Source organism: Arthrobacter sp. K410C, assembly GCF_059090105.1.
Genome location: NZ_JBNHFJ010000016.1, coordinates 1 through 57,671, shown reverse-complemented (window position 1 = coordinate 57,671; position 57,671 = coordinate 1). Strand labels below are relative to the sequence as shown.

Sequence of the window (57,671 nt, the reverse complement as noted above, 5' to 3'; positions counted from 1 at the left end):
TGAGCGCCTCAAAACCATAGCGTTTTGAGGCACAGAGGTTTCGAGACACATCCAGTTGGACTTGGAGGAGGGCTCGGCTGTCCGTAAGGAGATCCATTCGGGGCGGGCCAGGGGCGGCAAGGGTATGAGAATTGGGGCATGGACAAAGTAGAGGTCGGGCACGCACAGCGGATCATTTTTGAAGACGTGAAGCGGTCACCAGATGGAGACCTAGAAAGTATCGTCGTGTCCGTCGAGTTGAAGGATCTGGTGGCGCGCCGAGAAGTCGCCGCGCACTACGGAAACGGATTTGATGACCTTTCGAAGTTCTTCAACGACCTAGTCGAGCATTGGTCCGGCTGGCGGGGCATCAAATCGTACATTTCTCTAGAGCGGGATCTGCGGCTTGAGGCGGAGCACACGGGCAGCCACATCAATCTCAGCTTTAATTTGCACGATCCGGAATTCCCCGGGATATGGTCTGTCGGCGGCCAGTTGACCCTGGAACCCGGGGAGGAACTCAACCAAATCAACAACGCACTGAACGAATTGATGGCCCGCACCAAGCCGGCAGACATTCGGTAAAGGATCCCTTACTCGACGCTGATTCTCTCCGGGCTGTCCAACATGCACTGGCCGGAGTTTCAGCGGGCATTTTAGGCTGTGTTCAGGGGGTGGGAGATGTTTGCCGTTGAACAGTACCCGAATGAGGGAAGGCCCTGGCCGCTGCAGTTCACCGACCCGAGCCGCCGCAAATGGCTGGTGGACCATGAGCGCGGCCTGTACTTCGTCCTGCTATACAGGCACACGCGAAGCGAAAACATGCGCTGCTTGCTCGGTGACGGTCACATCGCTATCCCGCTAGGGACGGAGTTCGTGTATTGGGAAAGCCACACCGATCCGGCTACTGGTCAAAGCTACAAACTCACCCGTTTCAGCTTCTTTGGCAACAGGGCGACCCCCGCAATGAAAAATCCATATCCGAAACATCGGGGCTGGTACCTGCCCCACACGTTCACCAATGACGCCGATAAAGAATACTGGCTCCGAATCGCTGCCGAGGCCGTCCTCGTCTACGGCATGGCGGGCACCGGACTATTGAGCCCAGAAGGCGCTTACCGGGTTGACGTCAACGGCGACCACCTCCGGCTATCCGACTTCGGATACACCAGAGGCCGCGACCAACCTTGAACGGGACATGTCTACCAAGTTGCCTTGCAACTCAGGGCACGTGTAAAAGTGTGCTCTATCGGTTGACGAGGTAGCCCCAGTCCATGGCTGCGCTGAGGCAGGAGATGTGCCGGGCTTCGCCATTGAAGTAAATACGGAGGACCATCTGTTCAACGCTAGCCCGCGCCGGCAACCCCTAGGCAAGGTTCCGAGATGCGACATGGCCAAGAATGGGTGTGACGGTGGAACCGATTCTTGGGTGTGGACATAACGAGGTATGAACGAAGCAGATGATTCACTGGGGGACGACGTTCTGCTTGAACGTGCCCTTGGCGGCGAAGAAGAGTCTTTTGGCATCATTTTCGACCGTCACCACGGGCGGATATTCCGGCACGCGCTTCGGTTCGTGCCTAACTCAGCGGCCGCAGAAGACGTCATGGCCATGGTCTTTCTTGAAGCTTGGCGGCGAAGAGCTTTTATTACAGTCACTGGCCACACCATATTGCCGTGGCTCCTGGTGACCACCAACAACATCGTGCGTAACTTCAGGCGTGCAGAACACCGATACGCGTTGTTCCTGGCGAAATTGCCGGAACCAGTCCATGAACCAGACCCTGCCCAAACGGTGATGCATCACATGGAATCCACTAAACACGCGGAAGCCGTGCACCAGGCCTTCAGACAATTGAGCAAAAAAGACCAGGACATCCTGACCCTATGCGTGTTGGAAGAGCTTTCCGTTGCCAGCGCTAGCTCGGCACTAGGTATCCCGCCCGGCACGGTGAAGTCGCGTCTCTCACGGGCGAAATCACGATTGGCCGGCATGGTTCCCCACCTGGCCGCGACCGCAGAATTCAGCACCGAAGGGAGTTTCCGATGAACACGGACCAAAAAATTGACGAGACAAGACGAGACGCCGTCCGGCAAATGCTCCTGGAAGAAGTGCGGAGCACTACGAAGCCAGGAATCGTCACAGGGACTCAGCACCGCCCGCTCGTCGAAAATAGGCAGGGTCGTCCTCAACGAGGAATAACGCGTAGAGCCCTGCTGCTCAGCACCGCAGCTGCAGCGATCGTGGCCGGAATGGTTGCGGTGGACGTCATTGGTCCTTCGGAGTGGAGCGGAGGCGCCAGCGCCGAGGCGGCTGAGTTTCTGGAGAACGCAGCGGTGCGTACTATTCACGCTGTGGATCCCGCCGTTCCCGCCGGTCAGTACCTCAAGGTCTCCAGGTCCTCTGTTTCAACAGCAGAAACCGTGGGATCGGACGGAGTCGTTGTTTTCGTCCACGTGCAGGAAAACACGAATACTTACATTCCCGGGGACCCGGCTGCAGACTGGGTTCTTGAACGGACTGAAGGCCACATTAACAACGCCTTCGGTATTTCTCCCGACATTTTCGCTCAACTCGAAGCCGAGTTTGATTACGAGGACTCACTGCTGAGGGCGAAGAACGGTGAATTTTATGGCCCCGACGAAGCAGGCCCCAACGCAACACCAACACCGAAATACTTGGCTACCCTGCCAAGGGATCCTCAGGAACTGCTCGAGGTCATCCGCACGCAGACCAAGGGCAAGGGGCAATCCCCGTCTGGGCAGGTCCTGGTGTTCTTGTCTGATCTGCTGCGAACCCACCAGGTGCCGGCTGACCTGAGAGCAGCGCTGTTCCGCGCTACTGCCCTAGTCCCGGGGATAGAAGTTACTGCACGTCAAGCCACCGTCGATGACCGGGTCGGCACAGCCATCGGGTACCTCGAGAAGTCCTCCAATGTACGACACGAGGTGATCATCGACCCCAATACGGGCATGATGATCGGGGACCGTAGCGTCAAAGCTGAGGGAGACGTTGACTTCCCGACAAACGCAATCATGGGGTGGAGCTCCACTAAAGTCACTGTGACGGAATCAGCGCCCTAGGATTACCACGCGCAAGCTGTGGGGACGTTTCCAGCGAACGGGAAACGTCCCCACAGCAATCAACATGCACGGGTGTGCCATTTCCTTGGAACCGGAACACATCCAGTGGGACACTCCTCCGCCGTGGGTAGCTCGCCGAAGAAATGGCGGCGTTCTGTGATCGCTTCACGTCGCACCCTTAGGGCCGGCGGTCTTACATGGCTAGCGATTCGGACGGGAACCTTTACCGGCACAAGAGTTATAGATGTCACCATGCGGGAGGTCATTAGCCGGCTTCAGGGGCCCCTAGACATTGGTTCTGGCGACGCGCTTCTCATGCGTTCAGGGGTCCACTCTCGCTGCTCTCCCTCCTTCGGCGTCGTATAGCTGGATTGGAATGGGAGAGGCGAGTGGCTCCGCTTGGTCCTGTGCTGATTAGTCCAGCGATGCCTATCCACGACGGCAGAGCAGAGGCAAATGCTGCCAGGAGGACAACCGAGTGATGCGCGCCGGATAGAGTCACGTTCCTGTGTTTGTGTCGCTCTAGAGATCGAGGACCCAACTACTCGTCAAGCGGTCGCGGCAGCAACCGCAATTTCCAGGGGGTTCAGGGGTTCCCGTCCAAGGATGTCGACAATGTCCGTGCCTGTCTCCTCGAGGAACCCGTGACTTGCGGCGGAATGGATTGAGAGCAGCATAGATGGCTGGAAGGGCAGCAAGCGTGCGGAGTTTAGGGCCCGCCGCAGTTCGGTGAGTTGGCCCGGCCGGTACTCTGCCCCCAACGTGTCAGCGAGGTCCTGCGCCGTGATGACAGTGTTCCCAACGAAGTCGTAAGTCTTGCCCTGGTGCTTTTCGGGGCTCCGCGCGATGATTGCCGCTGCATCGGCCAGGTCGTCCCGCGCGACCGCGGCGACGCCGCCCTGCCCGAATGGAGCAGAGATGACACCTTCCTGCGGGGTCAGGAGCTGGCCGATCAGCTCAGCGTAAAGACCGTTCCTTAAGATGGTCCACCGCACCGTTCCACTGCTAAGGCGGCGCTCTGTCCAGCGGTGGGCAAGTGCGAATCCCAGGTGGTCGCCGGCATCAGTGAGACTCGTGTACACGATGTGCCTGACCCCGTCGCGTTCGGCAGCCGTGATGGCGTTGTTGTGCCTGGTGATCACGATGTCGTCTTCTTCAGTGCCCGCAGACACCAAGACCAGTGTCTCCACGCCCTCGAAGGAGATCCTTTCGGGAACATCGAAGTCCAGGGCCCGGAACTGGCTGGTAAGGCCGGGGCTACGGGTTGCTCCGGTTGCCGGCGCGCCAGCCTTCGCGAGGTGTTCAAGGATAGCTGTGGCGAGGTGGCCGGAGGCTCCGGTAACGAGAATCATGGGCAGGCTCATTTCACTGGTACTTTTCGATAACTAGACTCATCATCGGTAACCGAGCAAGGGCCCACAAGGAGGCACTTTGGTGTTAGGCAGTCACACGGAAGTAACCCCCGTCCTGGAACCTTGCGGCGAAGCCGACCATCCGGACTGCGGAATTCGAGACGTTCTCGACCGGATCGGTGATAAGTGGTCGGTGCTGGTCATCGTGGAGCTGGCCTCCGGCGTAAGACGCTTTCGCGAGCTTCAGCGGGCTATCGATGGCATTTCACAGCGCATGCTCACCCTCACAGTGCGACGTCTTGAACGCGACGGGCTGGTTAACCGCACGGTATACCCAACCGTCCCTGCCCAGGTCACCTACGAACTCACTAAACGTGGAAACAGCCTCACCATGCTGGTCAAACAACTCGCGGATTGGTCCCTGGAGCACAAAGACGCCATCGGCGCGTCACGGGAGCTCTACGATCGGCAAAATCCAGACCAGCAGATCCGCTGACCCTACCCCGACTTCAACGCTGGCCGGCTCAAAAACCCTAGGGATTCGAGGCGCTGAGGTTATGAGACACAGGTATTGAGTCTTAGTGGATCGCGCTCCTCTTCCACTGTAGCCCGGCTTCCATCTGCTCCGAGAGGTCACTCCGTGTAACCGAAGTCGCGTCTGGTTAGCATAACGTCGGCGAGTTCGAACCGTAGGTAGTCTGGGGCATATCTCAGTCCGTCATAGCTGTAGCCGAATATCAGCACGGCCTCCGCAGCGTTTCTTTGCCATTGAGCGGCCTCCTGCTCGCTGGCGAATTCATAGGGCTCGCGATCCCCGTTGTGTTGGCGGTACATGTTCGACCCGAAGAAGACAAACTTCGAGGAGATGAACGGCTTCCCACTCTTGGGATCCACTTGGTCGGTATTGATTACGGTATGAAATGGAACATGGATGTCTCCATGTGAGAGTAAGAACGCGTTCCCGCGATCTTCGGGACCGGTGGTTCCCAAGAACTCAAGCGAAATGTCTCTATCCGCGTCCAGAATGCGTCGTTTGTCCGAGTACCACGGCTCGCCCTCGGGCAAGTGAATCGAAAACACGCCAGTTCCCCCAACTCAAGCCTGACACTCCAACGGGAACGTATTGCCCCCGATGCAAATCATGCCAGTTCACCGGGGTGAGCACTCTGTTAAGCACCCCTTCTCTCGAATAGGTCTTGTCTATAGGAGCATCTCTGCTGGCCGTGATGACGCTGCCGCGGGCGGCGCCACTTTGCAAGTCCTCAGGCCCAAGCAGTGCGGCTGCTGGGTCATTGGCGTATTCGCCGTTCTGTTACTCGGTGTAGCCGAAATCCCTGCGCGTTAGGATCCGGTCATCAAGCTGGACACGCGCATAATCTGGGTCTAAGTCGAAGCCGTTATAGTCCCGCCCGAAGACAAGCAATGCCTCGGCTGCTGTACGACGCCAGCAACTCGCTTCTTCTTGGCTAGTAAAACTGTGAGTGAGAACCTCCGTGTCACCTGGCCCGTAGAACGCCTCCGGAAATGACACAATTTCGTATACGAAGTATGGTTTGCCCGCCTCGCTGTTGCCGCTGGTTCTTTCTACGGTAGAGAAGGGCAGCTGCATGGCACCGTGGAAGAGTAGGAAGCCCCGGACCCCCTCCGAGCCAATGCCACCGGTGAACTGCAATGCAATATCGCGGTCACGGTCAACGACCCTCCGTTTATCTGAATACCACGGCTCACCGTCAGGCAGATATATCGAAAACACTAACTCCCCCAGACTTGCAGACTCGTTCCCGGGCAGCGTGATTGAGCGCGCTCCATAAATAATTCTGCCAGCACTCAGTCACTTGATAGCCTCCGTCGCCGTTTGAAATCGATAGCGGTTGTCGTGCCCAAAATCGGCCTGCACAACTTCCCGGTGAAGGCGCCCTAAACGCTGCACACACCATAGGCGTCTCAAAACCCTTGGGAAATGAGATGTCTCATTTCCGCGGAGAGACGTCTGACCTGCAGGGTCGCTTATTTTCTTTGGAATCTTGTACGCGCGATGGCAAGGGCGATTCTCGTAACTATGTCTCATAACTTCGTAGCCAGAATCTGGTACTCATCCTTGGTTACGAGACAGGTGAGCGGGTGTCGGCTCTAGGGGATTAGAGCGAGGTCGGAAGGACAGACACTTCTGGGTTCAGCAGCGTAGCGTCTTGAAAAACGACAGAGCTTTCCAAGACACCGCGATCCTGCTCGGGTGAGTCTGGTCCAACTAGCGAGGCGTGCAGCACAGTCAAGGGCGGGTACCGACTTGGTACCATGAAGGCATGGCTATGAATCTCCGTGTCCCTGAAGACCTCGATCGGCGGCTGGAGAAGTTGGCTGCCGAGGAACATACGTCCAAGTCCGCGCTTCTGTTGCAGGGAGCCGAGTTGGTTCTGCAGCGCCACGCGCGCCGACGTGAAATCAGCGCAGGTCTTGATTTTGTTATGAGTCATGACGCTGATCTGCTGAAGCGCCTTGAAGACGCGTGACAGCGTACCTGGGCATTGAGGATGCACTTCAGGTAGTTGATCGGTACGGCTTCCATATCCGTGATGTCGGGTTGTTGGCCTCGGCATTGGCCAGGCCGGCTACGACTGTCATGGGCGCGGAAGCCTATCCGGAACTCGCGGTGAAGGCGGCTGCCTTGTTGGAGTCGGTCGCCCGGTTCCATCCACTCATTGATGGCAACAAACGGACGGCGTGGACGCTCATGGTGCTGCTGCTGTGGATCGACGGTTACCGGCATGACTTCGCCACGGATGCAGGCTTCGACCTCGTCGTCGGAGTCGCCGCGGGCACTATCGACTTGCTGGACTCTGCCGTCGAGATTTCCAGGCATCTGGTGCCCCGGTAGTCCTCCAGCGCCCCCGAAAGGGGGTGTGGACAATGCCCACACTTTTCGTCTCGTACTGGGCCAAACAGCCTTCGGACTGGCTAGGATTCCGCATGTTTTCGCGGGTTCCCAGTGTTTGCAGGGCTTGGAAGACAGTTCGAGTCCCGACTCGGGCACAGTGTTTTCCCTGCTCAGGGGCTTTTTAGCCTCTGAGTGTGCACATTTTGTTCACTTGTAGGCCCCTTCGGGGGCCTTTTTCATTGCTGGCCGGTGGTGTGGCAGGGTGCCTCCTTGCCTTCCTGGGTGGACGGGTTGTTGTTCGATACCAGTTCATGGGCGTTCATGGACCGGCCAACATGACTCGGGAAAAATTTGGTGCGAGTTTCTTTGGCGCATCGTTGGCTGTTTACCAGGTTCCTCCTTAGCGGCTGTTGGTGGCTGTTCTGCTTCTTCATGGTGGGTGCGGGGGAGGGCGGCATGACGTGCTTCCGACCGGTAGGGAATCGGTGTCGCCGGACGCCCACAGGCTGTCCAATACTGCCCGACGGCGAGGCAATGTTGGCCTACGTTGTGGCCCATGATGCTCGCCGCCCTTCTCCACGGATCGAGGGCTTTTCCGTTGATAGCTGTTCATGGTTGCCGTGGGATTCGACTGCATGACGCTGTGGATATTTACCGTGATGAACCGAAGCGGAAGACTGCTGCCTGGCTGGTCTTTCATACCTGTTCATTGCCAGCCTGCTGAATGACTGCATGACCGAACGGTGAGACGCCGAACCCAACTGGCCATGAGCTAGAGCTATGACGGCAGTAAGCTCGAACCCATGAGGCCCGAACCTGCGATCCTGATCACTGTGGGCCACGGTGCCTCCAGCGAGGAGGACTTCCGGAACCTGCTGCAGTCGGCGGAAGTTGCTGCCGTCGTCGATGTGCGGATCGGCCCGGGCAGCCGGAAGCATCCGCACTTCGGCAAAGATCGGTTGGAAGAATGGCTGCCAGCGGCCGGGATTGCCTACCGCTGGGAGCAGCGGCTGGGCGGCTTCCGTAAGCTACCGGCGGACTCGCCAGACACCGCCCTGCGTAATGATTCCTTCCGTGCCTACGCGGCCTACATGCGCACGGCTGGCTTTGCCGCTGCGCTGGCAGAGGTGCTGGCGGAAGCAGCAGAACGGCACACGGCCATCATGTGCAGTGAATCGGTTTGGTGGCGGTGCCACCGGCGGCTGATCGCTGACCACGCCCTGCTGCTCGACGGAGCGAAACCGGTGCACCTGATGCGGGCTGGCCGGATGACGACCCATCAGCCGACCGGTGGCGTGCGGGTCGCGGAGGACCAGCTCATCTATGACGTGGTAGCCGACTGCCCGCCGATCCCTGGGGTGAGCACGCGCACAGGCGCCCGAAAGAATGCCCTGTCTGTTGAGATCTAAGAAGGTTCTCGAGCCGCCGTGAGAAAAGAAAGGGATCGAAACCCTACCCGGACAGCCCTGCAGGTTCATGCCTGACGTCAGGTTGGGGTGTGCCTTAACTAGACAAACTCCCCAGCCCGTGAAGGCTTTTCGGAACCTAGCCAGTTTGGGTCCGGCTACCTAAGAGACGGAGACGAGAATAAAGTGGCGAACAGGGCAACGGTGATGCCGAGGCCGGCCAGCACCACCCCGGTGAAGGCTGTCGAGAATACGGCGGGTACAGCGGCGTTGATTTGCTGTTTTGCGATTCCCTGTGCTGGCGCCGAAGCGGCGGCGCTGGGTGAAATAGATGCCGGCAGCCGCCGCCGTCGCGACGGCGAAAAGCAGCAAAATGGGGAGCCCGTGTTGCGGGAGCCATCGGAGGAAAATGGCGCTTACCGTCACCAGGGCCAACATGGTCCGACCCCAGGCGAGGGAAGTTCTTTCCGGCTGGAGGCCCGGGTCCCCGTGGCTCGCCGCGGACCCGCTGTTGCGTCCCATGCACTCAACGCCAGAGGATGAAGATCAGGACAAGGGCGGCGGATAGTGCGCCTGCCCCGGCCAGCAGCGGGACGATGAGCGGCAACGGCAGCGGTGCCTTGTTGCGCATGCTTCGTTCTACCCGGAGCCACCGCACGGCGGAGCCGGCACTCAGCATCATGCCAAGCAGCAGCAGCACTACTGCGAGGCCCTTGCGCACAGGTTCCACGAACAAGTCTGAGGTGAACGCCTCAATGGCGATCCCGCCCGCCAACAGCGCCAGGGACGTGCGGATCCAGGCCAGGAAAGTGCGCTCATTCGCAAGCGTAAAGCGGGGATCAGGCTCCGTGCCTCCCGGTAGCAGTCGTTCCGCTATCTTCCCGCGTGATGGCGGAGCGCCGGTTTCGCCGGGCGTCTTGTCGCTGTCCACGTTATTCGGTTGCCTTTCGGAATCCGCAGTTGCTGCCGGGTAAGTCTGATGTACCGAGCTTTTGGCTGCATGAGACCCTGCCGATTCTTTGGAAATCAGTCGGAATCATTGCGAAACGTCTCCGTTGAGGTTCGCAGTGAGAGGAGGTTGGTTGGCTCAGCTACCCCTCAAGGGTCATCTACAGCGCCACCGTGCGGAATCCGCAGTTACCGCTGGAGGATTCGGGCGTATTAGAAGTACGGGCTGCTACCCGATACCTGTTGCAGTACGAATCGTGACAGAGGTAGGAACCGCCACGCATTACCCGCCCAGCGCCGATCGTTGGGCCCGTGGGGTTATCGGTGGGTGAATTGCGATAATACTTGGGCAGGAACCAATCGGAGCACCATTCCCAGACGTTTCCGGCGACCTCGTACAAACCGTACCCGTTGGGCGGGAATGATTTCACGGGTGCCGTGCCTATATACCCGTCCTTGGTGGTGTTGGTTTCGGGGAATGTTCCCTGCCAGATATTGCAGCGGTGTTCCCCGTTCGGGGTGAGCTCGTTACCCCAGGCGTAGCGCTTACCCGCCAACCCACCGCGGGCGGCATATTCCCACTCCGCTTCAGTAGGCAACCGGCGCCCTGCCCAACGACAGTAGGCATCGGCATCGTTGTGCGAGACGTGGACTACGGGGTGGTCCGGGATGTCCTCCCAGCGAGAGTCGGGGCCGGTCGGGCGGGCCCAGTCGGCGCCGCGGACGTTCAGCCACCAGGGTGCGCCCGCCGCTGCGCCGAGAATATCCTGGTTCTTGGCGGTCGACAGCAGGTGGAAGACCGCGGAGGAACCATAAACCTCGGCTTCGGTGCGGTATCCGGTCGCCGCGATGAAAGCTGCGAACATCTGATTCGTTACTGTTGTGGCGTCAATGCTGATCGGGCCTAGGAGAACCTCGTGAGTGGGTAATTCCCCGTCGCCGGGATACCCCTCGCCGAAAGCATCCCCCATGACATACGTCCCGCCCGGGATCAGGACATCCTCATGGACCGGCTTGATGGATCCCTGGGCAGCGATATCAGTTTCGGCCGATACCGGCGGCCTTCCTTCCCCACGAGCTGGGGCACAGCAGCCCCTTCCATGGCCGGCGGCTGAATCTTCCAAATGCAATGGGTTCATTCTTTCCTCTTCGAGTCCCGCTGCCGGATCAAGGCCTCCAAGCGGACCTCCGTCGCCTCCAGCCAGGCCATCAGACTGTTGACCATGTAGAGACCTCTTTCGCTCTGAAGCCTCACGAGTTCCTCTCGCCAGTACCGCTCGTCTTCATTCTCGTCCGGGCCGAAGTCCTCTTCTGCGAGTTCTGTAACGATGAGATGGTTCTGATGGTGTTCCCGGCGGAACTGAAGCTCGATGCGGACGAGTTCCAATGCCTTCTCCGGGCTGTGGGTTCCGGCGAAACGAAGCCTGACCTGGAAGTCAGGGTCCAAGGGCCGCGTGGGAGGCTCATAGGGTGAGTCAATCCATTCCTGCAGCTTCCGGCGGCCTTCATCCGTTATCTGATAGAGCTTTGCATCGGGTCCGGAATCCCGGGGATCGGGAATGGGAACTGCCCACTCCCGATCCACGAGTTTGCCCAACTGCCGGTAGATCTGTGAGGTCTGTGTGCTGTACCCCACGTAGACGCCGTGGCGGTCCAGCCATTTGCGCACGTCGTATCCCGTCCGGGCGCTGGTGCTTAGCAGGCTCAACAAGATCACTTCGAGCCGGCCCAGAGAGGCCGGGGCTTCGCGGCGGGCTCGGCCTCGAAGCGGCTTCTTTTGGACGGGTACAGTCGTCACTTTTCCTCCTGGGCCATGATTGATGCGGCGAACCGTTTACGCATTGCCTCGCGATCCGCCTCGTCCACCGAAACCTGTGCATGCCATGAAACGTGGGTCGCTCCGTTGCCTGGATTCAGTCGCTCGCTCAGGTGCTCGGCAAGGTGACCGCGGCCGGTGTTGCGAAGGTGTTCCATGTAATCCCTTGGTTGATTGTAAAGGGTGGGTCCCACCTGCAGCGCACCCTGCATAGGATCCGGAAGTGCCCCGGGTGTCCCGGCGTAGAACCCGAGCCATTCCATCAGATTGGACCTCATCTGGGCAGCGAGGTCGGGCTCGATATCGATCACGTTCTTCGTGAGGTAGGGGTCCTTTGTCACATCGAACAGGGACTCCAGTTCCGCCCGGAAGCAGCCAGGGTGGTAGGTGCGGATGTAGAGGTGGTCACGGGTCCGGACTGTCCGCTGATAGGTGTGGGCACCATGTCCCCACACCAGATAGGGCCGTGACTCGATGGCTTCGCCCCGGACAGCGGGTGCGTAGGACTTGCCCTGCCATTTTTCCGGCTGTGTTATTCCAAGCAGGTCGAGGATGGTCGGCGCGTAGTCGATGTTGTACAGCAGGGCGTCGTTCCGCGTGGCGGCAGCTCCGGGCTGGTCTGTAATGCCGGGCCAGTGGACGATCATCGGGAGGCGGTGGACGGGTTCGGAGGCGAGGCCGTGCTCGGCGTAGAGGCCAAGTTCACCAAACGATTCCCCGTGGTCCGAGGAGACCACAATAGCCACTTCGTCAGCAAGGCCCATTTCCTCGATTGATCGCCGCAGCCTGCCGAACTCCGAATCCCAGAAGTGGATGGCACCGTCGTAGCCATTGATCAGGTGCTCGTAGTCCGCGCGCGTGCGGATCTCATCAGGCATGTTGTGAGGCACGCGGGATTTTCGCGGCCCGGCGGAGTAGTGGAGGTCCAACGCACTTCGTGCACCATAGACTTCGGCGTGAGCGTCAATGGCCTCCTGGTCAGGCCAGGCCGGGGCAGGGCCTGAAGCGGCAGCCTTTGCTGTCCACGACTCGTCCTGCAGGTAGTCCGTGTGCGGGTCCCAGTATGTTACGTGCAGATACCAGTTCTCCACGTTCCGGTGCTTTCCGATCCAATCCACGGCTGCCTCGGTGATCATGTCGGCTGGTTCGTCGCCCATGTCGGGCGTGACCTGGACACTTTCCCGGAAGTTGCCCATGAAGTAGTAGGCGCGGTGCCTTTCGGCGAAGGACGACACGGCCGCGCAGGTGTAGCCCGCCATATTCAGGGCCTGGCCGAGAAGTGGACGGAAGGGGTGGGGCGCGTGGCCGGCGTCAAGTCGGAACCGTGCATCGTCCCCAAAGTGCCCAATGACTCCATTGGTGATTCCGTGCTGGCCGCTGGTCAAAGCTGTCCTGGAAGGCAGGCAGGGTGAGTCGGAGCAGTAATACCGGTCGAAGACGACGCTGTTTCTGGCCATCTCATCCAAGTTGGGCGTGATGTTCCTGCCATAGCCATAGGCACCGGTGTGGTCCGGACGAAGGGAGTCCACGTCCACGTAAATGATCTTCATCGATACATTCCTGTCTGCTGATTTTCCGCTCGCTCCGGTGGCGCCCCCGGCGCGCCCACCTGTTGAGTCAGTTATAGCACTAGTGGATGTGTACGAACAGGCCATTAGCGGGTACGCGGAGAAGAAGCTATGCAACAAGTGGCGTAGCTCGGGTCTTGTGTTGCGGCTCACAATCTGTCATTCTCGAATTACTGCTCAATGCTGAGCGGCAGGTGCTGCGGCGAGAGACAGCCGGGTGCCTCCACAGCTGAAAGGACGTAATGATGCGTTTTAAGAAGGCAGCCGTTGCAGCCGTCATAGCTGCCGGTCTTGCGCTGGCTGGTTGCGGCGGTGGTGGCGGTGGCACGGCCCAAACGGCCCCCAGCCTCATTGTCGGCAACATCATCCCGCCGCAGACATTTGAGGCGCGGAACCTTAACTGGGGCAACCAGTCCATCTATTTCCAGGCCGTCTACGACAGCCTCCTCAAGCCCTCCCCGAACGGCAAGGACGTGGAGCCCCACCTGGCCACGGAGTGGGAGTACAACGAGGACAAGACCGTCCTGACTCTGAAACTGCGTGATGACGTCACCTTCACCGACGGCACCAAGTTCACAGCCGAGGTAGCAGCGCAGAACCTGCTCCGCTTCCGCGACGGCACCTCACCGCAGCGCAGCAAGATCGTCGATCTTGCCGACGCCAGCGCGCAGGATGAGACAACGCTCGAGATCAAACTCAAGCAGGCCAATCCTGCCTTCCTGATCTACCTTGCCCAGGCCGCCGGCATGCAGGGAAGCCCGGCCGCCTTCGACAAGCCGGACGTACAGACCAACCCGGTCGGTTCCGGACCGTACACCCTCAATACCGGCCAGACTGTTGTGGGCACCTCATACAAGTTCGATAAGAACCCCAACTACTGGAACCCGGATGCGGTTAGGTACGACTCCCTGACCGTCAATGTCTACAACGATGCCACGTCGCTGTTGAACGCCCTGCGCGGCAAGCAGCTTGACGCGTCCGCGATCAACGATGTCAGCATCATCCCGCAGGTGAAGGCGGCCGGCTTCACCGACAACGGCAGCAACCTGAATTTTGCCGGTCTCATGCTGTTCGACAGGGCAGGTGAGAGCAACCCGGCCCTGGGCAAGGTAGAAGTACGGCAGGCAATCAACCACGCAGTTGACCGGGATGCCTTCCTCAAGGTCGTCGGCCAAGGCTTCGGTGAGGTGACCGGACAGGTTTTCCGCGAGGACTCCCCGGCCTATGACGAGGAGCTCAACGACAAGTACAACTATGACCCCGCCAAGGCCAAGGAGCTCCTGAGCAAGGCCGGCTACCCCGATGGCTTTGAACTGACAATTCCGACATCTCCGGGCTTCCCCAAGCAGATGTGGCCGCTGCTGCAGCAGCAGCTTGGCGATGTGGGTATCAAGGTCTCCTACGTCGATGTCGGACAGAACATCATCGCCGACCTGCAGGGTAAGAAGTACGGCGTTTCCTACTTCACGCTTCAGCGTGATGCCAACGAGTGGCAGCTCATCAGCAACCTCATTGCCCCCACAGCGACCTGGAACACCTTCAAGTACCAGGACCCGAAGGTCGATGAGCTGATCGCGACCGTCCGCACCGCCGAGGGCGGGGACCGGGAGGAAGCGCTTAAGGAGCTCAACGAGTATGTGGTGGACCAGGCATGGTTCGCCCCCTGGTACGCGCCGACGAACTTCTTCGTCACCGACGCGGAAACGCAGGTTGAGCTCAATCAGGGGAACGCCTGGCCGAACCTCTGGAACATCACCCCCAAGGCCTAGGCCTTCTGCCGGGGGTCTTGAAGTAGGCCCCCGGCAGAACCTTAACCAATCGAGAGATCACATCATGATTGCATTCATTGTGAGAAGGCTGCTCACAGGCCTTGTGCTGTTGGCGGCCATCACCACCTTTGGATTCACCCTCCTCTACCTCGGTGGCGGGGACATTGCCCGGAAGATCCTCGGCGAAAACGCCGATGAACAGACCGTTGCACAAAAGGCTGCCGAGCTCGGACTGGACCGGCCGGTCCTGGTCCAGTACGGCGACTGGGTTTCCAACGCCCTCACCGGAAACCTTGGGGCGTCTTGGTTCAGCGGCCAGCCGGTCAGCGAGGCGATCATCTCGCGCCTGTCCGTCACCCTGTCCCTCGTCACCGGGGCTGTCATCATCATCGCCATCGTCTCGGTGGTGCTGGGAGTGCTCGCAGCGACCAAGCGCGGCTGGGTTGACCGCGTAGCCCAAGTGATCTCCCTGCTGGGCTTCGCCATTCCCGGCTTCCTTTTCGCCGTCGGCCTGGTCCTGCTCTTTGCCCTGACCTTCCGCTGGTTTGACCCCACCGGTTACGTAGCCTTCACCACTTCACCCTCGGGCTGGGTGAAGACAGTGACACTGCCGGTCGTCGCACTGGCCCTGGGCGGCATCGCTGCCGTGTCCCAGCAGATCCGCGGTTCAGTAATGGACGCCCTCCGCAACGACTACGTCCGTACCCTTCGCAGCCGCGGCATCCCCATCCGGCGCGTCATCCTCAAGCATGTGCTCCGCAACGCTGCCGGCCCGGCCCTTGCGGTCCTCGCGGTGTACTTCGTTGGCCTGATGGGCGGGGCCGTGATTGTGGAGCAGGTCTTCGCGATCCCGGGACTCGGACAGGTCGCTGTTCAGGCCACCGCCCAAGGTGACATTCCGCTGGTGATGGGCCTGCTGGTTGCCACCGGGGTTATTGTCATCGTTTTCAATCTCCTGGTCGACCTCGCCCAGGGCTGGCTCAACCCGAAAGTGCGCCTGTCATGACCACTCCCGCACACACCACAGACCCGCAGATCGTGGTCGCCCCCCACGAGGCGGGCAAGGTCTCCCTCTTCCGCAGGATCCTGCACAATCCGCTTGGCCTGGCGTCGCTGGCGTTCCTGGCCATCGCCATCTTCTGCGCAGTTTTCGCGCAGGTGCTGGCCCCGCACGATCCCAACACCTCCGACATCCAGAACGTCCTCGCCCCTCCAAGCGCAGGGAACCCGCTCGGCACGGACGGCGCAGGCCGCGACGTCCTTTCACGGCTGCTCTTCGGTGCTCAGTTCAGCCTGGCCGGTGCGTTGGTTGCGCTCCTGACCGCCATGGTCATCGGCGTCACCGGCGGCCTGCTGGCGGGGTACTTCGGCAAATGGATTGACAACGGCTGGACCTGGCTCATCTCCCTGCTGATGGCACTGCCGAATATTATCGTCCTGCTGGCCGCCCGTGCGGTCGTCGGTCCCTCCCTCTGGGCGGCGATGCTGATCTTCGGGGCTCTGCTCTCCCCGGCATTTTTCCGCCTCGTTTACGCCTCGGTCACCGCCGTGCGCAACGAGCTCTATGTTGACGCAGCACGGGTCTCGGGCCTCAGCGACGCCCGGATCATCGCGGTCCACATTTTGTCGGTCGTCCGCGCCCCCATCGTTATTCAGTCCGCGATCGTTGGCGGCATTGCTCTGGCAGTCCAGTCCGGACTGGAGTTCCTCGGACTGGGCGACATCAACGTCCCCACCTGGGGCTCAATGCTCAGCGACGGCTTCACCAACCTCTACACCTCCCCGCTGCTCATCCTCTGGCCAGCACTGGCGATCGCCCTGACACTGATCTTCCTGACCCTGCTGGCCAACAGCCTCCGTGACGAGCTTGAACACTCCAACGCACCCCGCAAGCAGAACCGGAGAAAGACGGCGGCTGCAGCTGCTGCGGCTGCTGCGGCGGCGGCAGCGCCAGATGAGGTCATACGGCACGAAGAGATGGCCGCTCCTGAAGGGGACGTCGTCCTGGAAGTGACCAACCTTTCCGTTGGATACCCCACCCCGGACGGCGGAACCAAGAAGGTCGTCAATGACGTCTCCCTTACCGTGCGCAGGGGCGAAGTGCACGGTCTTGTCGGTGAGTCAGGTTCGGGAAAGACGCAGACAGCGTGGGCCATCCTGCGGCTGCTCCCTGAGGACGGGAAGATCGTCGGGGGATCAATCCACTTCCAAGGCAAGGACCTTGCGAAGCTCTCCGAGCGGGAAATGGAGAAAATCCGCGGGCGCAGCATCGCCTACATCCCCCAGGAGCCCATGTCCAACCTCGACCCGTCATTCACGATCGGCAGCCAGCTTGTCGAACCCATGCAGATCTGCCTGGGCATCTCGGCCAAGGAAGCCAAGGAACGCGCCTTGGGACTGTTGGCAAGGGTAGGCATCCCCAATCCCGAACGCACGTTCGCCGCCTACCCGCACGAGGTCTCCGGCGGCATGGCCCAGCGCGTCCTCATCGCGGGCGCCATCTCGTGCAATCCCGACCTGCTGATCGCCGACGAGCCCACCACTGCTCTGGACGTCACCGTCCAGGCCGAGGTATTGGATCTCCTGCGCGACCTGCAGTCGGAGTTCCATATGGCGGTGGTCCTGGTGACGCACAATTTCGGAGTCGTCGCCGACCTCTGCGACCGGGTTTCCGTCATGCGGCTCGGACGAATAGTGGAAACCGGACCCACCCGGCCGATCTTCACTTCCCCCCGTCACCCCTACACCCAGGAGCTCCTCGGCGCCATTCTCAGCGAGGCCGAACCCCGAGGTCCGCTCGTTGCTGCCGGAAGCCCGGCCAGCCCGTCCCCGAAGGGAGCAGTCCAATGAGTGAGCTTCTGCTGGACATCCAGAACGTCACGGTCGAATATCCCGGCCACGGTTTTCGTGGCAAACCCTTCCGCGCGCTGCACAGTGTCTCGCTCGACGTCCAGAAGGGCGAGTGCGTCGGCCTGGTCGGCGAGTCCGGATCCGGCAAAACAACCCTGGGCCGTGCCGTCCTCGGCTTGGCTCCCGTTACCGAGGGAAAGGTGCTGTTCCGCGGAGAGGACATCGCGCACGCCAGCCGAGCCGACCGCCGTCGGCTGGCCGCCGACATCCAGGTGGTCTTTCAGGACCCCTACACCTCCCTGAACCCGTCCCTGACCGTCGAGCAGATCCTGTCCGAGCCGCTCACGGTCCGCAAGGTCCCCAAGGCTGAATCTTCCCAGCGGATAAAAGACCTTTTCGAGATGGTCCGCCTCCCCGCAGATGCCGGGAGCCGCCTGCCGCGCGAATTCTCAGGGGGCCAGCGCCAGCGCATCGCCATCGCCCGGGCGCTGGCACTGAAACCCGCGCTGATCGTCTGTGATGAACCGGTTTCAGCCCTGGACCTCTCGACGCAGGCCCGGGTGCTGGACCTGTTCAAGGACATCCAGGAGCAGACCCGCGTCGCCTACCTTTTCGTCTCCCACGACCTGGAGGTAGTGCGCCACATCAGCCACCGGGTTGCGGTTATGTACCGCGGGGAAATTGTGGAATTCGGCGACGGCGACCAGGTCACCAGCCGCCCCCAGCACCCCTACACCCAGCGGCTCTTCTACGCTGCACCGGTAGCTGACCCTGACGCCCAGGCCCGCCGTCGGGAAGAACGCCGTCAGCTCCTCGCAACCCAGAATGCCTAGTGGAGTGCCGCCAATGGAAAAGGCGAACATGCTCGGGGCCGGACACAGGGGTTTTGCCCGGAGCGTTCCGGCCGGGAGGCTGCTGGACAGCGCGCAACCAGAGGCACATGAAGGAGCGCACTGATGAGCGGAACAATCGTTGTCGGCGTGGACGGCAGTGGAACAGCGAAGAAGGCTGCCGAACGTGCCCGGGATCTGGCCGTAGCCCTGGGAGCCACTCTTCACGTGGTGTCCGCCTTCGACAGTGATCGCACCGGAACCTTCGGGACCGGGAGTGACCAAGTAGTGGTCTCCGACGCTGACAGTGCGGAAAACGTGGCCAGACTCGTCGCCAACTCCCTGGGAGGGGCAACAACCGTGACCCATGCAGCCGCCCGAGGCAAGGCAGCCGAGGCACTCATCAAAGAGGCGGAACGCGTGAACGCCCGAATGATCGTGGTGGGAAACCGAAGGATGCAGGGTGTAGGCCGGGTGCTGGGCAGCATAGCCAACAGCGTGGCTCACAATGCTCCCTGCGATGTCTACATCGCCAACACGTACGGCACCGACTAGGCCTGTCCATGCGCAACGAATCAAAGGAAACAGCGTGACAAATATTCTCCTGATCACGGCCGACGATATGGACGGAAACACCCCCGGCTCCTTCGGCGGCCCGGAAGACGCCACCCCGCACCTGGACAGACTCGCCGCCGACGGAATGACCTTCCATCGCGGGCATGTCCCGGCGGCCGTATGTCAGCCCAGCCGTTCGGCGCTGATGACGGGGCTGTGGCCGCACCGAAACGGCGCCGAAGGCTTCGAACCGATCAATGACGGCATCGGCGTGATTACCGATCAGCTCAAGGACGCCGGGTACACGGTGGGAATCCTCGGCAAGGTCGGACACATCCAGCCTGTGGAACGGTTCGGGTGGGATATGGCAGCCGATATGCGCCAGCTGGGCCTGGGACGGAACCCGGAAGCCTACGGCAGCCGGGCCGAAGAATTCATGACGGGGGCAGCACGGGAAGGGCGCCCCTGGTTTCTTATGGCTAATGCCCACGACCCCCACCGCCCGTTCCATGGCAGCGAGCAGGAGCGCGAGTTCTGGAGCGATCAGGAACGCAGCGAATACCCGGAGCCGTCCAAGGTGTTCTCTGCCGATGAGGTGGACGTCCCCAACTTCCTTCCGGATCTACCCGGCGTCCGCGCGGAATATGCCCAGTACCTGAGCTCCTCCCGGCGCTGCGATGACGTCGTGGGGGCGGTGCTCGCTGCACTGGAACGTACGGGGGCTGCGGAGGAGACGCTTGTCATCTTCATATCGGACAACGGAATGGCCTTCCCCTTCGCGAAAGCGAATTGCTACCTCCGCAGTACACTGACTCCGCTCATCATCCGCTGGCCCGGTGTGACCACTCCCGGTAGCAGCAACGACGACGCCTTCGTCAACATGCTGGACCTCTTTCCCACCTTCTGCGACGCCGCAGGGGTACCCGTCCCGGAGGGCATTGACGGGAAATCCCTCACACCCCTTCTCGCCGGCGGGGAGGAACAAGGCCGCGACGAAGTCTTCACGGTCTTCCATGAAACGTCAGCCAAACAACGCTTTGAGATGCGCTGTGTCCAGGACGCCCGCTACGGCTACATTTGGAACGGCTGGGCAGACGGCACCATGCAATACCGTGCCGAGAACATGTGGGGGCTGTCCTGGCCTGCCATGCTGCAGGCAGCGGAGCACGACGAGGCGATTCGACAGCGTGCTGACTTCTACCTCACACGCGCACCTGAGGAGCTTTACGACCTCTCCCTCGATCCGGGATGCCTGAACAACCTGGCACAGGACCCGGCGCTGGCGCCCATCCTCGGCACGAAAAGAAACACCCTGGCCGCTTGGATGACCAGCACCGGAGATCCGCTGGCACCGGACTTCCGCTCAACAGTCGGATCAGCAAACGAATTGACGGGCTCTCCCAACCCATGAAATCCCCAAACGTGGTCTGGATTTCCACACACGACATCAACCCGGACCTTGGATGCTATGCCGGGGTATGGCCTGGGGCAGAGTACGCTCTGACCCCAAACCTGGATCGACTCGCAGCGGACGGCGCACGGTTTGACCACGCCTTCGCCGCTGCACCCGTGTGCGCGCCCGCCCGTTCGGCAATCGTGACTGGATGCTTCCCCACTGCCATCGGCACCATGCACATGCGAACCAAGGCTGTCCCGCCCGCGGAAGTGAAGCTGTTACCGGAGTACTTCCGGCAGGCAGGCTACTACTGCACGAACAATTCATTCACCGACTTCCAAGTCGACGTGCCGCCCACCGCTTTCGATGACTGCAGCCCAACTGCGCACTGGCGCAATCGGCCGGACGAGGATACTCCCTTCTTCGCAGCGTTCCACGGCATGATCACCCACGAGTCACAGATTTACCTCGATGACGACTCCTTCGAGGCTGCCACCACCCACGTTGCCGCCGGACACCGGCACAAACAGTCAACCGCCCCGCTGCCCCCTTACTATCCAGAGACGGACACCTTCCGGAAGGCCTGGGCGAGATACGCGGACCTGATCACCGAGATGGACCACTGGGTAGGGGGGATCCTCGAGCAACTGGAGGAAGATGACCTGTCCGAGGACACCATAGTGGTCTTTTGGAGCGACCACGGCAGAGGGATGCCACGGGCCAAACGCTGGGCCACCGAAGCGGGACTGCGGGTACCCCTGCTCATCCGCTGGCCAGGCCGCATTGACCCCGGCACTGTCAGGACTCACCTCGTCCACACCATGGATCTGGCTCCCAGCATGCTTGAAGTCTGCGCGATGCCGATCCCGGCACACATGCATGGAAAGCCGCTGTTCGGGCTGGACGGAAGCTTCAACGACGACCACAACGCCTACGTCTACTCCGGGCGCGACCGGATGGATGAGTCAGAAGACACCTCCCGGACCGTTCGCGACGGACGGTACCGCTATGTCAGGAATTTCCACCCGGACCGCTCACCGATGCCGCACATCGATTACCCGGACCACACTGCCACCTGGTCTGAGCTCCGTCGACTGGCTGGGGAGGAAGCACGGCAACTCGCATGCGGGGAACAGCCCAACCTCCTGACCGAACTCCAGCGCAGCCTTGTCGCCGCGACCAAGCCCGAAGAAGAACTCTACGACCTCACCCGGGACCCCCACGAAACCCACAATCTCGCCCGGGACCCAGAACATTCCGAAGAGCTGGCTCGGCTGAGGGGAGCACTTCAGGCATGGCAGGACGGGTTTGGAGATCTTGGCATGTTGCCCGAACGGCAGCTAAGGGAAGGCTGGCGGCCCAATGGTAAGGCACCCGTAACCGCAACGCCATCTGTTTCAATAACTGCAAAGGGTGTGGCCGCCCGCTGCATGACGCCGGGCGCCTCAATTGGCTGGACCTCCGCCCCGCCGGGAAATCCCAAAGAGCCTAGGAAACTCATGGAAAGAGTCACAGGAAGCCCCGAGGAGGACGGCCGCACCTGGCACCTCTACAAAGGACCTGTGTCCGTCCGGAATACCGGGAATCTGCGGTTCAAAGCATGGCGTCTCGGCTTCCGGCCCAGCGAAGAAAGTCGGATCACAGTGCCAGTGGAGACAGCCAACACCGGCGCACATTGACAGCACCTCGAAGCGACACAAGAACAACGGCCACTTCCACCGGCCTTAACGACCCGCAGTGAAAGAAGGAAACAATGGAGACCCTGACCGTAGACCAGCGCATCGAAGCACTGGTACAGGAGCTGACTTTGGAAGAGAAAGTCCAGCTCCTGACCGGGCGCGATTTCTGGACAACCAGGCCGATGGAGAAGATCGGCCTCCGCCGGATGGTCGTCTCTGACGGCCCCTCGGGCGTCCGGGGTGAGGTGTGGGACGAGCGCCAGCCGTCTATGAACTTTCCGTCTGCGACCGCTATCAGCTCATCCTGGGATCCGGCTATTGCTGACCGGCTGGGTGCCGCGTCCGCTGTCGAGGCCCGCCGCAAGGGCGTCGACGTCGTGCTCGGTCCCACAATTAACCTTCACCGTTCGCCCCTGGGCGGCCGGCACTTTGAGGCGTTCAGTGAGGACCCGGTCCTGACGGCGGAACTTGCCGCGGCCTACGTTTCCGGGGCGCAGCGCAACGGTGTCGGCGCCACTCCCAAGCACTATGTGGCCAATGATTCAGAAACGGACCGTTTCACCGTGGACGTGAAGGTGGGGGAGCGGCCGCTGCGTGAGCTGTACCTGCTCGCGTTCGAGAAGGCCATTGTCGAGTCGAAGGCCTGGGCGGTGATGAGCGCCTACAACTCGATCAACGGCGCCACCGCCACCGAAAACGAGCTCCTGGAAACCCCGTTAAACAGCGAATGGGGCTTCGATGGCGTGGTCATCAGCGACTGGACCGCAGTCAGGAGCATCAACAGCGCCCGGCATTCCCAGGATCTGGTCATGCCTGGACCCGAAGGCCCCTGGGGCGAAGCCCTGGTCGCGGCAGTCAAAGCCGGGGAAGTGGAGGAGGCGGGCATCGACCGGAAGGTCCTGCGGATCCTGCAACTCGCTGCCCGGGTCGGTGCCCTCAAAGGATTCGACGCCGTTGGGCTGCAGGAAGCGGACAGGGAAGACCCCATCGCGTTCGCCCGGGAAGCCTCCGCCGCCGGAACCGTGATGGTGAAGAACGACGGCGTCCTGCCCCTGGACCGGTCCGCAGTGAAGACAGTCGCGGTCATCGGTCATAACGCCCGCTACGCGCGCACCCAGGGTGGCGGCTCCGCCACCGTTGTCCCCGAAAAGATCGTGACCCCCCTGGAGGGTATCCGGGAAGTGTTTGGCGCCGACAAGGTGACCTACAGTGTGGGCGCGGTTGTGCAGGAAGGCATCGCCGAACTGCCGCTCGAACAGATCACCAACCCTGTCACCGGAGCGCCCGGGATGCGGGTGCGCTTCCTCGACGCGAACGGTGAAGAGCTTTTCGCGGAGGACCGCAGAGCCACAGCATTAGTCTGGTTCGGCGGGGATGCCCCGATCATAGCCTCGTCGATGGTGCAGTTCGAAACCGTTTATACGCCAGAGGAGACGGGCAGCATCAGGCTGGGCTTTTCCACTGCCGGCAACGGCCGGATATTCGTGAACGGGGAACTGCGGCACGAGGCCAACATCGTGCCCGAGGGAACAGACCTCGGTGCCGCCTTCCTGGCCCCGCCCTCGGCGTCCGTGAACGTCCCGGTCGCAGCAGGCGTCCCGCTCCGGCTGCGCGTGGAGTTGGACACAGCAGACCGTACAGGTTCACTGGCCAACGCCCTGAGCATCACCATCGGCACTGAAGCCGACGATTCCAACCCGCAAGCCCTGATCACTGAGGCTGCTGAAGCCGCGCAGGCTGCCGACATCGCCGTCGTCGTGGTCGGCACCAACTCCCGGGTCGAATCCGAAGGCTACGACCGGACCACCCTCGAACTGCCCGGCTTGCAGGACCGCCTGGTCCACGCAGTCGCCGCCGCCAACCCCCGCACCGTGGTCATCGTCAACTCCGGTTCACCGGTCCTGCTGCCGTGGCGTAACGAGGTCGCTGCGACACTGATCGGCTACTTCGGCGGCCAGGAATTCGGCCACGCACTCACCGACATCCTCACCGGCGCCACCGAACCCGGCGGCAGGCTCCCCACCACCTGGCCCGGCACCCAGGAAGACGTGCCCGTCATCAACGTAACCCCCGACGCCGACGGGAAGCTCACCTACGATGAAGGCATCCACATCGGCTACCGCGCATGGCTCAAAGCCGGCACGGCACCGGCCTACGGGTTCGGCCACGGTCTCGGCTACACCGACTGGACCCTGGATACTGCCGACGCCCCCTCGCAAGCGGCCCCGGGCGCCGTCGTCCCGCTTGCCGTACGTCTGACCAACACTGGTAAAAGAGCTGGCAAGAACGTGGTCCAGGTGTATGCCGAAAAGCCAGGTTCCGCGGTCGACCGCCCTGTCCGTTGGCTCGTCGCGTCCATCCCTGTGTGGGCTGAACCAGGCGAAACCGTCACGGCTGACCTGGATCTTCCCACGCGGCTGCTCGCCTACTGGGACAACGGCTGGACCTACGAACCCGGCGACTACATCCTCCGCATCGGCACGTCGGTCACGGATCTCCCCCTAACGGCACGAGTGGGCCTTGGGCAAGGCGACCGGTAAACGCAGCGGGGAACCAGCGATGGAAGTGATGAACAAAACAGTGTCCACTCAGCGTCCTGCCAGCCACGAACCTGACCGGAACAAGCGACTGCCAGGCATGGTGGAAGTCAACGTGCACAGCGCCGCCGAAGTAGATCCCGCTTTGGACGAGGCTATTGCGCTAATCAGGGAAACTGCGGCGCATCACCGAATGGGCATCCTCGTCACCCGCACCGGTGCCGGCAGCTACATCGTCCGGGCCCATCCCGCCGTTCCCTACGGCCTGCTCCGGAAACAGCATGGATGAACGAAGTACCCGCCGCGCATCGAGGCACCCGTGCTGGATGCGCGCCTGACGGTCGGACCAAAGTCCGTCGCGGACGTAAAGCAACTACAGATAAGAAAAGGAAGAAAATGTCGAAGACGAACATCATCTTCATCATGTCCGACGACCACGCTGCGCACGCGATCTCGGCCTATGGCAGCCGTGTCAACGCGACCCCCCAACTGGACCGCATCGCCCAGGGCGGCATGCGCCTGGACTCGGTGTACTGCACAAACTCGATCTGCAGCCCGTCACGGGCGAGCATCCTCACCGGGACCTACAGCCACATCAATGGCGTGTCATCGATCTGGACCGAGATGGACTACCGGGTACCCACGTTCGTGGACGTGCTGCACGCGGACGGATACAAAACCGCGCTATTTGGAAAGTGGCATCTGGGGGAGCACGGGAAAGCTCTGCCTCGGGGGTTTGATGCCTGGAAGATCTTTCCCGGGCAGGGCGACTACATCAACCCGGAGATGATCGATGCGAGTGGCAGTGCGACCGTGGCGGGATATGCGACAGACATTGTTACTGACCTGTCCATCGACTGGCTGGACGGGCTGGACGGCGAGGAACCGTTCTGCATGCTTGTCCACCACAAGGCACCGCACCGTCCGTGGATCCCCGACGAGAAACACAAGCACCTCTACGCGGACGGTCAGATACCGGAGCCGGAAACCTTCTTCGACGATTACGCCACCCGCAGCCAGGCCGTCCGCGGCGTGCACATGACCATCGCAGACGACATGGGCGCCGACGACTTGAAGACAGAGGTCCCGGAGGAACTGCGGGGGCCCGAGAACCGAGAAGCGCGGATGCGATGGAAGTACCAGATCTACATGCGCGACTACCTACAGTGCATTCAGTCCATCGACGAAAACGTCGGCCGCCTGCTCGACCACCTCGCGGACCGCGGACTCGCGGAGAATACGTTGGTGGTCTACACCTCAGATCAAGGGTTCTTTCTCGGTGACCACGGATGGTTCGACAAGAGGCTGATGTTCGATCAGTCACTGCAGATGCCTATGCTGATGAGATGGCCGGCGGAAATCACTGCTGGCAGCCGCTGTGAAGCGATCATCACCAACGTCGATTTCGCCGCCACGTTCCTGGACATCTGCGGTATCAACGCCGCCGATGCTCTTCCTACATCACAGGGCCGCAGTTTCCGCCCCCTGTTGCGCGGGGAGGAAATCGATGACTGGCCGGATGCCGCTTACTACCGGTACTGGGAACACGACGACCCCATCCACGAAGCCCCCGCCCACTACGGCATCCGCACCGCCGACTACAAGCTCATCCACTACTATGGTGCAGGTCTGGGCGTCCCCGGCGCCTCCGGACGTGAATTCGAAGCCGAGTGGGAACTGTACGACCTCCGGGAGGACCCCACAGAGGTCCGCAACGTAGCCGACGACCCCAACTACGCGGAAATTCGCGCCGAGCTCGAACAGAAGCTTGCCGAGTACCAGCATCACTACCGGGATGAGCCCTATACCGGGCCCGGTACTTCGCATCCGGAGTGGGGTCCCCATGACGCGCACATGCTCGAGCGCGTCGGAACATACGTTCAAGCTCTCCGGGCATCGAGTTGAGGAAAGGCGTGCATCAGCTGCGACGTCGTCAGTAGTAGTAGTAGTAGGTCATCCCGGCGAGGCCTGCCTGACGTGACGAAACGTCGCCTACTTCCGGCAAGTGCGTGACCAAGCAACGGCATTCGCCGCGGAGACAGGCGCCGCAGGATGAATTCAGTTAAGGCCGGAATGATTCGCCACCAGTCTGGCTGGCCGACGTGGAGGTTCGTCAGGAATCAACCGCGGCTGGTTTCGGTCGAGGAATCACCTGGTGAAGCCAAAAAACAGGGGGTGGACATTGTCCACACCCTGCGCCTCGGAACGGGCGGTACTGCGGTCGAACTGCTCCGTATTCCGCATGTTTCCGGGGCTTCCCAGTGTTTGCAGGCTTGGAAGACAGTTCGAGTCCCACCTCGGGCACAGTGTTTCGGCAGGTCAGTGCCTTTTTCCAAGTTCCGTTCGACGACGCTGCGGGCTTTGTAGTCCTCTTTGTCGAAGGCCGGAGGCCTGCCTCCCGTGGACCCGCGCCGCTTCCGGTGGCCCGATCTGGTCAGATGGTTGCGGGATGACAGCGGTGATGCCGCGGTCGCGCGAGTGGGTCCGGATTGCCTTGGATGAGTAGGCCTTGTCACCGCGGACACGGTCCGGGCGGGTGCGTGGCCTGCCCTTGCCATCGACCAGGGCGTGAATCCTGGTACTCAGTCCGCCGCGGAACGGCCAATGGCATGATCATCCGGTTCACCAAACAGATTCATGTAATTCGACCGGTCCCCCTGTGACGCGCGGAAGATTGGTGCCGTGCTGGTGGGCGCGGTTGACCATCGAGTCCACCGAAATTGACCAGTCCGCTTCGCCTTGAGCGTCTGCGACCGTTAGCAGCCCGGCCAGGATCCTGTCCCAGGTACCGTCACGCTGTAGCGGCGGTGCCGCTTCCAGATCGTCTGCCATGCCCGAATTCGGCAGGCACGTCAGGCCAGGCGATCCCGCACCGGTACCGGTAAATGATGCCTTCCACCACGGCCGGTCATCCCGGAACGGACGACCGCGGCGGCCATCAGAAGCCGCCAGCAACGGCTGAATACGGGCCCACTGACCATCAGTCAGAACAGAAGTACGAGACACCCGTCCAGCATCCCGAACAACTAACCCAGGCTTTAGGAGACACGCCCTAGTTCCTCGTTGGGTCTAGGAACCACGTGGTAGCCCTCGGATGCCGTTGCCCCAATGATGGGATACCCAATGACGCCCACCCGTCCGCCGTTACGGCAGTAACGGTCAAGTTCTGCCGCCAGTTGGGCGTTGCTTCCCTGGTCCTGCTGCCGGCTGGATCGTGAGCCGGCAATGACGATGGAATCCGCCCGATGGGCCGCGAACGCCCGCGACGGCGGCGCATTCAACGTCTGGTGTGCCGTCGGTGGTTGCCAGCAGGACCCTCTTTTGTTGCTCACGCGCGGCCTGCTGGACGCCGCAGGCTATGCCGGCAAAGTAGGGGTCGGCGATGTCGTGGCCGGGTTTCCTCATGGAGCCGTTGAGGACCCGCGAGGCGGTGGAGAGTGAAACGCCTGCCGCGTGGGCGACTTCCGAGAGCGTGCTCACCGCCATGGGTTGCTCTTCCTGGCTTTATGCCGGTTGGTGCGGGGGCGTTCGAGTCTGGACGAGCAAGGGGCTGTGGTCATTGATGAAAATGACCACAGCCCACGATTCACAGCTCTTTTGCGTCTGCCTAGACGGCAGTCTCGTGTTCGTGGGTCCTGGCGTAGACCGGCCTTGTGGTGGGCCGCGACGTTTGCGGGGTCGTCGACGGCGTCCTTGATGCTGTCCAGGTCACGACCAATGGTTTCGGGCGTGAAGAAGATAGCGATTATAGTGATCACGGTCAGGAGTGACAGGTACGCGGCGATGGGTACCCAGGCACCCAGTCCTGCACCGTCAACCCCGGGGCCGCCGTCCGCGGTGACGACCAGGGAGATGATCCATGCGCCGAGGGGGTGCGACGCCACCAGAGATCACGGCGGAAATTTCTCGGGCGACGGACACTCCGAGGTAGCGCTGACGGGAGCCGAAGAGTTCGGACACGAAGGCGCTCTGGGATCCGAACATGCCCCAGGTGCCGATGCCGAGCGCGAGGGAGATAGCGAGTTCTGTATTGGATTGAAGAATGGACACTAGCGGTTTCTATCAGCCTCGTCCTGTTTAGGCGCCGATGACCTGCCTTCCGTCAAGCTACGTCTGGGCGCCGCGACACAAGGACGGCGCTGGCAGGGCAGCGTTCAGGTTGACCGAGGCCTCGAAGCTCCTGTCAGGTTGAGTTCCATGGAGCGGGAAGGCATCCGTGACGCGATCACTAATCCGCCCTTTGCCGATCATGGATATTCCATCAAGCTATCTGCCCTAACAGGTTAGGGAGGGGACGACTATTTTTCGTCCGGCCCCAAGTCCGGGCCGACCACAAACTGTACGTCCCGAGTGGAGCTGGCCTGGAGTTCGAGGATGGCGAGTTCGTTGTTGCCCTGTCGGATCAGTGGGCCGGGAACGTAGAGGGTACGTTGGGGGCCGCGGCTCCAGTAGCGGCCCAGGTTGAATCCGTTGATGAAGGCGTTGCCCTTTGTCCAGCCATCCAGCCGCAGGTACCGGTCGCCTGTCCCGTCGGCCTCAAATGTTGCGAAAGCCATGGATGGACCGGCCATACCGCCGCGCCCCACAAGCTCGCTGGCGGCGGCCCGGAAGGCGGCCAGCGACGAAAGGTCGACGGGCCGGATACTCCAGTCCAACACCTCATCCCCGTCCAGCAGCGCAGGTCCGATCAAACCTTTCGCTTCGCCGATGCGCAGCCCGTAGTTGACCCTGCCCTGGTCCTCGACGAGGATTTGCAGCAATCCGGCGTGAGGGAGGGCGATCGAACGCTCTTCGAGTTCGCGGCTCAGGGTGCCCAGCGGTGCTCCGTCGAGGAAGAACTGTGCCCTGTCCCGGACTTCACTGAAGGTGAGGACGCCGCCGCCGGTCAATTGTCGTTCGTAGAGGAAGAAGCCGCGGTACTGGCCGGTCACCTCGCTGACAGGAAGGGGCCCTGCCACTGCTACGGATTCCGGAAGCCCTGCCAGGACGTCCAGCAGTGAAACGCCGTCGGAGACGGACACCGTTGATTCCGCAGTGTCGACCCGTGGCGCGGGGACCTCCGTGGGGACCGGGAAGTGTTTTGCGATGACGTCCCGGAAGGCGAAGTACTTGTCGGTGGGGAAGCCGTCCTCAGAGAGGGGTGCGTCGTAGTCATAGGACGTGATGGTGGGTTCGTAGATGCCTTTGTCGTTGGCGCCGTTGGTGAAGCCGAAGTTGGTTCCGCCGTGGAACATGTAGATGTTCACGGACGCGCCGGCGGACAGCAGCGCGTCCAGTTCCGCGGCGGAGGCGCTGGCGTCGGTGGTGTGGTGGTAGGTTCCCCAGTTGTCGAACCAGCCGTTCCAGAATTCGGCGCACATCAGCGGCCCGGTGGGTTGCCGCTCCCGCAGAAACCCAAGCCGCTCCTCGGCGCGGGAGCCGAAGGTTCCGGTGTTGTGCAGCGCGGGCAGCGATCCGTCTTCGATCATGCTGCCAGACGGCTGGTCGCAGGTGAACAGCGGAACCTCCACGCCGGCGCGCTTCGCCTCGTCCACGAGGTGTTGCAGGTACGCCTTGTCGTTGCCGTAGGCGCCGTACTCGTTCTCGATCTGGAACAGGATGACCGGCCCGCCGCGGGTGATTTGGCGGTCCACCACGACGGGCAGCAGCTTGGCCATAAAGGCGTCGACGGCGGAGAGGTAGCCCGGTTCGCTGCTTCGGACGCCAATGGTTGGATCTGTGAAGAGCCAGGCAGGCAGGCCGCCGTTGTCCCACTCAGCGCAAATGTAGGGGCCAGGCCGGACGATTGCCCGCATCCCTTCTGACTGGACCAGGTCCAGGAACCTTCCGAGGTCGAGCCCTCCATCGAGGATAAAGGTGCCCGGCGTAGGCGAGTGTTCGTTCCACGGCACGTAGGTTTCGATGGTGTTCAGGCCCATCAGCCGGGCCTTGCGGATCCTGTCCGTCCACAGGTCAGGGTGGACCCGGAAGTAGTGGATGGCGCCGGACAGGATGCGGAAAGGTTCGCCGCTAAGCAAAAAGTCCTTGTCGCCAATCGCGAAAGTTTCCATCAATTCCTCAAGATGGTCAGGGCGAACGAAGCGCAGTGTGGAAGGCGTAGGCGGCGTTGCTCCAAACAACGAACAAAAGCGGAGCGGGCGCCAGTGCCACGCCGAGGACCGGCTGCACCAGGGCGGCCGCGGCGATGATGCCCAGGAGCACCAGCATGGCCACGCTCAGGTACCAGCGCTGGACCGACAGGTAGAGGGAAGCCTTCATCAGGCCTCGAAGGCCTGCCTCGGGGAGGAGTACGACGCCGGCAATCGCCATCACCGCGACGGTCACCGTGAGCGCCGCAACCACGGTTATCACCGGAACCAGCACGGCGGCCGCCGGCATGGACTGTACGATCACCAGATCCACCCCGAGAAACAGCAGCACTGCGACGGCAGCGAGCCCCAGCGGGGCTTCCCGCCGGAAGCTGCGCCGGTAACCGCGAAGGAACGCGGCAACCGGCTTGACCGCACCGCCGTCGTCGTTCAGTGCCTGGAAGGAGGCAAACAGGCCGGCGAGCGACGGCGGAACGGTGACCGAGAGCGCCAGGAAGAAGGGCCAGGCGGCGGTGGGGTCCGCCACCAGGGCCAGGCACAGCACCAGCGGGGCATTGGCCAGCGCCATCAGCACGTTTCCGGCCAGGAAGGTGTAGATGAAGCCGAAGATCCCGCCGAACGTCTCGAAGCCTGGGCTGGGGATGCGGCCTGCGAGGCCGCGCCGCTGCGTTGAGTGCTGTGCCACGGACGTCATCCTTTCATGCCGCTCGTGGCGATGCCCTGGATGAAGTACCGCTGGCCGATCAGGAAGATGATCAGGATGGGGAGCACGGAGATCACCGAACCGGTCATGATCATGGCGTACTCCGCGTCGAACTGGCCCACGAAGGACCGCAAGCCCAGCTGGACGGTCCACAACCGGTTGGACGTCAGGTAGATGAACGGGCCCATGTAGTCGTTCCACGTGTGCACGAACGTCAGCAGCGCCAGGCTGGCGAGGGCCGGCTTGGACAGGGGCAGGATCACCCGCGCCCAGATGCCGTATTCGCTGAGCCCGTCAATGCGGGCCGCCTCGCAGAGCTCGTCCGGAATGGTCATGTAGTACTGGCGCATCAGGAACACTCCGAATGCTCCGAACGCCTGGAGCAGGATCAGTGCGTTGAAGCTGTTGGTCAGGCCCAGGTTCTGCATCATGATGTACTGCGGCACCATATAGGCCTGCCAGGGCACGGCGATCGTACCTATGTACGCCAGGAACAGCACGTCCCGGCCGGGAAACCGGACCTTCGAGAAGCCGTAGGCGGCCAGGGACCCGGTGAGCACCTGGAGGCAGGTGATGATGACGGCCAGGTACAGGGAGTTCTGCAGGTACCCCATCATGGGGATGCGGGTCCAGATGTCCGTGTAGTTGCTCCACACGAACTCGGTGGGGATCCACTGGATGGGCACCGTGAGGACCTGGTTGTTCTCCTTCAGCGAGGAGGACAACATCCAGATGAACGGCACCATGAGTGCCACCACCAGGACGGCCAGCACGGCGTAAATGACCATGTCGGTGGTGCGCTTTTTCTGCTCCCGGAGGGAGCGCTTGCCTTGGTTGGAACCGGGCGTACGACGGCGGTCTTCCGCAGCGGGTGCCAGGCCGGTCCCGATGAACGGTGCCTCGGCCTTGAGGTCTTCGGCCATGTTGGTCATCAGCGTTCCCTCCGCTGTTGGATCTTGAACTGCAGGACGGTGACCGTCAGCACGATCAGGAAGAGCACCAGGGAGATTGCGGATGAGTAGCCGAACTTTCCTTCGCCGATGCCCTCCTGGTAGATGAGCTGGGACAGCACCGTGGTGGAGCGCCCCGGACCGCCGTTGGTCATCACCACGATCAGGTCGAACACCTTGAAGCTGGAGACCGTCAGCATGACCACAACAAAGAACGTGGTGGGCCGCAGGGAAGGGATGGTGACATTCCAGAAGCGCTGCCAGGCGCTGGCGCCGTCCACTTCCGCCGCTTCATAGAGCTCGCTGGGGATGGCCTGCAGGCCGGCCAGGTAGAGCACCATGTAGTAGCCCATGTCCCGCCAGACGCTGGTGATGATAACGGCAGGCATTGCCCAGTCCGAGCTGGAAGTCCAGCCCGGGGTTTCGGCGATGCCGATGGCGTTGAGGAACTGGTTGATGGGGCCGCTGTCCGGGCTGAAAAGCATGTTCCAGACGACAGCCACCGCCACCAGGGAGGTGATGTACGGGAAGAAGATGGCTACCCGGAAGAAGCCGATGCCCTTGAGTTTCCGGTTCAGCAGCATGGCCAGGACGAGTGCCAGGGCCATGGTGAGCGGAACGTGCCCCAGGGCGTAGACCGCGGTATTCCGCAGCGCCACCCAGAAGGTGTCGCTCTGGAACATCCGCTGGAAGTTCTCCAGGCCAACCCAGCGGGGCGCCGTGAACGAGGTCCACTCCATGAAGGAAAGGGCGAACGCGGCGAGGACGGGAACGAGGGTGAAGGCCAGAAATCCCAGGAAGTTCGGCAGGATGAACGTCCAGCCGATCAGTGTGTTGCGCCGGGCCTGCTTCCGGTTGCCCCGGCTGATGACAGCCGGGGCCGGAGTGATTGTCTTAGTCGCCATGATGGGTTTTTACTGACCGAGGACTTCGCTCTTGACGCGCTTGCCCATCTCGGTGATGCCGTCACTGACAGAGCGTTCGCCCACCATGATGAGGTCATGCTCCTGGCTGAGGATCTTGTCCGTGGCTGCGGACTTGTCGCTGACCGGCATCTCAAGGGCGGTTTCATCCGGCGCGAAGGCCTTCTTTGACAAGTCGTCCGTGGGCAGGCCCTCGAGCTGGAAATAGGTCTCCGTCACGGCGTCGTTCTGCAGCGCGGGGACCACACCAATCTTGGAAACGGCCTTGGCCCCTTCTTCACCGGCTGCCCATTCGATGAACTTCCGGGCTTCCTCGGAGTGCACGGCGTTCTTGTTGACGGCGAAGGCCGTGGGGGAACCAAAGGTGCTGATCTTGCCGTTGGACTCCTTCTGCGGCAGCGGGGCCAGGCCCCAGTCCACGTTGGTCTTGCCGTCCCTCTTGGCCTGCAGGACCCCCGCGATGTACCAGGTTCCCATCGGCATCATGGCGGTCTGGCCGGTTTCGAACATGGTGCGGTAGCTCATCTTCTGGCTCTTGGCGGTACTAAAGTCCAGGGTGGCACCGCTCATCTGCAGTTCCAGGGCGGTGCTGTACTGGTCTTCGAAGAAGCTGTACTCGCCGCTGATCTGGTCACCGTTGTTCTGTGCGGCCGCGATGGCCTGCACCACCGATCGCCAAATGTGGTGGTAAGTGCCGTAGACAGTTTTGCCGTCAGCCTTGGTGGTCAGCTTCCTGGCAAGCTCGGTGTACTCGTCCCAGGTCAGGTCCGCCGGGTTTTCCACGCCTGCCGCCTTGAGCAGGTCCTTGTTGTAATACAGCAGCCAGAAGTCCTGCCGGTATGGCGCCGCGTAGTACTTGCCGCCAATGTCGAAGGCGTCCAGGCCGGCGAGGTCCTCCTTGCCGATGCTGTCCACCACGCCGTTGATTTCCTGAAGCTGGCCGTTGCTGGCGTACCGGGCATACTCGGTGACGTTCTTCATGGTCAAGACGTCGGTGGTGTCCCCGCCGGCCAGCATGGTGGTGACCTTCTGGGAGTAGTCATCCGCCAGGATGTCCACTGGTTCAATATCGATGTCCGGGTTGGCGGCCTCGTAGCCGTCGAACAGTGCCTTGAATTCGGGGGTTCCCTCGTAGTTCCAGACTGATACTGTCAGGCGGGTCTTGCCGTCCTGGCTCTGGGGTTCAGCGGGCCCGGCCGCGCCGGCGCAGCCGGACAGGCCGAGTCCTGCTGTCACTGCCAGGGCGATGGCGGCGAGGGTTGTGCGCTTCATTGCGTTCTCCTTTGTAAGGTTTCAAGCCGGCCACAGCTGCGGCCGGGTTTTGTTAGGCGCTGAGTGAGAGGTCTTCGGAGACCACCTGCGCCACGAGCTTCTGTCCGGTCAGGTAGCGTTCCAGGTCGTTCAGGGCGGCATCGGACATCCGCCGGGTTTCGGTGCCAAGGGAGCCTGCGATGTGGGGAGTGATCACCACGTTGGGCAGGTTGTAGAGCACCGAGTCACCCGGAAGCGGTTCGGGTTCGGTGACGTCCAGCAGGGCCTGGATACGTCCGGTGGCGCATTCGGCCTCCAGAGCTTTGGTGTCGACCAGGGAGCCCCGGGCTGTGTTGATCAGGGTGGCGTGGTCCTTCATCGCCCGCAGTTCCGCCGCACCGATCATGTGGCGGGTTTCGGGCAAAGCTGGTGCGTGTACCGACACAATGTCAGATGCGGCCAGCAGTTCCGGCAGCGGCACCAGTTGGCCGCCGGCTGCGGCTACGGCAGCAGGATCTGCATGAGGGTCGGACACCATGCACGTGACATCCTGCAGTTGCTGGACGAGCTCCACTACCCGCCGGCCTATCCGTGAGAAGCCGATAATTCCGATCACCCGGCCGATGTTGCCGAGCTCACCCCGCCGCCTGATGTAGGACCAGTCTTCACGGAAGGTGCGGGCGTCGTTGGCCAGCACCTGCGCCTTTTTGCCGGCCAGGACGATGGATGCGAAGGTGAACTCCGCGACCGGGATGGCGTTTGCGTCGGCGCCGTTGGTCACCAGAATGCCGCGGTCCCACAGTTCCTGGCTGACGAAGCTGCGGACGGTGCCCGCACAATGGAACACAGCGCGGAGGTTTGGCATGCGCCGCAGCGCCGCTCCGTCCAGACGTGGTACGCCCCAGCTGGTAAGGAGGATTTCGACCTCTTCGAGGTGTCCGGCGAGCTTGGGGTATTCAAGGGAGTCGGTCCACGGCTGGCCGCCGAGGTCCACCAGGCCCGCCAGTCGCTCCAGCCGCGTGGTATCGAACTGATCCGCATACGTTCCGCGGTTCATGACCAGCAGGGCCCTGGGTTTTCGTGACATAGGGGCTCCTTTCTGTGTGTTGGTCCTCTCCGCCGACGGCGAGGCAATGTCTTGCATCACATCTAACAATCAGTAGATACTCATAAACAAGACGATCCAACCAACCTGTTCATGATCGTTCTCGATCGTTCTAATTCAAACAAAGATGTGATGCTGATGGCTCCGCTTTCCTCCTTACTCCAGTCCCCGGGGCGCCCTCCAACTCCACTGGCAACCGCATGGGGGCCTGCGGCAAAGGAATCCGCACTGGGTGCCCTGCTTACAGGTGCAGGCACGCGTATCGTGATGCCCCCGGCTGGCCACGCCGCTTGGGCGGGCTTGCCCCAGGTGGCCTTGGATGCCATGGGGGAGCAGTCGCGGCAGGAGAAGGGTTTGCCATGGCCGCAACCGTTGGTGTCCCATTACGCACGGTACTTCCGGGGTGGAAACCGCACTGCCTACGAGGGGCAGGTGGCTGCGCGCCAGCAGCGGCTTACGCGTGCTGTGGTGATGGCCTTGGTTTCCAACCAGGCGCACGGGGCATCATCGGGCCAGCCGTGTTCGGATTTGAACGGTTGGCTGGATGAAGTGATCGATGGTGCCTACCTGCTATGTGAGCAAAGCTCCTGGAGCTGGGCGGCGCACGATGACGTTTTCAGCCGTTCCGGAGAAGTGGTGCCGGATATGTCCCGGCCGTTCCTGGACCTGGGAGCCGGTGAAGTGGCCGCACAGCTGGCGTGGATTGATCACGTCCTGGGCGGAGATCTTGAGCGGCGGGCTCCCGGGCTGCGGCGCCGGATCCGCGAAGAGACGTCCAGGCGGGTTATCCGACCGTTCCTTGAGCGGATGGACTGGCACTGGCTGGGTCTGGACGGCGACGTCCACAACTGGAATCCCTGGATCCACACCAACCTGATCGTCGCAGCACTTTTCTTGATCGATGACCCCGACATTCAGGCCCGGACCGTTACCCGGTGCATCGAGGGCCTGGACCGCTTCCTGGCCTCGATCCCCGACGATGGCGCCATCGACGAGGGCTTCGCCTATTGGTGGAACGGTGCGGGACGGGCGCTGGAAGGGCTCACACTGCTCGAGCAGGCCACGGGGGGAGCGCTCGACGGCGGCCTGTCGGTGGTCCGCGAACTGGTCGCCTTCCCGCACCGCATGCACATCGGTGGCAGCTGGTTCGTGAATGTTGCCGACGGGCCGGCGAGGGCCGCGAAAGCCCTCCCTTGGGACATGCTTTACCGCTGGGCCCTGCGACTTGGGGAGAAAGACGCTGCCGCCCATGCGGCCGCCATGATCTCCGGCCACCCGGAAGCCGCCGCGGGACTGGGCAGAGTCCTGCATGCACTGCTGAACGGCATCGCGCAGGCTGATGAAGCAGGGCCTGGCAACGGAGACAACCCACCTCTGGTTCCCCTTACTTACCTTCCTTCTGTACAGATCATGACTGTGCGGGAAACCGCTGGAAGCCCAAGGGGCCTCTTCCTCGCGGCGAAAGGCGGACACAACGGTGAGCACCACAACCACAAGGATGTTGGCTCGGTGGTGGTCGCCGTGGACGGTGTTCCATTGCTGGTGGACGCCGGCCAGCCGACCTATACGGCCAAGACGTTCGGCCCTGACCGCTACGACATCCAGGCCATGCAAAGCGGCTGGCACAGCGTCCCGGCGCCGTTCGGGCTGGAGCAGGGCGCCGGCAAGGAGTACGCCGCCAGGGTCCTCGCCGCCCCTGACACCGAGAGCCTCCGACTGGAGCTGGCGCTCGGTGCGGCCTATGGCCTGCAGCCGGAGCAGTGGATCCGCTGCTCCGCGCTGGACCGCACGGCCCGCCGCATCACCATTACCGACCGCTGGGAATTACAGCCCGCGCGGGAAGACTTCCCCGCGGAGGGTAAGACTTTAGACGTCGTCATCACCTACCTTGCGGCCGGCACCGTCCGCCTGCGGGATGGTGAGGCAACGGTCCTGCCGACCGGCATTCCCGGCGCCGGAACCGGCAGGGGAGCGGCCCTGCGCTGGGAGCCCTCCTCCGCCGTCGTCCTGGTGGACGAATGGCACCTCGACGATCCGCTCCTGGCGGACGTCTGGGGCACTAAACTCACCCGCCTGCGTTTCCGCATGTCCGCCGGGCTCCTGCCCGAACCATCCAGCGCCGCCGGCGCATTCACCTTCACCGTGGAGGCAGCATCATGAGCCCCGAAAAACCATCCGAGCCTGCAGGGAAGTCCCTGTTTTCGCTGCAACGCCGTGAGCGTCTGATGGAGGAGCTCCGCGCCCATGGTGCCATCACCGTCCGGGGCATTGCCGCGAAGCTGGGCGTCAGTGAGCTCACCATCCGCCGTGACGTGAACATCCTCGCCGACGAGGGGCTGGTGTCCCGTGTGCATGGCGGCGCCACGCTGCCCAGCCCACTGGATCGTGCGACGGCGGCCGGCCGGCCGGCCGCGCACAGCTACTCCATCGGCATGGTGGTGCCGTCGCTGGGCTACTACTGGCCCCAGGTTATCAGCGGTGCCCGCGCGGAAGCGGAGGAGCAGAACTTGCGGATTCTGGTGCGCGGTTCAGCGTACGACGCCGCGGACAACCGCAGGCAGGTCCAGGCCCTGCTGGACACCCAGAACATCGACGGGCTGATCGTGGCGCCGGATATGAGCGGTGTACATGGCCAGGACCTGTTGCGCTGGCTCAACGCCCTGCCCATCCCGGTGGTGCTGGCTGAACGGCGGTCGCCGACCGAAATTCCCGCGCACCGGCTGGAATGGGTTGCCACGGACCATGCCTTCGGCGCCGGGATGGCTGTCCGGCACCTTTGGCAGGAAGGGCATAGGAGGATCGGCTGCCTTACAGACCGGTCCAGCCCCACCAGCCCCCATGTAGTGCGGGGCTGGCGCCAGGCGCTGGCTGCCCTGAAGATTCCCGAGCAGGTTACGGTTCACGAGGACTCGGGCATCCAGGAAAACGATGACCGGGCTCAGCACTTTGACCGTGTGCTTGAGCTGTGCACCAAGACCGGAACCACGGCCATGCTGGTCCACTCGGACACCCAGGCGGTGGCGTTTGTGCAGCACTGCGTGGACCGCGGACTTGCCGTCCCGGGTGACATTGCCATTGTCAGCTACGACGATGAGGTGGCCTACCTTGCCGAGCCCGCCATCTCAGCAGTGCGCCCGCCCAAGCAGTACGTTGGCAAGGTGGCGGTGCAGCTGATGGCTGCCCGGCTTGCCGAAGGGCGGATGCGGCCTGTCCACCGGATCGAGCTCAATCCGGAACTGATCCTCCGGGAATCCTCCGTGGGGGCACCGCGGGTGCCAGTGTCCGGTGTCCTGGAGGATTCGATGTGATGGCGGGAACAACTGCACCCCTGCCAAAAGCGCTGCTGCTCAGCGGCACCGGGCGGTACGCGGACCCCTGGCATCCCTTTGCGGAGACGTCCCGCGCGCTGGCGGGCCTGCTCGCAGAGGCCGGGTTCGACGTCGAAATCCCCGCCGACGTGGACGCCGCTCTGGCCCTTTTGGGGCGGACGGACGAGCCGGACCTGCCGGCGTTGTTGGCGGTCAATGTGGGCCTGCCGCGGGACGGCCTGCCTTCCCCCGGTTCTCCAGAAGCCGCTGCGGGGCTGACCCGTTGGTTGGACTCAGGGCGGCCGTTGTGGGTCAGCCACTCGAGCTCCACGAGCTTCCTGGACTTGCCCGCGTGGGAGGACGGGCTGGGCGGGCGCTGGATTCGCGGCACCTCCATGCACCCGGAGTATGGGCTGGCACAGATTTCGGTGCGTCAGGGCTCCGGGCCGGTGGACGGCGTTCCGGACTTTGAACTCCTGGACGAGCGCTACAGCTACCTCCGCACTTCTCCCCGCATCACGGTCCACGCCACGCATCTGCATGACGGCGTCGAGCATCCGGTGCTGTGGTCGCTGGAGCGGGTGTCGGGGAACGGCGGTTTCTCCGGCCGGACGTTCTATGACGCGCTTGGCCACGATGCCGCCTCCTACGAATCGCCTGAGCATCGGGACGTGGTGCTCAGGGCGGTCGTGTGGCTCACTGACAGCAAGCCTTCAACCTCTTCCGAACCCTAGGAACCCATGCCCTCCATTGCCCCGCCCCTTGACCTGGTGCTGCCGCCGCTGGACCGGAAGCTTTCCCCGTACACCGGACTGACCCGGGACCACTGGTGTACCTACGCCGACTACCTGCTGCGCTCGGCCCACCGCTATGCCACGGACGACCACGCCAACCTCTACCTACCCGGCGCCGCCAGCGCCTACGGGCCGCGCAGCGATTCGCTCGAAGCATTCGCCCGAACCTTCCTGTTAGCGTCCTTCCGGATAGCAGGGGACCCGGGCGGCAGCGGGTGGATTGCCAACTGGTACGCCGAGGGGTTGGACGCCGGCACCAGCCCGGCCAACCCGAACCGTTGGCCCACCCCCGGCGAGCTGGGGCAGGCAAAGGTGGAAGCAGCCTCACTGGCCGTGGGGCTGGCACTGACCCGGGAAGTGCTCTGGGACAAGCTGTCGCAGCGCGTGCAGGAGCAGCTGATTGCCTGGTTTGAGACGGTGATCGGTGAAGAGTACCCGCCCATCAACTGGGTGTGGTTCCAGATTGTCGTGGAGATGTTTTTGGCCAGCGTTGGGGGCAGGTACTCGGATGAGGACATTGATACCGGACTTGCCCTGCATGACTCGCTGTACCGCGGCCACGGCTGGTTCGCGGACGGCCCCGAGCGCGCCTACGACCATTATGTTGGCTGGGCATTCCAGGTTTACCCGCAGCTGCTGCAGCTGATGGCGCCTGAGGATCCCCGCGTGCAGGCCCGGGCGCAGCGCGACGGCGAACGGCTTGCCGACTTCCTGGACGACGCCGTGCATTTGGTGGGCGCCAACGGTGCGCCACTGATCCAGGGCCGCAGCCTGATCTACCGCTTCGCCGCGGCCGCCCCGTTCTGGAGCGGGCAGCTGCTGGGCAACAGCCGGATCAGTCCGGGCCTCTCCCGGCGTGCCGCCTCCGGAATTCTGGACTACTTCGTCCAGCGCGGAGCAGTGAATGACGACGGCCTGCTCACCATCGGCTTCCACGGCGAGTTTCCTGGGATGAAGCAATCCTATTCCGGGTCCGGGTCGCCGTACTGGGCGGCCAAGGGCATGATGGGCCTCGCGCTGCCCGCAGACCATCCGGTGTGGACCGCAGTGGAGGAACCGCTGCCCGTAGAGGTAGCGGACACCCGGCGGTTCATCACTGCGCCGGGTTGGCAGGTGGAGGGGACGGTTGCGGACGGGGTGGTCCGGATCCTGAACCATGGAACGGATCACGCCAATCCCGGGGTGAAGGTGACGGATTCACCGCTCTACGCCCGGTTGGGTTACTCCACCGCCACGTTCCCGGACCTGGAGCCGGAGTCCCTGGACAACGCCGTCGTGTTTGTTGACGCCGAGGGCCGGCTCACGCACCGCACCGGCTTCGAGTTCCTGGGCCAGTTCGAGGTCGGCGGGGTGCAGGTGGGCGCCTCCCGCGCGGCCACGAACTGGATCACCATCGACCCTGACGGCGGACCCGACCACGGCAGTGGCGCCAAGGGGACGGCCAGTCCGGGGCCCGAGGTGACCGTGGTGTCCCTGACCCGCGGTGCTGTAGACCTGCGGCTGGTCCGGGTCAGGGGTGCCGTTGGCGAAGCCAAACTGCGGATCGGCGGGTGGCCGGTCGATGCCCCGGCTTTCCTGGCCAGTGAAATCCGCCCCGTCTCCTGGGGAGGGGTGCTTGACGACGGCGGCACTTGGGAACGGCATGCCCCGCACCCTGTGGGGGAGCACCTGACCATTCCCTGGATTGGTACCTCCGGCGCGGCTGCAGACGGTGACTACGCCGCCGCCGTCGGACTCGGCGGAAAAGGCGTGCGATCCGAACTCGACGCCACGCGCTTCTCCGAGGCCGGCCTCTTTGTGTTCGCCGACGGCACGGTGGTGGACCCCCAAGCGGTGTGGGCGCAACTGGGGTGAGCAACAGTTGGCGTAAACGCAAAGTAGCCCTTGGCCGGAATTCCGGCCAAGGGCTACTTTGTTTAGATCAGGGGCTACTTGGAGCTGAAGAAGCTCACGCACTCCCCTTCGTTCCGGAACCCGGGCTCCACATTGGTGGCCCAGCCGCCGTTGACGCACGCATCCTTGCCCGTCACGAAGTTCACCGTGTACTGCCTGGTGGTCCCGTTCGGGGCCGTCACGGTGACCACCGCCGTCGGATTCCCCACCGTCGCTTGGGCCACTGCGACCTTGGCGTTGGTGTCCAGCGGGTGGGCGGCGACAGTTGGCACCGCCGCCGATGAGGTCAGCACCGTGTAGCCGGTGGTGCCAGCCGCGAAGCTGTTGACCGATTTCTGGTCCACCAGCAGCCGGCCCAGATCGGCAAGTCCTGCGTCAGCCAGCCGCGAGCCGGCGATGGCCACCTCGGCCACCTTAGTGTAGGAGCCGGTGGTGGTGAAAATGACGCGGATGCCGCGGGTGCTGACCGGCGTGAACGCAACCTTGGCCGGGGCCGAGGTAGTCAGGCCGGTGACGGTCCCGGCGGAGGTGTCCTGCCAGGCGCCCGCGGCGTCCTGGTACTGGATTTTCAGGCCCTGGGGTGCCTTTTCGGCCAGGGTTACCGTCACCGAGTCCACGGTGTAGTCCCGGCCGAAGCCGTAGCTGAGGCTGTCCGAAGGCCGGCCGCCGCTCACCCAGTTGGACCAGCGGGTGGACGTGATGCCGTCGCAGGTGTTCCGGGCGATGTAGGAACCTTCGGTGTAGCTGGCGGTGACGGTGGTGACGGGATCGTCCTTGCAGATGTTGCTGCTGGGCACGGGGTCCACCACCAGGACGGTCAGCAGGGCGTCCAAAGGCTTTTCCTTCTCGACCCCGGTGTCCGCTTTGCCAGTTACGGTGACGGTGCCTGCGGTCTGCAGGGCGGCGGGATCAATGGTGCCCCAGTCCCAGGTAACAGCGAGGTCGTTCCGCGCGGCCGAAATGCCCACCTGGCCGGGGACTGTTGCCGGAGCCGCCCCCTGCACGTCGGCGACGGTTGCCCCGACTCCGACCGTAGCGGAGACCGGGTCCGTGGCCGCATATTTGCCCACCGTCACGGTGACTTTGGCGTCAGTGAAGGCCTGGCCGTACACGTCGGCGCCTGTTCCGGTGAGAGTGACCGTGCCCTTTTTGTTCCACACGGCCGGATCAACGGACTGCCACTGGACAGGAACCGGCCGCCCTTCACCCCTGGCATAGAGCGGCGTGACGGTCACCGGCAGCGACGGGGCCACTCCGGTGGGCGTGCTGAGTTCCACCGGTTTGGTGCCGAGCAGCTTCAGATCCTCGAGGTCCGTGAAGCCCCACGACTGGGAAGTGTTGCCGGTTGCGTTGGCGGTGGCGCCGGTGGAGGAGGCAAGGGAGACGCCGGTGCCGGCGGCGGTTTGATTTCCGGTTACCTGCAGGGCGATACCGGCCGAGGCATTCACAAGGGACCACTGCTTGCCGTTCTCGGTGGTCACGATCCATTGCGCGGCCGTCGCGCCCTTCGCCTGTTCGATGGTCATGGCGGTGAGCGCCGCGGCTCCGGACGTGCTGCCGTTGGGCACGCCGCCCGTTCCCGTCAGCACGCGGCCGTCCTTGTTGCTGACCACCCAGCGGCGGTCGTGGGCGAACTCATCACCGCCGGCAGCAGTGAAGGTCCACAGCTGGGAGGTGACATCCGCCGTCGTCGCGCCCAGTTCCTGTATGGACGCCGTGCCGTCGGGACGGGCCGTGAGATACTTCCCGCTCGCATCGCCGGTGAGGTGGTAGGTGTGGCCGTCCTCCACTGGTGCAGCGTCGGCTGACACTCCGCTGACGCCGTCGACGACGAACGTCACCACGGACGCGGCGGGAACCTCAAGCGTGGCGGACTTTGCCGCGGCGTCCACGGCGACCGGCGCGCCCCTGACCAGCGCGTTCCGCTCGATGTCCTCCAGCGGCGACTTGGTGGTGACCACCGGGGTGACCGTGGCACCAGGGGCGATGGCACCGAAACGACTGAGGTCGATGGTGACCTTTTCCGCCGTCGGAGTGTCATTGAAGTGCACCAGCGTGGCTCCGTTGCCGTCGGCGTCCAAGGCGCTCGCAGTCTTGGCGTTGTCGTTCTGGATCAGGAAGTCGCCGGGCCGGATGAAGTGTGTGAAGTTGCGGGCGGTGTTGTACTTCTGGTTGGTCAGGACCTTACACTTCGCTTCGTCCTGGCTGGCGCCGTCGTTGAGGCGTCGGTTGGAGAAGCCTTCACGGCCCTCATAATTGCAGTCGAAGTCGATGTAGATGGAGCCCCAGCCCTTGTCGGCCTTTTCCTGCTTGTAGGTGTCCTCCACGGGCTGCCAGAACACCCAGGCGTCCGGCTCGAGCTCGCGGAGGTCGTTGACCATCCGCCCGGCGATGCCCAGCCCGTTGGTGATGTTCGAGCGGTCCCAACCGCTGGCGGAATCGCCCAGCGCCGGGTTGCCGGTCCAGAAGCCGCCCACCTCGCTCATCCACAGTGGCTTGTCCGTGGACTTGGCGAGGTCGCGGACGCGGCGGCGGTCGTTGGTGCCGTACGTGTGGACGTTGAGTTGCGCCACGGCGTCCTTGGCCTGCTGGCTGTAGCCGTGCCAGTTGGTCATGAACTTAGCTGGATCCGTCTCGTCCATGGCGGAGATGACGGCGTCTGTGGTGGTGCTTTCCTTGGCGAGTTCCTGGGCGAGGAGCTTGGTAACCCGGTCCTGCGCCGCCGGGTAAATCAGTGCGCCCTCCTGCTTCTGGGTGTAGCTCGTGGGTGGTTTGCCGGTGGCCTTGTCGATGTCCGTGCCCCAGTAGCCGGAGTTCGGCTCATTGAAGGGGTCGATGGTGTCCACGGTGATCCCGCTGCCGTCTTCGAGGAGTTCGACGGCGTGCTTCATGTAGGCGGCGAACTTGGCTTCCGCTTGCGGCAGCAGGTTTTCGCCCCTGGCGGGGTTGATTTGGCCGGAGACGTAGCCGCTCTTGGTCATGAACCAGGGCGGGGAGTTGCTGAAGGCTTCCCAGTGGGTGATTTGCTGGTCTGCGGCGAGTTTTTCCACCCACCAGCGTTGGTTCTGGTCGGCTTCCGGGTTGTAGGAGGCGGGGTCGTCCGGGTTCCACTGGTCCAGAAAGGCGAGTTTGTTGGCCTGTGTCGGGTCCACCGAGCCGTCGGGGTTGTAAAGGTTGGAGGCCGCTTTACCCTCCTGTGGTTCGGTGACCGGATTCCACCAGCCCTCCACCGCGCTGCCGTCGTTGAGGTAGTTTCGCACGTCCGAGGCATTGCCGCCGCCCACGTTATAGCGCGCGATGTTGAGGTTGAGCCCGTCCTCGCCAAACACCTTCTGGTACAGCTCGTCGCGCAGCTCAGGGGAGTAGCCTGCCGTCGCGTTGGCGAACCAGACCAGGCTGGTGCCCCAACCCTCGAAGGCTTCCCCGCGGCTGGCTGGGTTGGGGGTGATGGTCACTGGCGTAGCATCGGCGGCTGCCGCCGGCCCGGCCGTGCCGGCGGGCAGCATGATCAGACCTGCTGCCGCCGTGACCGCAGCCGCCAGTGCGGCCACCGGCCTTCGTCTTTGTCGTCGGGCGGAAAACATCATTGTTGTACCTCTCTGCGTTTCGGGTCTGCGGCCGGGCCTCCTCTATTCGTGCGCAGAGAGGAGGCCTAAGCACAGCGAGACTATGAGCACCGGGGAGACCCTACAAGGCACCTAAACACTTTCGTTCACGCTCGATCATCTTTGCTCACGTCGTTGAGGTGGCTAGTTGCAGGGTTTCAGGAGAAATTGCCTTCTGTTGGGTCGAAAGACCAGGCTGGATGCACACCACATGCCGGTTGTCGTTGCGGGCCTCACGGCCGTATTCCTGCGCGTTACCTTGAGAACGCGAAGTCGTGGCATCAGGCGCCCTGGAGCAAGGCTCCGCCCGTTCTTGAGCGCCGGTGAGAAGTGGGGTGGCTGGTCTGGGATTGGCTGGCAGAGTACGTGCAGGCCGTTCCACCCCGCGGTCGTGACTCATTAAACGCTTGGCCCCGTGCCCGGGTGTCCTGTTATCGACTTGTCCGTCCGTTGGGTGGGCGGCCGGCACCTGCCCGGCCCACATCGGTGACTTGATCAAAAGATTGTCCGCCCCCGCGGGGGCGTGGCTCGTCACAGTGCTGTTCCGAAGTGACCTCTACCCGGACTGGTACCGGCGCCTAACGGCCTGACATGTCCGCGAAATGAGGAAGGTGCCAGAACCGCTATGACTAGCGTTGCGTATTCCCGCTCGTTTGTCCTGGGTGTCGACACCGACGCCCGGAAGCACGTTTTCGCCATCATTGCGCGGCAAGCGGCGAACGGATCGATAACCGTGATTTCCCAGCGACGGGCGCCGGGATCAACCGTGTCATTGCTTGGGTTGCGCGTCGCACCGAGGCCGATGGCCACTCTATGGGTGATTGAGGGCGCGGCTTGTTATGGTGCCGTGTTGGCCGGTGCTGTCGCAGCTGCCGGCTACCAGGTTGACGCGCACCGGATCGCTTCCGCCGTCCTTTCCTTGGAAAAGGATAAGTTGCGCCGGCCACGGTTGAACGAAGGGGTCCGCGCAGCGTTGCGGGTCCTTGCAACTGCGCGTCATTCGATGACAACCGGCCGGACCAGGACCGTGACCGCGTTGACCGCGCCGCTCCGGATCAATGATTTGGGTTTGGATGCGCGCAAGTCGTTGAGCGGAAGTCACATACTGGAGGTGTCTCGGTGGCGGGTCCGTGAAGAAGCTCTTGCTGTATCGGTGGCCCGCTCTGAAGCGGTCAGACTGGCTATGCGCATCGGCGACCTTGACGCTGAGATCAAAGCAAACGGCTCCCGGATCGCCGGACTGGTTGAGGTAACCGAAGCGGCGCCGCTGCTGCAGGAATCCGGCTTCGGACCGGTCACGGCAGCTATTTGTCTTACCGCTTGGTCTCATCAGGGCCGGGTACGTGCCGAGGCGGCTTTCGCCTCCCTGGCCGGGGTCAACCCCATTCCCGCTTCATCTGGAAATACCGTCAGTCATAGGCTCAACCGCGGCGGCGACAGGACCCTGAATAAAGCCCTTCACATGGTTGCTGTTACGAGGATGGCGTTCGATCCAGCGACCGTCGAATGCGTAGCGAAACGGCAAGCAGAAGGGCGAACCAAGAAAGAAATTCGTCGGTGCGTGAAGCGCTACCTCGCCCGACGGATCTACCGCACACTCAATGCCAGCAGTCCCCAGCCATTGCTACGTTGACAACCATAGAAGAGTCTGTGAGGCAGCTCATGTATTTGTTATAGGTCATTTGGCGCATACAAACTATTCATCGGGCAAATACTTTTACCGGCTCATGGAATGTACTAGGTCTCTAGGGCTTCGGTGCTGCCAGCGCACGTGCTCCGCGTCCTGATGAGGGCGAGGTAGCTGGCAGGATACGCTGGGGCTATCCCTAGGGAAGGGCAGGTCTAGGCAGTGGCTAATTCAGCCTCTGGTGATTCCGTAGTGGATCGGGTTGTCCGGATTATCTCGGCTTTTCCGCAGGATGTCGGTACCCTCCCGTTGTCTGAACTGGCGGCCCGGGCCGGGCTGCCGCTAACGACTGCCCACCGGCTGGTGCGACAGTTGGCCGAGCATGACCTGCTGGAAACCGCGCCAGGAGGCATGGTACGTCCGGGCGTGCGGTTATGGGAGCTGGTCAATCGGACCTCGCCCACCCTGGCTCTGCGGGAGGCGGCCATGCCGTTCATGGAGGACATCCAGCAGGTCCTGAACCAGAACGTGAACCTGGCGGTGCTGGATGGCTGGGAGGCATTGTTCGTCGAAAGGCTCTCGCGGCGCGGGTCGGTGGCAAACCGCGCGCAGGTGGCAGGGCGGATGCCTGTCCACATCACGTCTGCAGGGCTGGCGCTGATGGCGCACCAGGACAAGGCCCTGCAGGCGGAGTACCTTGACCAGTTCAGCGACCCCGACGGTAAGGTCACTGTGGACGCGCTGCGCGCGCTGCTCAGCGAAACAGCGCATCTTGGCTTTGCCCAGCTGAAAGGCGTGGTTGATCCAGACACCTGGGGGATTGCGGTCCCCGTCCTCAACCGCCGGCAACGTGCGGTGGCCTCACTCGGCGTCGTGGTTCCCTTGCGTGAGATGCGCCTGCAGGCCCTGGTTCCGGCCCTGCAGACGGCAGCGCGGGGCATCGCCCGCGCACTCGGTAATCCCTGACGCTTCCCATTGAACGGAATTGCTGTTACAGCTGTCACTCCTGCTGCCGCACACTGATTGCCAGATACGGCAAATCCGGCCCGCAGGGCCCCGCAATGAAGCGAGACAAACCATGGCAACACGACAAATCATCACCACCCAGGTGGCCATCATGGGAGCCGGCCCTGCCGGACTGATGCTCTCCCACCTGCTGGCCAAGGCCGGTATCGACTCCACCGTTATCGAGGTCCGCAGCCATAACGAGATCTCCGAAACCGTCCGCGCCGGCATCCTCGAACACGGAACGGTCAATATGCTCGTGGACAGCGGCGTCTCGGACCGGGTCCTGCGTGACGGGGACCGCCACGACGGCATCGAACTGCGCTTCAACGGGGAGAGCCACCGCGTGGACTTCAAGGACCTGGTGGGGGAGTCCGTGTGGCTGTACCCGCAGACAGACGTGTTCCTGGACCTCGCCGCCCGGCGGGAAGCCGACGGCGGTGACGTCCGCTACAGCGTCACGGACACCGCAGTGCATGACCTGGAAAGTAAGCCGAAGGTCTGGTTCACCGACGCCGAGGGTGTGGAGTTCGAGATCCAGGCCGACTTCCTGGTGGGCGCTGACGGTTCCCGCAGCCACTGCCGGTTCCAGATCCCGGAAGCGCACCGCAAGTGGTACTTCCGCGAGTACCCCTTCGCCTGGTTCGGCATTCTGGCCGAGGCCCCGCGCAGCTCAGACGAACTGATCTACGCCAACTCCGCCAACGGCTTCGCTCTGATCAGCCAGCGCACCGAGACGGTGCAGCGGATGTACTTCCAGTGCGACCCCAGGGAAAACGTCGCCGAATGGGACGATGACCGGATCTGGGCCGAATTCCGCAGCCGGGTGAACGGCAACGGCTTCGAACTGAAGGAGGGGCCGGTCATCGAAAAGATGGTCCTGCCGTTCCGCAGCTTCGTCCACACCCCCATGCGCCACGGCAACCTGTTCCTGGCCGGCGACGCCGCGCACACGGTCCCGCCCACCGGCGCCAAGGGCCTGAACCTGGCCATCAACGACGTCAAGGTCCTCTTCGAGGGGCTGGACAGCCACTACAACTCCGGCTCTGACCTCCTGCTGGAGGCCTATAGCGACCGTGCCCTGGAGCGGGTGTGGAAGGCCCAGCAGTTCTCCTACTGGATGACCACCATGCTCCACACGCCCGCCGACGCGGACGACTTCTCCCGCGCCCGCCAGCTCGGCGAGCTGCACTCGGTCGTGTCATCCCGGCACGGCATGGCGTACCTCGCGGAGGCCTACACCGGCTGGCCCCCACGGCAATGAGACGGGAGGCTGAGTCCGATATGTCCAGTCCCTAAGCACCGTCACAAGAATCGACTTTCGTACAGGAACTATTTATTACGTTCCTCCTGTTCGTCAGGCGAACTATTGTACGCTGAATGAACGAGAGCGTAGACTGGCTCACAAGTTGGGCTAGCCAGCCCTGAACACATGCTGCCTGCGTGACCGCATCAACAGGAGGCCTTATAGGCAGCTTTCATCGCCTTGGCTGTCTGGTCGATATGGATACTTGCCAGCACGCATTCCCGTTAAATGCGGTAATGGCCAACAAAACTTAAAAGTGCTCCACGCCATTGAAACTTATGCCCAAAACATCCGAAAGGAGCCAGCCGTGCCGCACGAATCAAACGCCCCCACGGACGAGGCTGTCCCGGCTGCCGAACCAAAGGCAGGACATGCGCCCCTGGACGCAGCCGTGGAAACCCAGCAGGAGCTCAGCGCAGAGATTAACGGCCTGGCCGACGCCTACGCCCGTGCCCTGAAGGACGGCGCCCCGGCGGAAACCCAGCCCCGGCTGGACTACCCGCCGTACCGCAGCAGCATCCTCCGGCACCCCACCAAGAGCCTGCACCACGCGGACCCGGAAACCATCGAACTGTTCTCGCCGGCCTTCGGCCACCAGGACGTCCACGCCCTGGAATCGGACTTGACCATCCAGCACAACGGGGAACCCCAGGGCGAACGCATCATCGTGGCCGGCCGGGTCCTGGACGGCGACGGCCGCCCGGTGGCCGGGCAGCTGGTGGAGATCTGGCAGGCCAACGCCTCCGGCCGCTACATCCACAAGCGCGACCAGCACCCCGCACCGATCGACCCCAACTTCACGGGCATCGGCCGCTGCATCACCGGCCCGGACGGCTCCTACCGTTTCACCACCATCAAGCCCGGCGCGTACCCGTGGAAGAACCACCTGAACGCGTGGCGTCCGGCGCACATCCACTTCTCGCTGTTCGGCACCGAGTTCACCCAGCGCATCATCACCCAGATGTACTTCCCCGGCGACCAGCTCTTCCCGCTGGACCCCATCTACCAGACCATCGTGGACCAGGACGCCCGCAACCGGCTGGTGGCCAGCTACGACCACAGCCTCACCGAACCGGAGTGGGCCCTGGGCTACAACTGGGACATTGTCCTGACCGGTCCCAAGCGGACCTGGACCGAAAACGAGGCGCTGGGCGCAGAAAGTGATCAGGAGTAGTCACATGAGCACCAAACTGGTTCCCACACCGGGGCAGACTGTGGGCCCGTTCTACGGCTACGCGCTGCCGTTCGAGAAGGACAACGAGCTCCTTGCCCCGGGCTCGCCCGGTTCCATCCGGCTCCAGGGCACCGTGTACGACGGCGCAGGCGAGCCGGTGCCGGACGCCATCCTGGAAATTTGGCAGCCTGACGCGGAAGGCAAGATTGTCCAGCAGACGGGCTCGTTCCACCGTGACGGCTACACCTTCACCGGGTGGGGCCGCTGCGCCGTCGGCTACACCGGCACCTACACCTTCACCACCGTCAACCCCGGACCCACCAAGCCCGGCGCGGCCCCCTTCATCTCGGTGGCCGTCTTCGCCCGAGGCCTGACCAACCGGCTCTTCACCCGCATCTACCTGCCGGAAAACGAAGAGGCCCTGGCCAACGATCCGCTGCTGTCCTCCCTGGACCCGGAACGGCGCAAGACCCTCATCGCCCGGCGCGATCCCGACGGCGGCCTGACCGTCGACATCCGCCTCCAGGGCGAGGGCGAGACCGTCTTCCTGGACTTCCAGTGACGGACGCCGCTGCCCCCGACACTGCTGCCGGCGCAGGTGCAGGCCTGCTCCGTCCCGCCTCGGCGTCACCCCTGGTGGCGGCGTTGACGGGTGACGGGGCGGTGCTGGCCGCGATGCTCGCCGTCGAGGCCGGCTGGGCCGCGGCGCTGGAACAGGCGGGCCTCGCACCCGCCGGTTCCGCCGCCGTCGTAGCGTCCGCCGCCGAACCGGGCCGCTATAACCCCGCCGATATCGCGGTGCGCGCCCAGGGCGGCGGCAACCCTGTCATCCCGCTGCTGGCGGACCTCCGCCGGCACGTGACGGCGCTGGATACCTCTAACGGAGGCGCCGACGGTGTTGGTGCCCTGCGTGCGGTGCACACCTCGCTGACCAGCCAGGACGTGCTGGATACGGCGCTGGTGCTGGTTGCCCGGAACACCATCGAGGCGTTGCTGGCTGACATGAAAGGCACGACGGCGGCGCTTGCCGCCTTGGCGGAACAACATGCGGACACGCTGTGCGTGGGCCGGAGCCTGACGCAGCATTCCCTGCCCTACACCTTCGGGCTCCGGTCAGCGCAATGGTTCCACGGGCTGGCGGCCGCAGGACGGCAGCTCGCGGCCCTGGAGTTTCCGGTCCAGTTTGGCGGGGCGGCAGGCACGCTTGCCGCCGGAACAGTGCTGACGGAAGGCTCGGCGGCCACCCCGTTCAGTCTCGCCGATGCGCTGGCTACCCAGCTGGGCCTCGCCCCCGCCGCCGCGCCCTGGCACACCAACCGGCTGCCCATCACGTCCATTGGCAACGCCGTGGCCGCAGTACTGGACGCCCTCGGCAAGATCGCGGCGGACGTCCTGTTCCTCAGCCGCCCAGAGGTGGCAGAGGTGGCCGAACCCCGCGCCGCCGGCCGGGGTGTCTCCTCTGCCATGCCGCAGAAACAAAACCCCGTCCTCTCTGTGCTGGTCCGCAGCGCAGCCCTCCAGGCACCCAGCCTGGCAGCCCAGCTGCACCTGGCCGCCGCAACCTTCAACGATGAGCGCCCCGACGGCGCGTGGCACACCGAGTGGCCCGCGCTCCAGCAGCTGCTGGCCCTGGCACTTGGTGCTGCCGGACACATCCGGGAGCTTGCCGAAGGCCTGCAGGTCCACCCGGACGCGATGCGGCACAACCTGGACCTGGCCGGCCCGCTGCTCCTGGCGGAGGGCGTCAGTGCCGCCGTCGGCCCGCTGCTTCCGGAGCTGGACGGTAAGAGCGGCAAGCAGCAGGTGCAGGACGTGGTGGACCAGACCCTGCAGGCCCAACCGTCCGAACAGGCGTCCACCTACCGGAAACTGCTCCGGGACGCCATCCCGGCCGGCCTGCTCACCGACCTCCGGCTCGAGGAGCTCCTGGACCCGGCCAGCTACCTTGGCCAGTCCCGGGAAATCTCCCGGCGGATCCTGGCCGCCTACCCGGACTTTGCCTCCCCGGACCTCCCCCCTTCAGCTACCGACGCGAACGGAGCACACCGTGGCTAAACCCGCCCTCAAAGCCGCACTGCTTTCACCCCAGCGCCCCCTGGGGGACCACCCCCTCCTGGTGGTGGGGTCCTCGCTGGGCACCTCCTCCATCCTCTGGAACCGTACCGCCTCCCTGCTGGGCAACGACTACGACGTGGTGGCCTGGGACCTGCCCGGCCACGGCGTCTCACCGGCCATCAGCGAAACCTTCGACGTTTCAGACCTGGCAGAGGCCGTGGTGGACCTCGTCGACTCCATTGCCCCCGGCGAAGCCTTCCACTATGCCGGTGTGTCGCTGGGTGGTGCCACCGGCCTGCAGCTGGGCATCAAGCACGGTGAACGCCTCAAGAGCCTGTCCGTGCAGAACAGCGGCGCCAAGCTCGGCACCCCCGAGGGATGGCTGGAACGCGCCGAAACGGTCCGTACCCAGGGCACCCCCGTGATGATCCAGGGTTCGGCGCAGCGATGGTTCGCCCCCGGCTTTATGGACCGTGAACCGGAGGTCAGCAGCCGGCTCCTGCACGCCCTGCGCGACACCGACCGGTTCAGCTACGCCCTTTGCTGCGAGGCCCTGGCCGGGTTTGATGTCCGCGCCGAACTTGGCAGCATCCGGGTCCCCACCCAGGTCATTGCCGGTGCGCTGGACGGCGTCGCGCCGCCGTCGAAGGCTGAGGAAGTGGCCGCCGGGATCAGCGCCGGCGGCGGCACCGCAACAGCCGTCACCCTGGAAGGCGTGGCGCACCTGGCTCCCGCGGAGGCCCCCGCGCACACCGCCGAGCTGATGCGCAGCCTGCTGGCTTGGGCCGAATCACAGGCCGAAAAGACCGGAGGAAGCAGATGAGCGGGACGGAGAGGCACGGTGTGGTCCAGCCGGACGCCACCAGCAAGGAGATTTACGACGGCGGCATGGTGGTCCGGCGCGAAGTCCTGGGTGACGCGCACGTGGACCGGGCCAACGCCAACATGGACAGCTTCACCGAGGATTTCCAGGACATGATCACCCGGATCGCGTGGGGCGGCATCTGGACCAGGCCCGGCCTGTCCCGGCAGATGCGCTCGGCCGTGACCCTCACCGCGATGGTGGCGCACGGGCACTGGGAAGAACTGGCCATGCACATCCGCGCGGCGATCACCAATGGCCTGAGCAGGGACGAGATCAAGGAAGTCCTGCTGCAGACCGCCATCTACTGCGGAGTGCCTTCCGCCAACACCGCCTTCAAGACCGCCCAGCAAGTGTTTCGAGAAATGGACACCACCCCATGAACCAGGCTTTTGTGTACGACGCCGTGCGCACCCCGTTCGGCAAGTTCGGCTCCGGCCTCGCCGCCGTCCGCCCTGATGACCTCGCCGCGCACGTGATCAGGGAGTCCGTGAAGCGCGCCCCGGCGCTGGATCCGGAGCGGATCGACGAGGTTGTCTTCGGCAACGCCAACGGCGCGGGTGAGGAGAACCGGAACATCGCCCGGATGGGCACCCTGCTGGCCGGCCTGCCGGTATCGATCCCGGGCACCACGGTCAACCGGCTCTGCGGGTCCTCCCTGGATGCGGCGATCATCGCGTCCCGGCAGATCAATGCCGGCGACGCCGAGCTGGTGCTGGTGGGCGGGGCGGAGTCGATGTCCCGTGCCCCCTGGGTGCTGCCTAAGACGGAGAAACCGTACCCCGCGGGGGACATGACGCTGGCGTCTACGACGCTGGGCTGGCGGCTGGTGAACAAGGCGATGCCGAAGGAGTGGACCATCTCGCTGGGTGAGGCCACCGAGCGGCTGCGTGAGAAGTATGGTGTGACCAGGGAGGCGCAGGACGAGTTCGCTGCGGACTCGCACAACCTGTCCGCCGCGGCGTGGGACGAGGGGTTCTATGACAACCTGGTGGCGCCGGTGCCGGGTACTGACCTGGTGCGGGACGAGGGCATCCGCCCGGGTTCCACTGCCGAGAAGCTGGCCGCGTTGAAGACGGTGTTCCGCCACGAACCCGAGGGTGCCGAGGTGGGCGGCACGGTCACGGCCGGGAATGCGTCCCCGTTGTCCGACGGCGCTTCCGCGGCCTGGATCGGATCCGAGAGTGCCGCCGGGCTGCTGGGCCTGGACCCGCTGGCCCGGATCGCCGGGCGCGGTGCGCACGGCAATGATCCTCAGTACTTCGGTTACGCGCCGGTGGAGGCGGCGAACAAGGCCCTCGCCAAGGCGGGCATCGGTTGGGACCAGGTGGGCGCCGTCGAACTTAACGAAGCGTTCGCCGCGCAGTCCCTGGCGTGCATCAACGCCTGGGGCATCGACCCCTCCATCGTGAACCGGCACGGCGGCGCCATTGCGATGGGCCACCCGCTGGGTGCATCCGGGACCCGGATCCTCGGGACCCTCGCCCGGTCCCTGCAGGCCTCGGGCGAACGCTGGGGCGTTGCTGCGATCTGCATCGGCGTCGGGCAGGGCCTGGCCGTGGTGCTTGAAAACGTCACTGCCGGAGTGAAGGGCTAAAGAGCGATGCTGGAATTCATTGACACTGTTGGCGAGGCCGTGGCCGGGATCAAGGACGGCTCCACCGTGATGATCGGCGGGTTCGGCAACGCCGGGCAGCCGTTCGAACTGATTGACGCGCTGCTGGAGTGCGGTGCCACGGGTTTGACCGTGGTGAATAACAATGCCGGCCAGGGTGACCAGGGCCTGGCGCTGCTGATCAAGGAGGGCCGGGTGCGCAAGATGATCTGTTCTTTCCCGCGGCAGTCCGACTCCTGGCACTTCGACGCCAAGTACAAGGCCGGCGAGATTGAGCTGGAACTGGTGCCGCAGGGCAACCTGGCCGAGCGGATCCGCGCAGCGGGGGCAGGGATCGGCGGGTTCTTCACCCCTACCGGCTACGGCACCATGCTCGCCGAGGGCAAGGAAACCCGGATCATCGACGGCCGCGGCCACGTGTTCGAAACCCCCATCCACGCCGACGTCGCACTGATCAAAGCCCTGAAGGCCGACGGCAAGGGCAACCTGGTCTACCGCAAGACCGCCCGCAACTTCGGCCCCATCATGGCGGCCGCGGCCAAGCACACCATCGTCCAGGTCTCCGAAATCGTCCCCACCGGCGGACTGGACCCGGAAAACATCGTCACCCCCGGCATCTACGTCAACAGCATCGTCCAAGTGGCCGGCAGCAGCGCCGGCACGAACCCGAAGGCGGCCTGACATGAGCCTCACCGAAACCAGCATCAAGACCTCCGAAACAGCCCTCAACCGGGACGACCTCGCCCGCCTGGTGGCCCGCGACATCGCCCCCGGGTCCTTCGTGAACCTCGGCATCGGCCAGCCCACCCTGGTCTCCAACTACCTCACCGCGGAACAGAACATCACCCTCCACACAGAGAACGGGATGCTCGGCATGGGACCCGAAGCAAAGGGCGACGAAATCGACGGGGACCTGATCAACGCCGGCAAGATCCCCGTCACCGAACTCCCCGGCGCCTCGTACTTCCACCACGCCGACTCGTTCGCGATGATGCGTGGCGGGCACCTGGACATCTGCGTCCTGGGCGCGTTCCAGGTCTCCGTCACCGGTGACCTCGCCAACTGGCACACCGGCGCTCCGGGCGCGATTCCCGCCGTCGGCGGAGCCATGGACCTCGCCACCGGCGCCAAGGACGTCTTCGTCATGATGACCCTGCTGACCCGCGAGGGCGCCTCCAAAATCGTGGAATCCTGCACCTACCCGCTCACCGGCGTTGGCTGCGTCACCCGCGTGTACACGGACAAGGCCGTCTTCCTCACCGGACCCGACGGCGTCACCGTCCGCGAAACCTTCGGCTGCACCCTGGAGGAACTCCAGGAACTCGTCCCCGTTCCGCTCAAGGCCGCACCCGCCGTCGCCGGCGGCTGAGCCCGGGGCGGGAACCTGGCTCTCCACCGCCATAGGATTGGGAACCATGACCACAAGAGCAGCCGACGGCGGCACCCCGGTGGCACCGCAGGCGGGCGACCAGTACGTTCAGTCGCTGGCCCGCGGGCTGGCCGTCATCCGTGCGTTCGACACGGATCACCCGCTGATGACCCTCACCGAGGTGGCAGCCCGGACAGGCCTGACCCGGGCCACGGCGCGCCGGTTCCTGCACACCCTGGTGGAGCTTGGCTACGTGCGGACCGACGGCAAGACCTTCGCGCTCACGGCCAAGGTCCTGCAGCTGGGTTATGCGTACCTTTCGGGATTGTCACTGCCCCAGCTTGCACAGCCGCACCTGGAGGAGCTGTCCCTGAAGCTGGGGGAGTCCACCTCGGCTGCCGTGCTGGACGGCACCGATATCGCCTACATCGCCCGGGTGACCACGCGCCGGATCATGACCATCGGCATCACGGTCGGCACACGCTTCCCGGCGTATGCCACGTCCATGGGCCGCGTTCTCCTGGCGCACCTGCCACCCGCGGACCTGAAGGCGTACCTAGCCGCCGCAGACATCACGCCCCTTACGCCGCGGGCCCTGGGAACCGTCCCGGAACTGCTGGCCGAGCTGGAAACGGTCCGAACCAAGGGCTGGTGCGTGCTGGACCAGGAACTGGAGCTGGGGCTGATGTCGGTCGCCGCACCCGTGTATGACGGGCCCAAGGTGGTCGCTGCGGTGAACGTGTCCCTGCAAGCCCAGCCGGTGGACGCCAAGGCCGACCGGGATGCCTACCTTGACTTCGTGGCGCAGGAGACCGTTGCCACGGCAAAGCTCATCTCCGCGGACCTCACCGCCCGCGGTTAGCGCCCCTTCTTCCCGGTACGAATTACCGTCGGGGACGTTGTTGAAGGAGACGGTCGCATAGTAGTCTCTGCCCAGTCCCGCCAGTCGTGCTGTTCCAGCCGGGTGACATCGTATGGGCAGGCTGTACCCGGCCCGGCGCGCAATCCGTACATTCATGCTAGCTGCCGGCCGGGCAGATCTGCCGCCTCGGCGCCGCATAATGGCCACCAGTGCGGTCTAGGGCTTTCTTTGCCCGGAAGCCCCTACTTGGAGCGAATCAGGTCAAGCAGAGCAGGCAGCCTTGTGATGCCATCTTCTGCCATGAAGTGTCGTGCTCCCGGGTGGACCTGCAGGCGTGCGCTTAGACGTCTGGCGAGATCATCGGATGCTTCCGGCGGCACGAAAGGATCTGTGTCAGAGCGAAGTACTGTTCGTTTCCGAATGCTCGTTGCCATCCGCTCTACGGCAACGTCAGTTGCGAGGAAACCATCGAGTTCCGGCAATGTTTCCAGTGGTTCAGTGAACCCGGCGACCAACACGAGACCGCCCAGC

At 63.4% G+C, this 57,671-nt stretch carries 49 protein-coding genes and 3 pseudogenes; 34 read left to right on the top strand and 18 right to left on the bottom strand.

Annotated features, from left to right (window positions below; genetic code table 11):
* The first annotated feature begins 138 nt into the window (after positions 1-138).
* The 4 genes from AC5RU7_RS17740 to AC5RU7_RS17725 all read left to right on the top strand — a co-directional run bounded on the left by AC5RU7_RS17740 (position 139) and on the right by AC5RU7_RS17725 (position 3,063).
* Positions 139-564, top strand: coding sequence for a DUF6228 family protein (locus AC5RU7_RS17740; RefSeq protein ID WP_494053335.1), 426 nt, complete (start codon positions 139-141; stop codon positions 562-564).
* Positions 565-660: 96 nt separating this feature from the next.
* Positions 661-1,170: a hypothetical protein gene (locus tag AC5RU7_RS17735; protein WP_494053334.1), complete on the top strand. Its 510-nt coding sequence runs from the start codon at positions 661-663 to the stop codon at positions 1,168-1,170.
* Between the two features lie 256 nt (positions 1,171-1,426).
* On the top strand, positions 1,427-2,029 hold the full coding sequence (locus AC5RU7_RS17730; protein ID WP_494053333.1) for an RNA polymerase sigma factor: 603 nt from the start codon (positions 1,427-1,429) through the stop codon (positions 2,027-2,029).
* Positions 2,026-3,063: a CU044_5270 family protein gene (locus AC5RU7_RS17725; protein ID WP_494053332.1), complete on the top strand. Its 1,038-nt coding sequence runs from the start codon at positions 2,026-2,028 to the stop codon at positions 3,061-3,063. Before AC5RU7_RS17730 ends, AC5RU7_RS17725 begins: the two co-directional genes overlap by 4 nt.
* A gap of 548 nt (positions 3,064-3,611) precedes the next feature.
* On the opposite strand, the gene AC5RU7_RS17720 is transcribed toward AC5RU7_RS17725, so the two are convergent.
* Positions 3,612-4,415 carry an NAD(P)H-binding protein gene (locus tag AC5RU7_RS17720; protein ID WP_494053331.1) on the bottom strand — a complete coding sequence of 268 codons (804 nt, stop codon included), beginning with the start codon at positions 4,413-4,415 and terminating at the stop codon, positions 3,612-3,614.
* An 82-nt stretch (positions 4,416-4,497) separates the two neighbouring features.
* Between AC5RU7_RS17720 and AC5RU7_RS17715 the strand changes: the two genes are divergently transcribed.
* Positions 4,498-4,911: a winged helix-turn-helix transcriptional regulator gene (locus AC5RU7_RS17715; protein WP_494053350.1), complete on the top strand. Its 414-nt coding sequence runs from the start codon at positions 4,498-4,500 to the stop codon at positions 4,909-4,911.
* 137 nt (positions 4,912-5,048) lie between these two features.
* Here the strand turns inward: AC5RU7_RS17715 and AC5RU7_RS17710 are convergent, their stop codons facing one another.
* The gene (locus AC5RU7_RS17710; protein WP_494053330.1) at positions 5,049-5,495 is read right to left on the bottom strand and encodes a hypothetical protein; all 447 of its coding nucleotides are present in this window, start codon (positions 5,493-5,495) and stop codon (positions 5,049-5,051) included.
* Positions 5,496-6,718: 1,223 nt separating this feature from the next.
* Here AC5RU7_RS17710 and AC5RU7_RS17705 point away from each other — a divergent pair.
* The 3 genes from AC5RU7_RS17705 (at position 6,719) to AC5RU7_RS17695 (ending at position 8,699) form a co-directional block, all read left to right on the top strand.
* Positions 6,719-6,925: a ribbon-helix-helix protein, CopG family gene (locus tag AC5RU7_RS17705; protein WP_229666519.1), complete on the top strand. Its 207-nt coding sequence runs from the start codon at positions 6,719-6,721 to the stop codon at positions 6,923-6,925.
* Positions 6,922-7,290, top strand: coding sequence for a type II toxin-antitoxin system death-on-curing family toxin (locus tag AC5RU7_RS17700; protein WP_494053329.1), 369 nt, complete (start codon positions 6,922-6,924; stop codon positions 7,288-7,290). The genes AC5RU7_RS17705 and AC5RU7_RS17700 overlap by 4 nt, the downstream gene beginning before the upstream one ends.
* Positions 7,291-8,093: 803 nt before the next feature.
* On the top strand, positions 8,094-8,699 hold the full coding sequence (locus tag AC5RU7_RS17695; RefSeq protein WP_494053328.1) for a DUF488 domain-containing protein: 606 nt from the start codon (positions 8,094-8,096) through the stop codon (positions 8,697-8,699).
* Positions 8,700-8,858: 159 nt separating this feature from the next.
* Here the strand turns inward: AC5RU7_RS17695 and AC5RU7_RS17690 are convergent, their stop codons facing one another.
* The 5 genes from AC5RU7_RS17690 to AC5RU7_RS17670 all read right to left on the bottom strand — a co-directional run bounded on the left by AC5RU7_RS17690 (position 8,859) and on the right by AC5RU7_RS17670 (position 13,010).
* Positions 8,859-9,134 carry a hypothetical protein gene (locus AC5RU7_RS17690; protein WP_494053327.1) on the bottom strand — a complete coding sequence of 92 codons (276 nt, stop codon included), beginning with the start codon at positions 9,132-9,134 and terminating at the stop codon, positions 8,859-8,861.
* Between the two features lie 88 nt (positions 9,135-9,222).
* Positions 9,223-9,627: a YidH family protein gene (locus AC5RU7_RS17685; protein ID WP_494053326.1), complete on the bottom strand. Its 405-nt coding sequence runs from the start codon at positions 9,625-9,627 to the stop codon at positions 9,223-9,225.
* Positions 9,628-9,805: 178 nt separating this feature from the next.
* On the bottom strand, positions 9,806-10,783 hold the full coding sequence (locus AC5RU7_RS17680; protein WP_494053325.1) for a formylglycine-generating enzyme family protein: 978 nt from the start codon (positions 10,781-10,783) through the stop codon (positions 9,806-9,808).
* Positions 10,780-11,442 (bottom strand): PadR family transcriptional regulator, encoded by a 663-nt coding sequence (locus AC5RU7_RS17675; RefSeq protein WP_494053324.1) that lies wholly within the window; start codon positions 11,440-11,442, stop codon positions 10,780-10,782. Before AC5RU7_RS17675 ends, AC5RU7_RS17680 begins: the two co-directional genes overlap by 4 nt.
* Positions 11,439-13,010 carry a sulfatase family protein gene (locus AC5RU7_RS17670; protein ID WP_494053323.1) on the bottom strand — a complete coding sequence of 524 codons (1,572 nt, stop codon included), beginning with the start codon at positions 13,008-13,010 and terminating at the stop codon, positions 11,439-11,441. Before AC5RU7_RS17670 ends, AC5RU7_RS17675 begins: the two co-directional genes overlap by 4 nt.
* 263 nt (positions 13,011-13,273) lie before the next feature.
* Between AC5RU7_RS17670 and AC5RU7_RS17665 the strand changes: the two genes are divergently transcribed.
* The 10 genes from AC5RU7_RS17665 to AC5RU7_RS17620 all read left to right on the top strand — a co-directional run bounded on the left by AC5RU7_RS17665 (position 13,274) and on the right by AC5RU7_RS17620 (position 26,549).
* On the top strand, positions 13,274-14,797 hold the full coding sequence (locus tag AC5RU7_RS17665; RefSeq protein ID WP_494053322.1) for an ABC transporter substrate-binding protein: 1,524 nt from the start codon (positions 13,274-13,276) through the stop codon (positions 14,795-14,797).
* Positions 14,798-14,861: 64 nt separating this feature from the next.
* Positions 14,862-15,803, top strand: a complete 942-nt coding sequence (locus AC5RU7_RS17660; protein WP_494053321.1) for an ABC transporter permease — start codon at positions 14,862-14,864, stop codon at positions 15,801-15,803.
* Positions 15,800-17,647 carry a dipeptide/oligopeptide/nickel ABC transporter permease/ATP-binding protein gene (locus tag AC5RU7_RS17655; protein ID WP_494053320.1) on the top strand — a complete coding sequence of 616 codons (1,848 nt, stop codon included), beginning with the start codon at positions 15,800-15,802 and terminating at the stop codon, positions 17,645-17,647. The genes AC5RU7_RS17660 and AC5RU7_RS17655 overlap by 4 nt, the downstream gene beginning before the upstream one ends.
* Entirely contained in the window at positions 17,644-18,480 is an 837-nt protein-coding gene (locus AC5RU7_RS17650; protein ID WP_494053319.1) for an ATP-binding cassette domain-containing protein, read from the top strand. Before AC5RU7_RS17655 ends, AC5RU7_RS17650 begins: the two co-directional genes overlap by 4 nt.
* Before the next feature lie 123 nt (positions 18,481-18,603).
* Entirely contained in the window at positions 18,604-19,032 is a 429-nt protein-coding gene (locus AC5RU7_RS17645; RefSeq protein ID WP_494053318.1) for a universal stress protein, read from the top strand.
* Between the two features lie 34 nt (positions 19,033-19,066).
* Complete coding sequence (locus AC5RU7_RS17640; RefSeq protein ID WP_494053317.1) at positions 19,067-20,443, top strand: sulfatase family protein; 1,377 nt, start codon at positions 19,067-19,069, stop codon at positions 20,441-20,443.
* On the top strand, positions 20,440-22,107 hold the full coding sequence (locus tag AC5RU7_RS17635; protein WP_494053316.1) for a sulfatase family protein: 1,668 nt from the start codon (positions 20,440-20,442) through the stop codon (positions 22,105-22,107). The genes AC5RU7_RS17640 and AC5RU7_RS17635 overlap by 4 nt, the downstream gene beginning before the upstream one ends.
* A gap of 74 nt (positions 22,108-22,181) precedes the next feature.
* Complete coding sequence (locus AC5RU7_RS17630; protein WP_494053315.1) at positions 22,182-24,647, top strand: beta-glucosidase family protein; 2,466 nt, start codon at positions 22,182-22,184, stop codon at positions 24,645-24,647.
* 28 nt (positions 24,648-24,675) lie between these two features.
* Positions 24,676-24,933 (top strand): hypothetical protein, encoded by a 258-nt coding sequence (locus AC5RU7_RS17625; protein ID WP_494053314.1) that lies wholly within the window; start codon positions 24,676-24,678, stop codon positions 24,931-24,933.
* A gap of 107 nt (positions 24,934-25,040) precedes the next feature.
* Positions 25,041-26,549, top strand: coding sequence for a sulfatase family protein (locus AC5RU7_RS17620; protein WP_494053313.1), 1,509 nt, complete (start codon positions 25,041-25,043; stop codon positions 26,547-26,549).
* Between the two features lie 434 nt (positions 26,550-26,983).
* Here AC5RU7_RS17620 and AC5RU7_RS17615 read toward each other — a convergent pair.
* The 9 genes and pseudogenes from AC5RU7_RS17615 to AC5RU7_RS17575 all read right to left on the bottom strand — a co-directional run.
* A pseudogene (locus tag AC5RU7_RS17615) lies at positions 26,984-27,650 on the bottom strand (IS5 family transposase); the annotation flags it as partial.
* Positions 27,651-27,697: 47 nt separating this feature from the next.
* Positions 27,698-28,130: pseudogene (locus tag AC5RU7_RS17610) on the bottom strand (LacI family DNA-binding transcriptional regulator); the annotation flags it as partial.
* Positions 28,131-28,457: 327 nt separating this feature from the next.
* Entirely contained in the window at positions 28,458-28,694 is a 237-nt protein-coding gene (locus AC5RU7_RS17605) for a hypothetical protein (protein WP_494053312.1), read from the bottom strand.
* Positions 28,695-28,942: 248 nt separating this feature from the next.
* Complete coding sequence (locus tag AC5RU7_RS17600; RefSeq protein ID WP_494053311.1) at positions 28,943-30,694, bottom strand: glycoside hydrolase family 35 protein; 1,752 nt, start codon at positions 30,692-30,694, stop codon at positions 28,943-28,945.
* 16 nt (positions 30,695-30,710) lie between these two features.
* Complete coding sequence (locus tag AC5RU7_RS17595; protein WP_494053310.1) at positions 30,711-31,427, bottom strand: hypothetical protein; 717 nt, start codon at positions 31,425-31,427, stop codon at positions 30,711-30,713.
* Positions 31,424-32,368, bottom strand: a complete 945-nt coding sequence (locus AC5RU7_RS17590) for a carbohydrate ABC transporter permease (RefSeq protein ID WP_494053309.1) — start codon at positions 32,366-32,368, stop codon at positions 31,424-31,426. Before AC5RU7_RS17590 ends, AC5RU7_RS17595 begins: the two co-directional genes overlap by 4 nt.
* A complete protein-coding gene (locus AC5RU7_RS17585) occupies positions 32,368-33,291 on the bottom strand; it encodes a carbohydrate ABC transporter permease (protein WP_494053308.1) in 924 nt (307 codons plus the stop codon). Before AC5RU7_RS17585 ends, AC5RU7_RS17590 begins: the two co-directional genes overlap by 1 nt.
* A 9-nt stretch (positions 33,292-33,300) precedes the next feature.
* Positions 33,301-34,581 (bottom strand): ABC transporter substrate-binding protein, encoded by a 1,281-nt coding sequence (locus tag AC5RU7_RS17580; protein WP_494053307.1) that lies wholly within the window; start codon positions 34,579-34,581, stop codon positions 33,301-33,303.
* 52 nt (positions 34,582-34,633) lie between these two features.
* The gene (locus AC5RU7_RS17575; protein ID WP_494053306.1) at positions 34,634-35,647 is read right to left on the bottom strand and encodes a hydroxyacid dehydrogenase; all 1,014 of its coding nucleotides are present in this window, start codon (positions 35,645-35,647) and stop codon (positions 34,634-34,636) included.
* Positions 35,648-36,040: 393 nt separating this feature from the next.
* Here AC5RU7_RS17575 and AC5RU7_RS17570 point away from each other — a divergent pair, with 393 nt between their 5' ends.
* Genes AC5RU7_RS17570 through AC5RU7_RS17555 form a run of 4 tightly spaced genes read left to right on the top strand, consistent with a single transcriptional unit; the run spans position 36,041 to position 41,621 of the window.
* Positions 36,041-37,825 carry a heparinase gene (locus tag AC5RU7_RS17570; RefSeq protein ID WP_494053305.1) on the top strand — a complete coding sequence of 595 codons (1,785 nt, stop codon included), beginning with the start codon at positions 36,041-36,043 and terminating at the stop codon, positions 37,823-37,825.
* On the top strand, positions 37,822-38,973 hold the full coding sequence (locus AC5RU7_RS17565) for a LacI family DNA-binding transcriptional regulator (protein ID WP_494053304.1): 1,152 nt from the start codon (positions 37,822-37,824) through the stop codon (positions 38,971-38,973). Before AC5RU7_RS17570 ends, AC5RU7_RS17565 begins: the two co-directional genes overlap by 4 nt.
* Positions 38,973-39,707, top strand: a complete 735-nt coding sequence (locus tag AC5RU7_RS17560) for a ThuA domain-containing protein (RefSeq protein ID WP_494053303.1) — start codon at positions 38,973-38,975, stop codon at positions 39,705-39,707. Before AC5RU7_RS17565 ends, AC5RU7_RS17560 begins: the two co-directional genes overlap by 1 nt.
* Positions 39,708-39,713: 6 nt before the next feature.
* On the top strand, positions 39,714-41,621 hold the full coding sequence (locus tag AC5RU7_RS17555) for a DUF2264 domain-containing protein (protein ID WP_494053302.1): 1,908 nt from the start codon (positions 39,714-39,716) through the stop codon (positions 41,619-41,621).
* Between the two features lie 74 nt (positions 41,622-41,695).
* Here the strand turns inward: AC5RU7_RS17555 and AC5RU7_RS17550 are convergent, their stop codons facing one another.
* Entirely contained in the window at positions 41,696-45,247 is a 3,552-nt protein-coding gene (locus AC5RU7_RS17550; RefSeq protein ID WP_494053301.1) for a discoidin domain-containing protein, read from the bottom strand.
* Between the two features lie 643 nt (positions 45,248-45,890).
* On the opposite strand from AC5RU7_RS17550, the pseudogene AC5RU7_RS17545 reads away from it, so the two are divergent.
* The 12 genes and pseudogenes from AC5RU7_RS17545 to AC5RU7_RS17490 all read left to right on the top strand — a co-directional run bounded on the left by AC5RU7_RS17545 (position 45,891) and on the right by AC5RU7_RS17490 (position 57,140).
* Positions 45,891-46,898: pseudogene (locus tag AC5RU7_RS17545) on the top strand (transposase).
* A gap of 216 nt (positions 46,899-47,114) precedes the next feature.
* Positions 47,115-47,858, top strand: coding sequence for an IclR family transcriptional regulator (locus tag AC5RU7_RS17540; protein ID WP_494053300.1), 744 nt, complete (start codon positions 47,115-47,117; stop codon positions 47,856-47,858).
* Positions 47,859-47,970: 112 nt separating this feature from the next.
* Entirely contained in the window at positions 47,971-49,161 is a 1,191-nt protein-coding gene (locus AC5RU7_RS17535) for a 4-hydroxybenzoate 3-monooxygenase (RefSeq protein ID WP_494053299.1), read from the top strand.
* Positions 49,162-49,510: 349 nt separating this feature from the next.
* Positions 49,511-50,377, top strand: coding sequence for a protocatechuate 3,4-dioxygenase subunit beta (gene pcaH, locus AC5RU7_RS17530; RefSeq protein ID WP_494053298.1), 867 nt, complete (start codon positions 49,511-49,513; stop codon positions 50,375-50,377).
* A gap of 4 nt (positions 50,378-50,381) precedes the next feature.
* The gene (gene pcaG / locus AC5RU7_RS17525; RefSeq protein WP_494053297.1) at positions 50,382-50,939 is read left to right on the top strand and encodes a protocatechuate 3,4-dioxygenase subunit alpha; all 558 of its coding nucleotides are present in this window, start codon (positions 50,382-50,384) and stop codon (positions 50,937-50,939) included.
* Positions 50,936-52,432 (top strand): lyase family protein, encoded by a 1,497-nt coding sequence (locus AC5RU7_RS17520; protein ID WP_494053296.1) that lies wholly within the window; start codon positions 50,936-50,938, stop codon positions 52,430-52,432. Before pcaG ends, AC5RU7_RS17520 begins: the two co-directional genes overlap by 4 nt.
* Positions 52,425-53,255 (top strand): alpha/beta fold hydrolase, encoded by an 831-nt coding sequence (locus tag AC5RU7_RS17515; RefSeq protein WP_494053295.1) that lies wholly within the window; start codon positions 52,425-52,427, stop codon positions 53,253-53,255. Before AC5RU7_RS17520 ends, AC5RU7_RS17515 begins: the two co-directional genes overlap by 8 nt.
* Entirely contained in the window at positions 53,252-53,677 is a 426-nt protein-coding gene (gene pcaC / locus AC5RU7_RS17510; protein ID WP_494053294.1) for a 4-carboxymuconolactone decarboxylase, read from the top strand. Before AC5RU7_RS17515 ends, pcaC begins: the two co-directional genes overlap by 4 nt.
* Entirely contained in the window at positions 53,674-54,891 is a 1,218-nt protein-coding gene (locus tag AC5RU7_RS17505; RefSeq protein WP_494053293.1) for a thiolase family protein, read from the top strand. Before pcaC ends, AC5RU7_RS17505 begins: the two co-directional genes overlap by 4 nt.
* Before the next feature lie 6 nt (positions 54,892-54,897).
* Positions 54,898-55,590 (top strand): 3-oxoacid CoA-transferase subunit A, encoded by a 693-nt coding sequence (locus AC5RU7_RS17500; protein WP_494053292.1) that lies wholly within the window; start codon positions 54,898-54,900, stop codon positions 55,588-55,590.
* A gap of 1 nt (position 55,591) precedes the next feature.
* A complete protein-coding gene (locus tag AC5RU7_RS17495) occupies positions 55,592-56,278 on the top strand; it encodes a 3-oxoacid CoA-transferase subunit B (protein ID WP_494053291.1) in 687 nt (228 codons plus the stop codon).
* A 46-nt stretch (positions 56,279-56,324) separates the two neighbouring features.
* Complete coding sequence (locus AC5RU7_RS17490) at positions 56,325-57,140, top strand: IclR family transcriptional regulator domain-containing protein (RefSeq protein WP_494011124.1); 816 nt, start codon at positions 56,325-56,327, stop codon at positions 57,138-57,140.
* 242 nt (positions 57,141-57,382) lie between these two features.
* Here AC5RU7_RS17490 and AC5RU7_RS17485 read toward each other — a convergent pair.
* A partial coding sequence (locus AC5RU7_RS17485; RefSeq protein WP_494053290.1) for an alpha/beta hydrolase occupies positions 57,383-57,671 on the bottom strand: 289 nt, incomplete at its 5' end.

Bases quoted from the DNA above. Each gene is read 5' to 3' on its own strand.
- AC5RU7_RS17625 (WP_494053314.1), top strand. From the start codon at position 24,676: ATGAACAAAACAGTGTCCACTCAGCGTCCTGCCAGCCACGAACCTGAC.
- pcaG (WP_494053297.1), top strand. From the start codon at position 50,382: ATGAGCACCAAACTGGTTCCCACACCGGGGCAGACTGTGGGCCCGTTC.
- AC5RU7_RS17645 (WP_494053318.1), top strand. From the start codon at position 18,604: ATGAGCGGAACAATCGTTGTCGGCGTGGACGGCAGTGGAACAGCGAAG.
- AC5RU7_RS17495 (WP_494053291.1), top strand. From the start codon at position 55,592: ATGAGCCTCACCGAAACCAGCATCAAGACCTCCGAAACAGCCCTCAAC.
- AC5RU7_RS17735 (WP_494053334.1), top strand. From the start codon at position 661: ATGTTTGCCGTTGAACAGTACCCGAATGAGGGAAGGCCCTGGCCGCTG.
- AC5RU7_RS17500 (WP_494053292.1), top strand. From the start codon at position 54,898: ATGCTGGAATTCATTGACACTGTTGGCGAGGCCGTGGCCGGGATCAAG.
- AC5RU7_RS17690 (WP_494053327.1), bottom strand. From the start codon at position 9,134: ATGTTGGCCCTGGTGACGGTAAGCGCCATTTTCCTCCGATGGCTCCCG.
- AC5RU7_RS17630 (WP_494053315.1), top strand. From the start codon at position 22,182: ATGGAGACCCTGACCGTAGACCAGCGCATCGAAGCACTGGTACAGGAG.
- AC5RU7_RS17740 (WP_494053335.1), top strand. From the start codon at position 139: ATGGACAAAGTAGAGGTCGGGCACGCACAGCGGATCATTTTTGAAGAC.
- AC5RU7_RS17555 (WP_494053302.1), top strand. From the start codon at position 39,714: ATGCCCTCCATTGCCCCGCCCCTTGACCTGGTGCTGCCGCCGCTGGAC.
- AC5RU7_RS17560 (WP_494053303.1), top strand. From the start codon at position 38,973: ATGGCGGGAACAACTGCACCCCTGCCAAAAGCGCTGCTGCTCAGCGGC.
- AC5RU7_RS17565 (WP_494053304.1), top strand. From the start codon at position 37,822: ATGAGCCCCGAAAAACCATCCGAGCCTGCAGGGAAGTCCCTGTTTTCG.
- AC5RU7_RS17670 (WP_494053323.1), bottom strand. From the start codon at position 13,010: ATGAAGATCATTTACGTGGACGTGGACTCCCTTCGTCCGGACCACACC.
- AC5RU7_RS17655 (WP_494053320.1), top strand. From the start codon at position 15,800: ATGACCACTCCCGCACACACCACAGACCCGCAGATCGTGGTCGCCCCC.
- AC5RU7_RS17505 (WP_494053293.1), top strand. From the start codon at position 53,674: ATGAACCAGGCTTTTGTGTACGACGCCGTGCGCACCCCGTTCGGCAAG.
- AC5RU7_RS17600 (WP_494053311.1), bottom strand. From the start codon at position 30,694: ATGGAAACTTTCGCGATTGGCGACAAGGACTTTTTGCTTAGCGGCGAA.
- AC5RU7_RS17580 (WP_494053307.1), bottom strand. From the start codon at position 34,581: ATGAAGCGCACAACCCTCGCCGCCATCGCCCTGGCAGTGACAGCAGGA.
- AC5RU7_RS17725 (WP_494053332.1), top strand. From the start codon at position 2,026: ATGAACACGGACCAAAAAATTGACGAGACAAGACGAGACGCCGTCCGG.
- AC5RU7_RS17695 (WP_494053328.1), top strand. From the start codon at position 8,094: ATGAGGCCCGAACCTGCGATCCTGATCACTGTGGGCCACGGTGCCTCC.
- AC5RU7_RS17595 (WP_494053310.1), bottom strand. From the start codon at position 31,427: ATGACGTCCGTGGCACAGCACTCAACGCAGCGGCGCGGCCTCGCAGGC.
- AC5RU7_RS17490 (WP_494011124.1), top strand. From the start codon at position 56,325: ATGACCACAAGAGCAGCCGACGGCGGCACCCCGGTGGCACCGCAGGCG.
- AC5RU7_RS17705 (WP_229666519.1), top strand. From the start codon at position 6,719: ATGGCTATGAATCTCCGTGTCCCTGAAGACCTCGATCGGCGGCTGGAG.
- AC5RU7_RS17535 (WP_494053299.1), top strand. From the start codon at position 47,971: ATGGCAACACGACAAATCATCACCACCCAGGTGGCCATCATGGGAGCC.
- AC5RU7_RS17635 (WP_494053316.1), top strand. From the start codon at position 20,440: ATGAAATCCCCAAACGTGGTCTGGATTTCCACACACGACATCAACCCG.
- AC5RU7_RS17730 (WP_494053333.1), top strand. From the start codon at position 1,427: ATGAACGAAGCAGATGATTCACTGGGGGACGACGTTCTGCTTGAACGT.
- AC5RU7_RS17590 (WP_494053309.1), bottom strand. From the start codon at position 32,368: ATGACCAACATGGCCGAAGACCTCAAGGCCGAGGCACCGTTCATCGGG.
- AC5RU7_RS17720 (WP_494053331.1), bottom strand. From the start codon at position 4,415: ATGATTCTCGTTACCGGAGCCTCCGGCCACCTCGCCACAGCTATCCTT.
- AC5RU7_RS17550 (WP_494053301.1), bottom strand. From the start codon at position 45,247: ATGATGTTTTCCGCCCGACGACAAAGACGAAGGCCGGTGGCCGCACTG.
- AC5RU7_RS17660 (WP_494053321.1), top strand. From the start codon at position 14,862: ATGATTGCATTCATTGTGAGAAGGCTGCTCACAGGCCTTGTGCTGTTG.
- AC5RU7_RS17665 (WP_494053322.1), top strand. From the start codon at position 13,274: ATGCGTTTTAAGAAGGCAGCCGTTGCAGCCGTCATAGCTGCCGGTCTT.
- AC5RU7_RS17650 (WP_494053319.1), top strand. From the start codon at position 17,644: ATGAGTGAGCTTCTGCTGGACATCCAGAACGTCACGGTCGAATATCCC.
- AC5RU7_RS17620 (WP_494053313.1), top strand. From the start codon at position 25,041: ATGTCGAAGACGAACATCATCTTCATCATGTCCGACGACCACGCTGCG.
- AC5RU7_RS17585 (WP_494053308.1), bottom strand. From the start codon at position 33,291: ATGGCGACTAAGACAATCACTCCGGCCCCGGCTGTCATCAGCCGGGGC.
- AC5RU7_RS17680 (WP_494053325.1), bottom strand. From the start codon at position 10,783: ATGAACCCATTGCATTTGGAAGATTCAGCCGCCGGCCATGGAAGGGGC.
- pcaC (WP_494053294.1), top strand. From the start codon at position 53,252: ATGAGCGGGACGGAGAGGCACGGTGTGGTCCAGCCGGACGCCACCAGC.
- AC5RU7_RS17575 (WP_494053306.1), bottom strand. From the start codon at position 35,647: ATGTCACGAAAACCCAGGGCCCTGCTGGTCATGAACCGCGGAACGTAT.